This window comes from Actinomadura sp. 6N118, from assembly GCF_044326415.1.
In the GTDB taxonomy this organism is placed as follows: domain Bacteria; phylum Actinomycetota; class Actinomycetes; order Streptosporangiales; family Streptosporangiaceae; genus Spirillospora.
On the sequence record NZ_JBIRAZ010000031.1, the window covers coordinates 56862 to 111293 of the forward strand.

At 68.0% G+C, this 54432-nt stretch carries 55 protein-coding genes (1 of these 55 cut by a window edge); 29 read left to right on the forward strand and 26 right to left on the reverse strand.

Annotated features, from left to right (window positions below; genetic code table 11):
• Positions 1 to 698 carry the 5' portion of an MATE family efflux transporter gene (locus ACH34W_RS48850; protein ID WP_395968111.1) on the reverse strand. 634 nt of this gene lie to the left of the window's left edge, so the window shows 698 of its 1332 coding nt (coding positions 1-698); its start codon is at positions 696 to 698; its stop codon lies off the left edge, out of view.
• A 350-nt stretch (positions 699 to 1048) separates the two neighbouring features.
• Here ACH34W_RS48850 and dnaB point away from each other — a divergent pair, with 350 nt between their 5' ends.
• Positions 1049 to 3940: a replicative DNA helicase gene (dnaB, locus tag ACH34W_RS48855; RefSeq protein WP_395968112.1), complete on the forward strand. Its 2892-nt coding sequence runs from the start codon at positions 1049 to 1051 to the stop codon at positions 3938 to 3940.
• A gap of 144 nt (positions 3941 to 4084) precedes the next feature.
• The gene (locus tag ACH34W_RS48860) at positions 4085 to 4564 is read left to right on the forward strand and encodes a MarR family winged helix-turn-helix transcriptional regulator (protein ID WP_395968113.1); all 480 of its coding nucleotides are present in this window, start codon (positions 4085 to 4087) and stop codon (positions 4562 to 4564) included.
• Between the two features lie 454 nt (positions 4565 to 5018).
• On the opposite strand, the gene ACH34W_RS48865 is transcribed toward ACH34W_RS48860, so the two are convergent.
• Entirely contained in the window at positions 5019 to 5408 is a 390-nt protein-coding gene (locus ACH34W_RS48865) for a nuclear transport factor 2 family protein (RefSeq protein ID WP_395968114.1), read from the reverse strand.
• Between the two features lie 107 nt (positions 5409 to 5515).
• Here ACH34W_RS48865 and ACH34W_RS48870 point away from each other — a divergent pair, with 107 nt between their 5' ends.
• Positions 5516 to 6289, forward strand: coding sequence for a helix-turn-helix domain-containing protein (locus tag ACH34W_RS48870; RefSeq protein ID WP_395968115.1), 774 nt, complete (start codon positions 5516 to 5518; stop codon positions 6287 to 6289).
• A gap of 193 nt (positions 6290 to 6482) precedes the next feature.
• On the opposite strand, the gene ACH34W_RS48875 is transcribed toward ACH34W_RS48870, so the two are convergent.
• The 4 genes from ACH34W_RS48875 to ACH34W_RS48890 form a co-directional block, all read right to left on the reverse strand.
• A complete protein-coding gene (locus ACH34W_RS48875) occupies positions 6483 to 6926 on the reverse strand; it encodes a methyltransferase domain-containing protein (RefSeq protein ID WP_395968116.1) in 444 nt (147 codons plus the stop codon).
• A 471-nt stretch (positions 6927 to 7397) separates the two neighbouring features.
• Positions 7398 to 8645 carry an aspartyl protease family protein gene (locus ACH34W_RS48880; protein WP_395968117.1) on the reverse strand — a complete coding sequence of 416 codons (1248 nt, stop codon included), beginning with the start codon at positions 8643 to 8645 and terminating at the stop codon, positions 7398 to 7400.
• A gap of 849 nt (positions 8646 to 9494) precedes the next feature.
• Positions 9495 to 10295, reverse strand: coding sequence for an ArsR/SmtB family transcription factor (locus ACH34W_RS48885; RefSeq protein ID WP_395968118.1), 801 nt, complete (start codon positions 10293 to 10295; stop codon positions 9495 to 9497).
• Positions 10296 to 10373: 78 nt separating this feature from the next.
• A complete protein-coding gene (locus ACH34W_RS48890) occupies positions 10374 to 10850 on the reverse strand; it encodes an Lrp/AsnC family transcriptional regulator (RefSeq protein ID WP_395968119.1) in 477 nt (158 codons plus the stop codon).
• Positions 10851 to 10939: 89 nt separating this feature from the next.
• Between ACH34W_RS48890 and ACH34W_RS48895 the strand changes: the two genes are divergently transcribed.
• Positions 10940 to 11428: a DUF2000 domain-containing protein gene (locus tag ACH34W_RS48895; protein WP_395968120.1), complete on the forward strand. Its 489-nt coding sequence runs from the start codon at positions 10940 to 10942 to the stop codon at positions 11426 to 11428.
• Between the two features lie 300 nt (positions 11429 to 11728).
• On the opposite strand, the gene ACH34W_RS48900 is transcribed toward ACH34W_RS48895, so the two are convergent.
• Positions 11729 to 12220: a GNAT family N-acetyltransferase gene (locus ACH34W_RS48900; protein ID WP_395968121.1), complete on the reverse strand. Its 492-nt coding sequence runs from the start codon at positions 12218 to 12220 to the stop codon at positions 11729 to 11731.
• 64 nt (positions 12221 to 12284) lie between these two features.
• On the opposite strand from ACH34W_RS48900, the gene ACH34W_RS48905 reads away from it, so the two are divergent.
• Positions 12285 to 12578: a putative quinol monooxygenase gene (locus ACH34W_RS48905; RefSeq protein WP_395968122.1), complete on the forward strand. Its 294-nt coding sequence runs from the start codon at positions 12285 to 12287 to the stop codon at positions 12576 to 12578.
• A gap of 6 nt (positions 12579 to 12584) precedes the next feature.
• Here the strand turns inward: ACH34W_RS48905 and ACH34W_RS48910 are convergent, their stop codons facing one another.
• The 4 genes from ACH34W_RS48910 to ACH34W_RS48925 form a co-directional block, all read right to left on the reverse strand.
• Entirely contained in the window at positions 12585 to 13472 is an 888-nt protein-coding gene (locus ACH34W_RS48910; protein ID WP_395968123.1) for a hypothetical protein, read from the reverse strand.
• A gap of 364 nt (positions 13473 to 13836) precedes the next feature.
• A complete protein-coding gene (locus ACH34W_RS48915) occupies positions 13837 to 15402 on the reverse strand; it encodes a DHA2 family efflux MFS transporter permease subunit (protein ID WP_395968124.1) in 1566 nt (521 codons plus the stop codon).
• A gap of 97 nt (positions 15403 to 15499) precedes the next feature.
• Entirely contained in the window at positions 15500 to 16093 is a 594-nt protein-coding gene (locus ACH34W_RS48920) for an NADPH-dependent FMN reductase (protein ID WP_395968125.1), read from the reverse strand.
• Positions 16094 to 16288: 195 nt separating this feature from the next.
• Positions 16289 to 16654 (reverse strand): YybH family protein, encoded by a 366-nt coding sequence (locus tag ACH34W_RS48925; RefSeq protein WP_395968126.1) that lies wholly within the window; start codon positions 16652 to 16654, stop codon positions 16289 to 16291.
• Between the two features lie 170 nt (positions 16655 to 16824).
• On the opposite strand from ACH34W_RS48925, the gene ACH34W_RS48930 reads away from it, so the two are divergent.
• Positions 16825 to 17316: a winged helix-turn-helix transcriptional regulator gene (locus ACH34W_RS48930; RefSeq protein WP_395968127.1), complete on the forward strand. Its 492-nt coding sequence runs from the start codon at positions 16825 to 16827 to the stop codon at positions 17314 to 17316.
• A gap of 73 nt (positions 17317 to 17389) precedes the next feature.
• On the opposite strand, the gene ACH34W_RS48935 is transcribed toward ACH34W_RS48930, so the two are convergent.
• The gene (locus ACH34W_RS48935) at positions 17390 to 18142 is read right to left on the reverse strand and encodes an SDR family oxidoreductase (RefSeq protein WP_395968128.1); all 753 of its coding nucleotides are present in this window, start codon (positions 18140 to 18142) and stop codon (positions 17390 to 17392) included.
• Positions 18139 to 19011, reverse strand: coding sequence for an NAD(P)-binding domain-containing protein (locus tag ACH34W_RS48940; RefSeq protein ID WP_395968129.1), 873 nt, complete (start codon positions 19009 to 19011; stop codon positions 18139 to 18141). Before ACH34W_RS48940 ends, ACH34W_RS48935 begins: the two co-directional genes overlap by 4 nt.
• A gap of 98 nt (positions 19012 to 19109) precedes the next feature.
• Here ACH34W_RS48940 and ACH34W_RS48945 point away from each other — a divergent pair, with 98 nt between their 5' ends.
• The gene (locus tag ACH34W_RS48945) at positions 19110 to 22421 is read left to right on the forward strand and encodes a BTAD domain-containing putative transcriptional regulator (RefSeq protein WP_395968130.1); all 3312 of its coding nucleotides are present in this window, start codon (positions 19110 to 19112) and stop codon (positions 22419 to 22421) included.
• Here the strand turns inward: ACH34W_RS48945 and ACH34W_RS48950 are convergent.
• From ACH34W_RS48950 to ACH34W_RS48960, 3 genes are all read right to left on the reverse strand, one after another.
• Positions 22418 to 23308 carry an SDR family oxidoreductase gene (locus ACH34W_RS48950; RefSeq protein ID WP_395968131.1) on the reverse strand — a complete coding sequence of 297 codons (891 nt, stop codon included), beginning with the start codon at positions 23306 to 23308 and terminating at the stop codon, positions 22418 to 22420. The genes ACH34W_RS48945 and ACH34W_RS48950 overlap by 4 nt on opposite strands.
• An 83-nt stretch (positions 23309 to 23391) precedes the next feature.
• Positions 23392 to 24552 (reverse strand): methyltransferase, encoded by a 1161-nt coding sequence (locus ACH34W_RS48955; protein ID WP_395968132.1) that lies wholly within the window; start codon positions 24550 to 24552, stop codon positions 23392 to 23394.
• Complete coding sequence (locus ACH34W_RS48960; protein ID WP_395968133.1) at positions 24549 to 25415, reverse strand: helix-turn-helix domain-containing protein; 867 nt, start codon at positions 25413 to 25415, stop codon at positions 24549 to 24551. The genes ACH34W_RS48955 and ACH34W_RS48960 overlap by 4 nt, the downstream gene beginning before the upstream one ends.
• A 340-nt stretch (positions 25416 to 25755) precedes the next feature.
• On the opposite strand from ACH34W_RS48960, the gene ACH34W_RS48965 reads away from it, so the two are divergent.
• Positions 25756 to 27246, forward strand: a complete 1491-nt coding sequence (locus ACH34W_RS48965) for an MFS transporter (RefSeq protein ID WP_395968134.1) — start codon at positions 25756 to 25758, stop codon at positions 27244 to 27246.
• 2 nt (positions 27247 to 27248) lie between these two features.
• Positions 27249 to 28034: an SDR family NAD(P)-dependent oxidoreductase gene (locus tag ACH34W_RS48970; protein ID WP_395968135.1), complete on the forward strand. Its 786-nt coding sequence runs from the start codon at positions 27249 to 27251 to the stop codon at positions 28032 to 28034.
• A gap of 109 nt (positions 28035 to 28143) precedes the next feature.
• On the opposite strand, the gene ACH34W_RS48975 is transcribed toward ACH34W_RS48970, so the two are convergent.
• Positions 28144 to 28509, reverse strand: a complete 366-nt coding sequence (locus tag ACH34W_RS48975; RefSeq protein WP_395968136.1) for a nuclear transport factor 2 family protein — start codon at positions 28507 to 28509, stop codon at positions 28144 to 28146.
• A 127-nt stretch (positions 28510 to 28636) separates the two neighbouring features.
• Between ACH34W_RS48975 and ACH34W_RS48980 the strand changes: the two genes are divergently transcribed.
• The 4 genes from ACH34W_RS48980 (at position 28637) to dnaN (ending at position 33402) form a co-directional block, all read left to right on the forward strand.
• On the forward strand, positions 28637 to 29698 hold the full coding sequence (locus tag ACH34W_RS48980; protein WP_395968137.1) for a multidrug resistance efflux transporter family protein: 1062 nt from the start codon (positions 28637 to 28639) through the stop codon (positions 29696 to 29698).
• A gap of 149 nt (positions 29699 to 29847) precedes the next feature.
• Positions 29848 to 31350, forward strand: a complete 1503-nt coding sequence (locus ACH34W_RS48985; RefSeq protein WP_395968138.1) for an AlkA N-terminal domain-containing protein — start codon at positions 29848 to 29850, stop codon at positions 31348 to 31350.
• 17 nt (positions 31351 to 31367) lie between these two features.
• Complete coding sequence (locus ACH34W_RS48990; protein WP_395968139.1) at positions 31368 to 31907, forward strand: methylated-DNA--[protein]-cysteine S-methyltransferase; 540 nt, start codon at positions 31368 to 31370, stop codon at positions 31905 to 31907.
• Between the two features lie 337 nt (positions 31908 to 32244).
• On the forward strand, positions 32245 to 33402 hold the full coding sequence (gene dnaN, locus ACH34W_RS48995; protein WP_395968169.1) for a DNA polymerase III subunit beta: 1158 nt from the start codon (positions 32245 to 32247) through the stop codon (positions 33400 to 33402).
• A gap of 135 nt (positions 33403 to 33537) precedes the next feature.
• Here dnaN and ACH34W_RS49000 read toward each other — a convergent pair whose 3' ends face one another.
• Positions 33538 to 34575, reverse strand: coding sequence for a hypothetical protein (locus ACH34W_RS49000; RefSeq protein ID WP_395968140.1), 1038 nt, complete (start codon positions 34573 to 34575; stop codon positions 33538 to 33540).
• Between the two features lie 138 nt (positions 34576 to 34713).
• Positions 34714 to 35277, reverse strand: coding sequence for a helix-turn-helix domain-containing protein (locus ACH34W_RS49005; protein ID WP_395968141.1), 564 nt, complete (start codon positions 35275 to 35277; stop codon positions 34714 to 34716).
• An 83-nt stretch (positions 35278 to 35360) separates the two neighbouring features.
• Between ACH34W_RS49005 and ACH34W_RS49010 the strand changes: the two genes are divergently transcribed.
• The 7 genes from ACH34W_RS49010 to ACH34W_RS49040 all read left to right on the forward strand — a co-directional run bounded on the left by ACH34W_RS49010 (position 35361) and on the right by ACH34W_RS49040 (position 41714).
• A complete protein-coding gene (locus ACH34W_RS49010; protein ID WP_395968142.1) occupies positions 35361 to 36056 on the forward strand; it encodes a B3/4 domain-containing protein in 696 nt (231 codons plus the stop codon).
• A complete protein-coding gene (locus tag ACH34W_RS49015; protein ID WP_395968143.1) occupies positions 36056 to 36919 on the forward strand; it encodes an EamA family transporter in 864 nt (287 codons plus the stop codon). The genes ACH34W_RS49010 and ACH34W_RS49015 overlap by 1 nt, the downstream gene beginning before the upstream one ends.
• A gap of 159 nt (positions 36920 to 37078) precedes the next feature.
• Positions 37079 to 37630 carry a snapalysin family zinc-dependent metalloprotease gene (locus ACH34W_RS49020; protein WP_395968144.1) on the forward strand — a complete coding sequence of 184 codons (552 nt, stop codon included), beginning with the start codon at positions 37079 to 37081 and terminating at the stop codon, positions 37628 to 37630.
• Between the two features lie 331 nt (positions 37631 to 37961).
• Entirely contained in the window at positions 37962 to 38483 is a 522-nt protein-coding gene (locus ACH34W_RS49025) for a GntR family transcriptional regulator (protein WP_395968170.1), read from the forward strand.
• A 42-nt stretch (positions 38484 to 38525) separates the two neighbouring features.
• Positions 38526 to 39197 (forward strand): GntR family transcriptional regulator, encoded by a 672-nt coding sequence (locus tag ACH34W_RS49030; protein WP_395968145.1) that lies wholly within the window; start codon positions 38526 to 38528, stop codon positions 39195 to 39197.
• 69 nt (positions 39198 to 39266) lie between these two features.
• Positions 39267 to 39485, forward strand: coding sequence for a hypothetical protein (locus ACH34W_RS49035; RefSeq protein WP_395968146.1), 219 nt, complete (start codon positions 39267 to 39269; stop codon positions 39483 to 39485).
• A gap of 180 nt (positions 39486 to 39665) precedes the next feature.
• Entirely contained in the window at positions 39666 to 41714 is a 2049-nt protein-coding gene (locus ACH34W_RS49040; protein WP_395968147.1) for a pectinesterase family protein, read from the forward strand.
• A 183-nt stretch (positions 41715 to 41897) separates the two neighbouring features.
• Here ACH34W_RS49040 and ACH34W_RS49045 read toward each other — a convergent pair whose 3' ends face one another.
• Positions 41898 to 42047, reverse strand: coding sequence for a DUF4282 domain-containing protein (locus ACH34W_RS49045; protein ID WP_395968148.1), 150 nt, complete (start codon positions 42045 to 42047; stop codon positions 41898 to 41900).
• A 403-nt stretch (positions 42048 to 42450) separates the two neighbouring features.
• Here ACH34W_RS49045 and ACH34W_RS49050 point away from each other — a divergent pair, with 403 nt between their 5' ends.
• Positions 42451 to 42957 carry a hypothetical protein gene (locus tag ACH34W_RS49050; RefSeq protein WP_395968149.1) on the forward strand — a complete coding sequence of 169 codons (507 nt, stop codon included), beginning with the start codon at positions 42451 to 42453 and terminating at the stop codon, positions 42955 to 42957.
• Positions 42958 to 42969: 12 nt separating this feature from the next.
• Here the strand turns inward: ACH34W_RS49050 and ACH34W_RS49055 are convergent, their stop codons facing one another.
• Positions 42970 to 43380, reverse strand: coding sequence for a hypothetical protein (locus ACH34W_RS49055; RefSeq protein WP_395968150.1), 411 nt, complete (start codon positions 43378 to 43380; stop codon positions 42970 to 42972).
• The gene (locus ACH34W_RS49060) at positions 43377 to 43682 is read right to left on the reverse strand and encodes a hypothetical protein (protein WP_395968151.1); all 306 of its coding nucleotides are present in this window, start codon (positions 43680 to 43682) and stop codon (positions 43377 to 43379) included. The genes ACH34W_RS49055 and ACH34W_RS49060 overlap by 4 nt, the downstream gene beginning before the upstream one ends.
• 152 nt (positions 43683 to 43834) lie before the next feature.
• Between ACH34W_RS49060 and ACH34W_RS49065 the strand changes: the two genes are divergently transcribed.
• Positions 43835 to 45073: a helix-turn-helix domain-containing protein gene (locus tag ACH34W_RS49065; RefSeq protein ID WP_395968152.1), complete on the forward strand. Its 1239-nt coding sequence runs from the start codon at positions 43835 to 43837 to the stop codon at positions 45071 to 45073.
• Between the two features lie 141 nt (positions 45074 to 45214).
• Here the strand turns inward: ACH34W_RS49065 and ACH34W_RS49070 are convergent, their stop codons facing one another.
• A complete protein-coding gene (locus tag ACH34W_RS49070; RefSeq protein WP_395968153.1) occupies positions 45215 to 45712 on the reverse strand; it encodes a hypothetical protein in 498 nt (165 codons plus the stop codon).
• A gap of 560 nt (positions 45713 to 46272) precedes the next feature.
• Between ACH34W_RS49070 and ACH34W_RS49075 the strand changes: the two genes are divergently transcribed.
• On the forward strand, positions 46273 to 46866 hold the full coding sequence (locus tag ACH34W_RS49075) for an RNA polymerase sigma factor (RefSeq protein WP_395968155.1): 594 nt from the start codon (positions 46273 to 46275) through the stop codon (positions 46864 to 46866).
• Positions 46859 to 47830, forward strand: coding sequence for a CU044_5270 family protein (locus ACH34W_RS49080; RefSeq protein WP_395968156.1), 972 nt, complete (start codon positions 46859 to 46861; stop codon positions 47828 to 47830). The genes ACH34W_RS49075 and ACH34W_RS49080 overlap by 8 nt, the downstream gene beginning before the upstream one ends.
• A gap of 441 nt (positions 47831 to 48271) precedes the next feature.
• Here the strand turns inward: ACH34W_RS49080 and ACH34W_RS49085 are convergent, their stop codons facing one another.
• A complete protein-coding gene (locus tag ACH34W_RS49085) occupies positions 48272 to 48634 on the reverse strand; it encodes a hypothetical protein (RefSeq protein WP_395968157.1) in 363 nt (120 codons plus the stop codon).
• A complete protein-coding gene (locus tag ACH34W_RS49090) occupies positions 48624 to 48926 on the reverse strand; it encodes a hypothetical protein (RefSeq protein WP_395968158.1) in 303 nt (100 codons plus the stop codon). Before ACH34W_RS49090 ends, ACH34W_RS49085 begins: the two co-directional genes overlap by 11 nt.
• Before the next feature lie 153 nt (positions 48927 to 49079).
• Here ACH34W_RS49090 and ACH34W_RS49095 point away from each other — a divergent pair, with 153 nt between their 5' ends.
• The 3 genes from ACH34W_RS49095 to ACH34W_RS49105 all read left to right on the forward strand — a co-directional run bounded on the left by ACH34W_RS49095 (position 49080) and on the right by ACH34W_RS49105 (position 51547).
• Entirely contained in the window at positions 49080 to 50309 is a 1230-nt protein-coding gene (locus tag ACH34W_RS49095; protein ID WP_395968159.1) for a helix-turn-helix domain-containing protein, read from the forward strand.
• 209 nt (positions 50310 to 50518) lie between these two features.
• Entirely contained in the window at positions 50519 to 51124 is a 606-nt protein-coding gene (locus ACH34W_RS49100; protein WP_395968160.1) for a hypothetical protein, read from the forward strand.
• Positions 51125 to 51256: 132 nt separating this feature from the next.
• Positions 51257 to 51547 carry a hypothetical protein gene (locus tag ACH34W_RS49105; protein ID WP_395968161.1) on the forward strand — a complete coding sequence of 97 codons (291 nt, stop codon included), beginning with the start codon at positions 51257 to 51259 and terminating at the stop codon, positions 51545 to 51547.
• Between the two features lie 553 nt (positions 51548 to 52100).
• On the opposite strand, the gene ACH34W_RS49110 is transcribed toward ACH34W_RS49105, so the two are convergent.
• Complete coding sequence (locus ACH34W_RS49110; RefSeq protein ID WP_395968171.1) at positions 52101 to 52907, reverse strand: GntR family transcriptional regulator; 807 nt, start codon at positions 52905 to 52907, stop codon at positions 52101 to 52103.
• 28 nt (positions 52908 to 52935) lie between these two features.
• Here ACH34W_RS49110 and ACH34W_RS49115 point away from each other — a divergent pair, with 28 nt between their 5' ends.
• Together ACH34W_RS49115 and ACH34W_RS49120 are read left to right on the forward strand one after the other, a co-directional pair.
• Positions 52936 to 53772 (forward strand): tyrosine-type recombinase/integrase, encoded by an 837-nt coding sequence (locus ACH34W_RS49115; RefSeq protein WP_395968162.1) that lies wholly within the window; start codon positions 52936 to 52938, stop codon positions 53770 to 53772.
• Positions 53769 to 54194 carry a tyrosine-type recombinase/integrase gene (locus tag ACH34W_RS49120; RefSeq protein WP_395968163.1) on the forward strand — a complete coding sequence of 142 codons (426 nt, stop codon included), beginning with the start codon at positions 53769 to 53771 and terminating at the stop codon, positions 54192 to 54194. The genes ACH34W_RS49115 and ACH34W_RS49120 overlap by 4 nt, the downstream gene beginning before the upstream one ends.
• The last annotated feature ends 238 nt before the right edge of the window (positions 54195 to 54432 follow it).

Genomic DNA, 54432 nt, shown 5'->3' on the forward strand with positions numbered 1-54432 from the left:
CACAGCCCGGCCGCATCGGGCCGCACGGGCGCGCCATGTTCCCGGGCCGCACGCAGGACCACCGCCACGTACACGGCGGCGCTCCCAGTCTGCGCGATCACCGTGCCCCACGCCGAACCCGCGATCCCCCATCCGAAGCCCAGCACGAAGATCACGTTCAGCAGCAGGTTGAGTGCGAAGCCGCCGATCGACACGACGAGCGGAGTACGAGTGTCCTGGAGGCCCCGCAGCACGCCGGTGCCGGCCAGCACGACGAGCATGCCCGGGATGCCGAGGAGGCTGACCTTCAGATAGGTCTCGGCGTACGGGGTCACCGAGGGAGAGGCGCCGAACATGTCGACGATCCAGGGGGCGAGCGGCCACCCGGCCACGATGAGCACAACCCCGATGATGAGCGCGAGCCACATGCCGTCGATGCCCTGCCGGACGGCGGCGCGCAGATCGCCCGCTCCCACCTGGCGGGCCACCCCGGCGGTGGTGCCGTACGCAAGGAAGATGCACAGGTAGACCAGTGTGCTGAGCGCCTGACCGGCCACGCCGAGTCCACCGAGCTGCGCCGTGCCCAGATGGCCGACGATCGCTGTGTCCGACAACAGGAAGAGGGGCTCGGCAACGAGCGCGCCGAAGGCCGGCACCGCCAACCGCAGGATCTCGCGGTCGTGTGCGTTCTTGCGTGTACGTGGGGGTGAGCCGGCCATGGCCTCGACGTTAGCAGGACGTAAGGCTTATAGGAAATATGTCTATTACATCGGGATATGAGGCCGTCGCTGCGGCGACTTTCTTTCCCACACAGCCGGTGGACGACGTTTTAGCAGGTCACCTGGGTCACGCCGACCGTCGCCCGCAGCGAATCCCCAGAGTTGTCCCCAGGTCGTGCACAACGAACCCGGTACATCTGCACAGCGGCTCCACAGCATCGTCCACAGTTCACGTTGCTCTAGCGGAGCGGCACTCAGGAGAATGTCCGACGCAGACGATAAATCTGTGATGCAGGGTCGGCAGCGAAGCTGGCGGGGCAGCTGAGACCTGGGAAACAAGGGGGTCCAACGTGAGCGTGGCCGAGATAGGCGGCTCGGAGCCCACGCCTGAGTTCGAACGCACGCCCCCGAACGACATCAACGCCGAGCAGGGCGTGCTCGGCGGCATGCTGCTCTCCCCGGACGCCATCGCCGAGGTCGTCGAGGTGCTCCGCACCCAGGACTTCTACCGGCCTGCCCACCAGATCATCTACGACGCCATCCTCGATCTCTATGGCCGCGGCGACCCTGCCGACGCCGTCACGATCGTCGGAGAGCTCACCAAACGCGGCGAGATCGGCCGGGTCGGCGGAGCCCCGTACCTGCACACGCTGATCTCCTCGGTCCCCACCGCCGCCAACGCCGGCTACTACGCCAAGATCGTTCGCGAACGGTCCGTGCTCCGCAAGCTCGTCGAGACCGGCACCCGCATCGTCCAGATGGGCTACGCCGCCGACGGAGCCGATGCCGACGACGTCCTCGACCGTGCCCAGGCCGAGGTCTTCGCCATCGCCGAAAAGCGCGCCGGCGAAGACTACGTACCCCTCAGCGAGATCATGCCCGGCGCCCTCGACGAGATCGAGGCCATCGGCAGCCGCGGCGGCCAGATGACCGGCGTCCCCACCGGCTTCAGCGACCTCGACGCCCTGACCAACGGCCTCCACGCAGGCCAGATGGTGGTGGTCGCAGCGAGACCTGCGATGGGTAAGGCAAACTGGGTCAAAACGCCCCTTCCGACGCCAGCCGGGTGGACCACGATGGGCGAGGTCAAGGTCGGCGACTACCTGCTCGGCGCGGACGGGAAGCCCACGCGAGTCGTCGCCGCGACCGAAGTGATGTACGGGCGTCCTTGCTACGAGGTGGAGTTCTCCGACGGCGAGGTCATCATCGCCGACGCCCAGCACCAGTGGCGGACGACGACCCGTACAAGTCGCCGGCCGAAGCCCGAGCGTTTCCGGTCCAACGAGGGCATCGGTCAGACCCGCAGAGTGGCAGCCGACGCCAGGGAGCAGCATGACCGGACGCAGCAGCTCGTCTGGGTCGACCCGCACACCGGTGTCTTCGATGGGGCGACCTCCCTACTCGGCCCGCGGACGACTGGCCAACTCGTGACGCATCGTGAAGCCGTAGCTGTGGTGGGCGCACAGCTCAGGAACGCGCCCCACACCGTGACCCGGGAACCGGCCCACAGCCGCAAGTTCTCGAATCGCAAGCCCCGCGACACGATGCCCGGCGATGCGGTGCCGGGTCACGCGAAGCTGGGTCACGCGGTGTCCGGCCACGCGACGCCCAGTCACGCGACGCCCGGCCACGCGACACCCGGCCACGTCATGCCCGGCCACGTCATGCCCGGCCACGTCATGCCCGGCCACGTCATGCCCGGCCACGTCATGCCCGGCCACGTCATGCCCGGCCACGTCATGCCCGGCCACGTCATGCCGGGCCACGCGGCTCTCAGCCCCGTCCGTGCGGTGCATCCGACGAATCTCGCTACTACTGCGCGGCACCCTGCGATCAAGACGACCGAAGAGATCGCTGCGACCCTGCGATGCGAGGGCGACAACCGTCCGAACCACGCTGTCGCCGTTGCGGCTCCGTTCCAACTTCCAGCCGCAGACCTTCCCATCGAGCCCTACCTCCTCGGTGTGTGGCTGGGTGGCGGAGACGACCGAGCGGCGGACCTGACCTGTTTCGACGGGGAGATCCTCGACGAGCTCAGGGTGATCGGCCAGTGTGTCGTCTCGCCGCGTTCCACTGCAGGTCGTTATGAGCTTCTCGGCCTCAGGCCACTGCTCCAGGCGGCGGCACTCCTTGGGGGCAAGCACATCCCAGCGACCTACCTGCGCGCTTCGGAAGAGCAGCGGCGGTCACTGCTTGCGGGGATGCTCGACATTGACGGTTACGTATCAGAGAGCGGCCAGGTGCAGCTCGCGTTCGTCAACAAGCGGCTGGCCGAAGGGACCCACGAGCTCATCCTGAGCCTCGGCTACCGGGCCACGATGACGACCGAGTCGGGGTCGCCCGAGACGTCCACGTACTACCGGATCGACTTCACGCCCACCGAGACGGTTTTCCGGCTGCCGCGCAAGGCGGCCCGCCAGCGCAATCATGTCGACCCCCAGGCGCGCGTCCGCTACATCGTCGATGTGCGCCGGGTCGAGAGCGTGCCCGTGCGCTGTGTCCAAGTGGACAATGACGACCACATGTATCTCGCCGGGCGTTCGTGCATCCCGACGCACAACTCGACGCTCGCGCTCGACTTTGCCCGGGCGGCTTCCATCAAGCATGGGCTGACCTCGGCGTTCTTCAGCCTGGAAATGGGCCGCAACGAGATCACGATGCGGCTGCTCTCCGCCGAGGCCCGCGTGGCGCTGCACGCGATGCGTTCAGGCACGATGCAGGACGAGGACTGGACGAGGCTGGCGCGCCGGATGAGCGAGGTCGCCGAGGCGCCGCTGTTCATCGACGACTCACCCAACATGTCGATGATGGAGATCCGCGCCAAGTGCCGGCGGCTCAAACAGCAGCACGACCTGCGCCTGGTCGTCATCGACTACCTGCAGCTGATGAGCTCCGGCAAGCGAGTCGAGAGCCGTCAGGTCGAGGTCTCTGAGTTCTCCCGTTCGCTGAAGCTCCTCGCCAAGGAGTTGCAGGTCCCCGTCATCGCGCTCTCCCAGCTCAACCGAGGCCCGGAGCAGAGAACGGACAAGAAACCCATGGTGTCCGATCTCCGTGAATCTGGATCAATCGAGCAAGATGCGGACATGGTGATCCTGTTGCATCGGGAGGACGCGTACGAGAAGGAGTCGCCTCGAGCGGGCGAGGCGGACCTGATCGTGGCCAAGCACCGAAATGGCCCGACCGCGACCGTGACCGTGGCGTTCCAGGGGCACTACAGCCGCTTCGTCGACATGGCCCAGTAGCCGGCTGCTGCTCATTGGCCGGGTTTATCGGCAGCTCCTCAGGGGTTTTGAGTGGTGACTAGTTTGTCTTGCGAATTAGATGCCGACGGCGTGCGGTGTGATTGGGCGGGCGGACTACCTCGTCGGCTGGCGTATTCTGGGTGAATGGGAAAAGCCACGGGTGAGCCGATGAGCGTCGTCACCGCACTGGTACGTTCCTCATTCCTGGTAAACGCCGTGTACGCCGAGTCGGCCCGGGAGTACGGGCTGACTCCGCAGCAGGGGCAGCTGCTGTGCGTGCTGATGTCGCAGCCGTACGGGATGACTGAGCTCGGCGGCGTGCTGGGCTTGGCCAAATCAAGCCTCACCGGCCTGGTCGACCGGACGGCTCGTACCGGCCTCGTGCGCCGCGAGCCTGACCCGCGCGACGGGCGTGCGGCACGGGTGGCGCTGACCGAGGAAGGCGGCAGGATCGCAGAGGAGTTCTACGCCGAGACCTGCCGTCGCATCGAGCTGCTTCCGTCGGGACTCGGCGATGCCGACAGCGGCAAGCTCGCAGAGCTGCTTGGCCGCGTGGTCATCGACAACGAGGTGCCGGCGGTCTTCATGGAGCTCGACGAACGAGCTCCCGCAGCCCAGGGTTAGTTGGCGGCCGAGGCAGGCCGTGAACAGCAGAGGGAACAGGTCATGGACAACGGCGCTCGCGCGGTGCTGCTGGTGCTCATGGCTAATGGCGGCTCGGCCCCGGCCGACGCGTTGGCGCGGTCCTGGGCGAGGTCCTGGAGTAGACGCCCGATGATCGGCATTGGGAGAGTTCACCGGAACGGACGTCTTCCGCCTCGCCGCCAGGTTCACCGACATCCGGCGGCCCCATTGACCGGCTCTCTAGCCGCCATCGCGACCGAGCCGCGTCGGATGCATCAGGGTCATAGCGCACCTCGGCGTTTCCGCTCACGCGCGCGAACTGATCGCGGTTAGCTCGAACAGCTTTGGGTGCGGCTCTTCTAGAAGGATCCCGTGAGCGGGGCGAATTCCTGTTCTCCTCGAGAAGGAGCCGCACCCTCACCCCTTGTCGTTCGACGGAAGGGTGATCGACCGGTCAGCGCTCAGCGGGCTCCCACCACACCAGATTGGCGGCCGCCTGGGCCACCGGCTCGATGATCTCCCAGCCCTCGGCGATCAGCCCGTTGTCGAGGCGCCAGATATCGACGACCGCGATCTCCGGCCCGGCGTCAGGCAGCTCTCGCCGCGAGTGCATCACGACGTGATCACCGTCGGCCAGCAGGTGGTGGACCTGGACCTGCATCCCGGCCAGCGAGGTGAGCGCCGCGTGTACGGCGGCGAGCCATTCCGCCTTGGTCGAGGACGTCGAGTCCGGCCGGTGATGGACGAAGTCATCGCTCAGCAACGGTTCAAGCGCGTTGGTGCTGCCCGTCTCGATCAGATCCGCCAGTGCTCGTTGAACGATGCTCTTGTTGCCTGTGGTCATGGACGCAGTGTTTCCACGGCCGCAACGGTTGTCGATGAAGTCGCATTTCATGGCGTAGGGCCCCACGATGAGTACTCTCGATGACCGTGCACACGGTCGGGAATCTCTTGCGGCAGTGGCGGCATCGCCGGCGACTCAGCCAACTCGATCTTGCGATCGCGGCCGATGTCTCGGCTCGTCACGTCAGCCTGGTCGAGACGGGCAAGTCCAACCCCAGCGCCGACATGATCCTGCGGCTTGCCGACCAGCTCGATGTGCCGCTGCGGGAGCGCAACCGGCTGCTGCTCGCGGCCGGTTTCGCACCCCGCTACGCCGAACGGCCCCTGGATGACGACGCGTTGTCGGCGGCACGGCACGCCGTCGCAAGAGTGCTCCGCGCGCATGAGCCCTACCCGGCGCTGGCCTTCGACCGCCGGTGGAACATCGTGATGACCAACCACGCGGTCGAGCCGTTCTTCGCCGACGTCGATCCCGACCTCCTGCGGCCCCCGATCAACCTGGTGCGGCTGGGACTGGACCCGCGCGGGTTCGCTCCCCTGGTCGTCAATCTGGCCGACGTGCGCGCGGTGTTCCGCTCCCGCATCAGGCGCCAGCTCGCCGTCGCCCCCGACCCCGAACTCACCGCGCTCTATGAGGAGCTACTGGAGCCCAGCTCCGAGGACACGTCGAGCCAATCGGTCGAATCCGACGTCGTGATCCCGATGATCATCCGCATCGACGGACGAGAACTGCGCCTGTTTTCGACGATCACCACATTCGGCACCCCGATGGACATCACGCTGCACGAAATCGCGATCGAGTCGTACTACCCAGCGGATGCGGAAAGCGCCGCTTTCTTCGAAGAGTCCCACAGCGACGTTCGAGCAGCCGCCTTTCCCTGATCAGCAATGACCGGATAGCCATTGGGTGGGTTGGGGTCATCCCCCATTGAACGCGGCCGACGATGGCGGCGAGGTGGTGGCGCACTGTGTGCGGCTTCTCCTGGGAGTGAGCTTGATGGTCAGGTGGGTTTCTCCCAGATGGAGATGTGTTTGCGGCTTTCGCTAGTGAAGGGGTTGCGCGAGTCTTCGCAGGTCAGGGAGACCGACCTCGATCACGAAGTGGCCGCCGGGCGCAAGGTGGGCCCGCAGCGTTGCGGAAGCACGCCACCTGAGCGGCCTGCGTCGTCAGGTTCATGATGGTGTTGAAGACCAGGTACGCGACCGAGAACGCCCCGTCCACTCGTGTGGTGGCGAAATCACCGATCGTCACGCCGATCCCGTCGCCGCCCGGTTTGGCGCGCAGCCGGGCCACCATCGCCCGTGACAGATCAACGCCGTGCACCGGGACACCCCGGTGCGCCGGCGGCAAAGCGATCCGTCCCGTGCCGATGCCCAGTTCCAGGGCCTGGCCACCACCAGCAAGCTCACCCAGGACCTCGACCGCCGGCTCCACGACATCCGTCTCGAACATCTCCGCCGACGACTCGTCGTAGGTCGCCGCGACCTCTTCCCCGAAGTAGCCGCCCGGATCATCCATGGCCGGACCGTAACCACGAAAACTGCTGCGGCGCCAATCAATTGTTGGGCACGGCTCTGCCCGCGGGTGAGCGTGCTGACCAGGCCGTGAGCGTTTATCCGCCCGTGTAGACGGACGCTGGCATGGCGCAAAGTGAGGTCCTGCGATCTGCGATCACATGGGTCCGCGGACGCCTTCTCCGACCTCGCCGGGCTCAGCCACCACGGCTTGGCGATCGCGGCGCCCACACGGGTCCGGGTCGCGGCCGCCGGCGACCCAGCTTCCTCCACCGCGATCACGTAAAGTCGATCGAACTGGCCCATGCCCTCTGTGCTCGGCGGCATCTAACCAAGACAAACCCCCGATCCGCCGACCACACATCGGCGGATCGGGTAACGCTACGGCAGACCTCCGGGCCGTCTACCGGCAATCGGCAGCGCGAATTCGCCGCGATGACGGCTCAGGTCTGCGCTCCGTGCGGTTTCGCGGCGATCAGGTGGCCTTGCCGCGGGCGATGTAGAGGTTCATGTCAGTGAAGTCGAGGGTGATGTTGTAGGGCTTCCAGAAACTGTGGGAGATGTGGGCCGGCACGTCGAACCCGTAGGGGGTGAGCGACCGCTTTGGGTTCATGTAGCAGTAGAAGTCCTTGGCGACGGCGTTGCCGAGGCGGACCTCCTTGGGGTAGCAGGGGTAGATGACGACTGGGTGGCTGTGGGCGGCAGTCTCGACCGGGCGGTCGTAGTCGATGGGGATCCGCAACTGCTTGGCCGTTTCCCCGTGCACGCCAGCGGCGATCTCGCCGGTTCCGCCGAAGTTCACGGCCATGACCCGTGGACCGGAGCCGGCGAAGCTGCCCCTGCTGTGGCACATGTGCTCACGGGCCAGCCACAGCGGCAGAGGCTTGGCGCCCGCTCGTTCGGCATCGGCACGTGCTTTCCTGGCCGTTTCGGGTGTGCGGCGGCGCAGGATCAGCGACTGGCCCGCGTAGTCGAAGGTGGTCAGCAAGTGGTACAAGACCCACGTGCCGATCATGCCGTCGTGCTCAGTGTCGACATCTCCGCCCGACTCCCACTCCGACCAGCTCACGGGGATGTTGCGCAGTTCGATGCCGCCCAGCTTGAACGACTCCAGCACCCCGAGGTATCGCCAGATGACGCCCTTCAAGAAGTCGAGCTTGTGCTTTGTCACGGCGCGCAGCCCGACTTCCTTGGCCACCGATGCGGACACGCTCAGCGGCCCGGTGCCGGTGTAGAACGTGAAGCGCTTCAACGGTCCGCCATTGACCGACGCCTCTACCAGCGGATACGGGTCCATTTGTTTCCATTTCAGCCGCGCGCTGTCTCCGTGGATCTGATAAGGCTTGCCACTGACTGCCGCGAACCATTTGGCGTCGATTTCGTTGCCGGCCGCTTGCGCGCGTGGTACGGCGAGGGAGAATTTGTCTTGCCGGATGTAGCAGTCGGCCAGGAACTGGTTGGCTTGCTTGTCGGCGGGTGCCAGCTCGACAGCCATCTTGAGGTATTTTTCGGCGTCGGGGAACTGGTTGGCCACCAGCCCGACATAGCCGCGCTGGCGGGTCGCGTGCAGATTCGTGGGGTCCTTCTTCAGGATCTTCTCGTACGCGCGGCCGGCCTGCTCGAACTTCCCGGCCCTGAACAACGCGTCGGCCTCATTACTGCCGGCTTGCGCCATGGCCGCCTCGCCCAGCATCGGCGCCGTCGCGGCGGCACCGGCCACCACGGCGGCACCCCGCAACAGCGAACGCCGGTCCCATTCTCCGTCATCAGCCACGGCCTTCTCCTTTTCGTGATCGCCTTCCACACGCAACTTTCTAGCGACCGAGAAGTCACAGCACGGTGCCGAAAGCTGTGACCCGGCTGTGACCCCAGGTCCGCGGCCAGAGCCAGGGGAAACGGAAGATCGTTGTGGTGACGAGGTGGAAGCCCCAAGCGCTGGCACGCCTTCAACGCAGATTGCGTTCCACCGGGAAAGGCCGTCTCTACGCCCGCGCCGAACAATCGCCCGGGGCCGGGCCGATTGGGTGGGTAACACGGGGGGTCGGCCGCGATCGCAGCCATGGCTGCCCGTTACACGTAGGGGGGTGACTGAGAGCGCGCCGGCGATCGCGCACGCATCGGCCAGGGTGAGCGGATTGGCGTGCTGGGCCCGGTCGGCCAGCCAGGTGCGCAGGCCCTCGTCGGCGCGGCGCCTGGCAGCCGTCCCGGGCTCAGTCTGGGCGGAAGGAGAACGAGCGGCATCGCAGACGACCGCGAGCTCTTCGTCTTGGCACTTGATCGCTGAGGTACTGCCGACGTCGTCGGCGCGTTGTATCCGTGTACCCGCCATCGTCGCCCGGCGAGATCACTTATGTCACCGAGCGCGCACCCGTCCCACCGTGAACGACCCGGTCACCCCTGAGCTGCCCGCCGCCGCCGTTAACGCCGTAACGGCGGCGGGGTTTGCCATCCCATGCCGATTGGTTTTGCCAGAGCACACTATTTCGTGTAGCGAACTAATGTGCTGCTTCTGCGTTTCCGATGACGCGGGGCGAATGGTCCCCGCCCTGGTCGAGGCGGGGACCATGAAGGGCTAGGACGGCAGCGACAGGGTCTCGCCGGACTCCAGCAGGGTCTTGAGGTTGGAGAGGATGGCGGGCCAACCGCCGCTCACACCCTTCAGCATCTCGCTGTCGGGCTCGAAGTCGTCGTGGACCACGGTGAGCTTGACCGTGTCGTCTCCGGCCTGCTCGATCTCGAAGGTCACCTTCGAGCGCTTCTCCTTTTGTAGTTCGGCGAGCTTCTCCTCGCTCCAGCCGAACCACTCGGCCATTTCGGGCTGGTAGTTGTGCCAGGTGTACGAGAGCCGCTTGCCGGGCTCAGCCTCCAGGACCTGCTGGTCCCAGTCGCTGAACTCGCTCTTGGGGTCCATCCGCCACTTGATCGGGGACCCGACCTTCCAGTCCGAGTCGGGGCCGGTGCCGTCCATGTAGCGGCTGATGAAGGCCGCATCGGTCAGGGCCTGCCAGAGCTTCTCCGGCGTCGTCTTGATGTACGTCACGTACACGAACTGTGTGTCGCTCATCGGTGTGTCCTCCAACGCTCGTTTGAGATCGGCGAGCGCGCGGGCCCGGCCGCGGTCGTACCGGTCGATCCAGCGCTCCGCGATGTCGTTGATGGGTGCCGCGTTGAGGTGGTGCAGCTTCTCCCTGCCCTGCCGGATCGTGGTCACCAGGCCGGCGGACTCCAGCACGGCGAGGTGCTTGGTGACCGCCTGCCTGCTCATGTCCAGTTCGGCGCACAGCTCGCGCAGGCTCTGCCCGTTGCGAAGGTTGAGGGCGTCGAGCAGTTGCCGGCGGCTGGGGTCGGCGAGTGCCTTGAAGATCGCGTCCATCACCGTCACATCAATTCAGGCAACCATCTGGTTGCATGTCAGATTAGGCAACTAATAGGTTGCCTGTCAAGGGGAGGCTCAGCCGCGCCGCGGAGATCGCTCGGGGGCGGTGCCGGACGTGGGCTTGCGGATGTGGTCATAGACCAGGGAGGTGCGCACGTCGGCGATGTTGCGATGCCGTGCGACGTGGTCGAGGACGAAGTCGCGCAGATGTCCGGCGTCACGTACGGCCACCTGGATGATGAAGTCGTCGCCACCCGACACCACGAAGATCGCGAGCGTCTCGGGAAGTTCGGTGACGTACTCGCGAAAACCCTCGACCGCCTCGCGGACCTTGGGGTGCAACCGCACGTTGATGAGGGCCTGCAAGGGGCGGCCCAGCTGGGCCATGTCCACCTCTGCATGGAATCCAGTGATCACGCCGCGCTTCCGCAACGCCCGAACCCGCTCCAGGCACGTCGAAGGAGCGATGCCGAGCCGTTCGGCGAGTTCCCGGTTGGTCTGCCGTCCATCGCGCTGCAACTCCTCGACGAGGGCCGCATCAAGTTCGTCCATCACGCCTCCTCATCCTCGATTGCCGAACTATCTTCGGAATGTAGCGCTACTGATTGAGAATCAGTCGGCAGATCGACGATTCTCCTGTCATGACTTCGGAACACTCGACAACGTTCGCCCCCACCTGGCTCGACACCCTCGTTCATGAGTCCCACCTGCCCACCAAGGAGCAGGCCGTCAAGTGGGTCATCGTGATCGACCGCGAACTGCCCGCCGGTCTGCAGTTGAACGCGGCGGCCTGCTTGTCGGCGGCCGTGGGCAAGGCCGCACCGGCCATGGTCGGCGCCGGCGGTGTCGACGCCTCCGGCAGCCCACATGCGGGACTTCCCTGGACGGGCTGCACCGTCCTCGCGGCCACCGGCCCCATCCTCAAGACCATCCGCACGACCGCACTCACCGAACCCGACCTGCTCGTCGCCGACATGGCAGCGATCGCGCGTCGTGCCCGCGTATATGACGACTACCTCGCCGGGCTGGCCCACGCGCAGGACGACGACCTCACCTACAACGCGGTGAGCATCGCCGGCCCCCGCCCGCTCGTCGACCGCCTGACCGGCCGCTTCCCCCTACTCCGATGACCTCGTTCGCATCCCTGCCGCAAACGCCAACTGTCGGCGCGAACGCACGCCTCCGATCTGCCCGGCCCCCTGTCGGCGAACAATGCGCCTTCGACCCCGGTGGAGCCCTTCGTACGAGCGGAGCGCCTCATACGAACGGAGCATCCGTGCAAGGGGAGCCTTCACGCAGGTTGAGCGTCCGTGAGGGTTGAGTCGCTGTGCGGGTTGAGCGCCCGACAAACGGTGCGTCCGACGGACGGCGCCCTTGGTGGTCGGGCGCGGTTTGTGCGGTGGCGTGGGTCGTGCCGGGCGCGGTGAGGGCTATGGGCGGAGGGGGCGGAGGTAGTGGACGATCGGTTCGTTGTCGCCGGACACGGCGACTTCGCCGGTGCGGGAGAAACCGAGCCGTTCGTAGAGCGCGTGGCCTCGGGTGTTGTCGGCCTGGGTGAAGAGTTGGACGCGCTCGTAGCCGCGGTCGCGGGCCTCGTCGACGAGGGCGGCGAGGAGTTGCCTGCCGATGCCCTGACCCCAGAGCTCGGGCAGCACGGCGACCATGCTGACATGACAGAGGCCTGGGATGGCCTCGCCGAGACCTCCGTCGAGGCGTCCGCTCATGCCGGCGGCCGATCCGATGATGCGTCCGTGGTGTTCCGCCACGAAGAAGAACGTGCGCGGATCGCCGAGGCGGTGGGTCGTACGGGCGCGGGCATGCTCCTCGATCGGAGGGTCAACGGCCCGGGCGGCATCGGCGAGGAAGACGACCTCGGAGGCAGCGATCACGTCGGCTGACGTTCCACGCCGGACGACTGCCATTGCATCAGGTTAGCCGTGTCCGTTTGGCGGTCTGCCGTTCGTCGGTGGGACGAGAGGAGTGATCATGGAGATCATCGTTGCGGGCAAGGTCTTTGTGGATCCGGCCGAGCGAGACCGGTTCGTTGAAGGGCACCGCAACATCGTGGAGCAGTCGCGCAAGCAGCCCGGGTGCCTCGATGTGGCGATAACGTCTGATTCCCTTGAGCCGGGGAGGGTCAACATCTTCGAGCATTGGGAGTCGGAAGAGGCACTGGAACGCTGGCGTGCGGCCTCCCCACGACCGTCGGTCTCCATCGAGATGTCAGACGGTCAGGTGCTCAAGCACGAGATCACCAACACGAGGCCGCCGTTCGACTGACGGCCGTCAGATCCTGCCGTTGCGCTGGAGTACGTCGATTGCGTTGACGGTGACGGCACCGCGCCATTCCAGGGAGCCGGCGGGGGAGATCTTGGCGTACTCGACGGTCCAGCCGCCGTCGTCCTGTTGGAGTGCGGCCAGGCGGTCCAGGTCGGCGGAGATCTGTTCGGGGGTGAACAGGGCCCGCGAGGCGCTGTTGGGGTACGGCGAGAAGTCCAGCGGATGCAGGTACTCGTCCTCTGTTCCTCCCTCGACGTAGAGCTTGCCGTCGTCGGGAATGTACTTGCCCAGGCGCGTAAGAAGCTCGGCAGCCTCGGGGTAGGTGTCGTGCACCGCGTCGAGGAACAAGATCGAGAACGAGAGGATGTACGCGTGCGGTGCCTCGTTGAGGGCCGCGATCTGGTCGAGGCAATAGCGGGTCGCGCGGGCGAGCCACGGGTGGGCGGCGACGGCCGGGTCGTGCGCCGCGACGCGATGAGCGGCCGCCGCGCTCACGCTGGTGATCTGCAAGGACGACACTGTGGGGTCGGCACCTTGCCACCAGGGCGCGGTCGCGGCGGTGGTAGTGAGCGGCAGTGCGAACGGTACGCCGCCGTCGGGCAGCGAAACGGACTGCATCCAGTCGCACAGGGCCACGGCCTGCGGGGCGGTGGCCGGTGCGATCGCTTGGAACACCCCGAAGGCGTGCAGCGCGGCGCCGGGCTGGCTTTCGGGTGAACGAAGGTCGGGTTCGAGGCCCCAGCCATAGCCACCATCAGGGTTTCGGTAGCCGTCCACAGCGGCGAGTACGCCGGCGGTGTCGGTCTCACCAAGCAGCAGCTGGAAGCACCGCCGGTCCAGGACGCGGGAGTGGCCTGCCATGAAGTCGGCGGCCGCGGAGATGTTGATAGTCATGTTCCCCATCGTGTCCCTCGATGGAGCGGCCGGTCTTGTAGGTTTCGGACCTCGCCGGGAGATTTACTTGATCATCCTGATGTTGTTTGACGTGAAACACCTCCCGCTCACGGTGCAGGCCGGCGGTGCCTTGGGTCGCCGATCTCCTCGATGACGCGTGCAGTCCAGGGCGGCCCGTAAGGCGCCGCACAGCTCGATGAGCTGTGCGCCTTCGGCGACCAGGCGTGCCGCGACCACCACCGACGAGGACGGTACGGCAGGTGGCCGTGTCCACGATGGTGATGTCGCGGTCGGCGGCGTCGATGGATCCCCAGTGGGCGAGTGCCATGGGCCCGTCGCTCCGTTCAGAAGAAGCGACCAGGAGTTAGCGCGAGTGTGCGGGACGGTGCCGGGGGAGGAAGAGGGCCGGGATCAGGGACAGGACGATCAAGACGAGCGCCCAGCCGTAGGTGTGTTGGAACGCGTCCGCCAGAGCAGGGGCCACCGATGAACGGGTCTCGTCGGACATGTGCGTGCCCAGGTCGCCGGCCAGGGCGGCGGGGCCGGAGAGCCGGTCGGCCATCGCGTTCGTCAGCAGGACCGAGACCACGGCGGTGCCGACGGCGCCCGACATGGTGTTGATGAGGTTGACCGTGGTGCTGGCCGCCGGTGCCTCGTCGTGGGACAGGCCCCGGGTCGCCGCGGTCATCGTCGGCATCATCGTCGTCCCGCCACCGGCGCCGATCACCGCCAGCGCGGTCATGAGCACCCAGTACGGGGTGTCGGCGGCGAGCGCGCCGGTGAAGAGGGCGAACCCGGCGGCGGCCAGAGTGATCCCCGTCAGCACGACCTTTACTGGCGCGAACTTGTCGACCAGCCAGCCGCCGATTTGCATCGCGGTCCCAGAGGCCAGGGCTCCCGTGATGCCCAGCAGGCCTGCCATGGTCGCGGATTCGCCGCGTACGACCTGGTAGTAGAGCGGTAGCAGGATCATCGAGCCGAAGTACCCAGCGGCGAACAACACCAGCGTGCCCGTGGCCGACGCGAACGAACGGTTGCGGAAGAGCGCCAGGTCGATCAGCGGATTCCGGGCGGTCATCGCGCGGGCTGCGAAGCCGGCGATCAAAAGGCTGCCCACCACGATGGGGACGATGACCCCGGCGGAGCCGAAGTCGTGGCGTTCCCCGCCCGTCGTCACGCCGTAGATCAAGGCGGCCAGGCCCGGCGACAACATCAGCAGGCCGGGAAGGTCGAGCGGGCGGCGGGCCTGCGGGGTGTCGCGGGGGAAGAGCCGCGCGGCCAGGACGATCACCACGGCCCCGATCGGCAGGTTGATGAAGAACATCCAGCGCCAGGAGACCTCATCGACCAGCCAGCCGCCCAGCACCGGGCCCGTCAACGGCCCGACGAGGATGGCGAGGCCCAGCGTGCTCATCATCCGGCCCAGCCGTTCGGGGTCGGCCGCCCGCAGCAGGATGGTCATCCCGACCGGCATGATCATGCCGCCGCCGAGACCTTGCAGCACACGGAACGCGATCAGCGACTCGATGTTCCAGGCCGCGCCGGCGAGCACCGATCCGGCCGTGAAGAGCCCGATGGCCGTCAGATAGAGCCGTGTCGCGCCGAACCTGCCGGTCGCCCATGCCGAGACGGGGATCATCGCGCCGAGGGCGAGCGAGTAGCCGCTGGCCACCCATTGGACGGTGGCGAGCGGGGCGTTGAAGTCCTGCGAGAGCCGACTGATCGCCACGTTCACCACGGTCATGTCGAACGTGGTCATGATCGAGCCGAGTACCAGGATCAGCACGATCGCGGTGGTGCGCGGCGCGGGCACGCGGTCGGGCACCGTGCCGGAGCCGGAGCCGGAGCCGGAGCCGATGCCGGAGTCGGTGCCAGTGCCGGGTGCCTCGGCCGCCGAAGGACGGCGTGAGTTGGAGGCGGTGGTCGTCATTTCAAGGTCCTTAAGTGGAGCGCGCAGCTCGTCCTGGAGTCGGGCGCGGCGGCGTCTCTCGCGCCACGGGCGCGGCGAGTGCAAGGGGAAGGCGGGCTCAGGCGGCGTACGGACGGGTGGCCTTCGCGTCACGAAGCGCGTGCGCCCACCAGGTGAGCTGATCGAGCATCGTCTTCGCGGCGGCCTCGCAGCCCGCCCCGTTCCGATGTGTCCCGTCCTCCTCGAACTCGCCCCAGGAGTTGTGGAAGCTGACGGTGTCGCGGATGGTGACCGCGTGCAGTTCGGCCAGGACGACCCGCAGCTGCTCGACCGCGCGCAGGCCGCCGGAGACGCCGCCGTACGAGACGAACCCCACGGGCTTGGCGTGCCACTCCTTGTTGTGCCAGTCGATGGCGTTCTTCAGCGATGCCGGGAAGCTGTGGTTGTACTCCGGAGTGACGATCACGAACGCGTCGGCGGCCGCCAGCCGTGGCGACACGGCCGCGAGTTGCCGCTCGACCGCCTCGGCGGGCGGCTGCCCGAACTCCGGGAACACCGTCGGCAGCGGGGTCTCCGCGAGATCGATGACATCGACGGCGAGGTCCTCGCGCCGCGTCGCCTGACCGGTGAACCAGTTCGCCACAGTCGGGCCGAACCGGCCTTCCCGGATGCTCCCGACGATGACCGCGAGCTTCAGAGGGGTCTGGCTCATCGTTCTCTCTCCTTCATCCGATCGCAGCTCATGCCGCGTTTTCGTTGATGAAGAAGACGCTACGGATCCGGCTGGGCCCCGGAATCTGTCACGTGACTGGCTTCGGTGACTGAAGACCTACCTGGCCCGGCCGACGTCGCTCAGGTAAGCGTGCAGCGTGGCCAGGTAGAGCGTTCAGCGTGCCAGGTACGGCGTTCAGCGTGGCACCTCGGGCCGGTCGATGATCCGCAGCCAGGTCCCGTCGGGCTGCCGCCGAGCGACCTGCACCCGTCCACCCGTGCCGTCGGCGGGACGGGTGGAGGTCAAGGCGAGGTCGCCGTGGAAGATCGTCGGCAGTGGCTCCTCGACCGCGAAGTGCGGCTTGGCTTCGAGCATCGTGTCGAACACGGCCCGGATCGCCGCACGGCCGACCGTCTCACTCCCAGGCGGAAAGGCGAGCACCGCGTCGTTCTCATAGAGCTCGGCGAGCCCCTCGGCGTCACCGTCGTTCACACGCTGCACGAACAGCCGCGCCAGATCCTCAGGCCGATCGGCCTTCTCCCGCATTCCGTTCATAGCCATGGCGATCAAACCCCTTCACTATCCGTTAAACACCACTCTCCAACTGCTCCGCTCAGAAGTCCAAGACATAGTTCGTCTCACTTCCAGAACCAATGCTTATGAACGATCGCTCCTCACTGTGATCGGTTCCCTTTTGTAACTGAGGGCATCAACAGGTACTATTTGGTCACATGGACGACGGAAGTCAGCGAGCGCCCCTTTGCCCCGGCACGGACGGGGACTACGACGTTCTTCAGTGGGACACGCGCGAAGACTGTGAGGTCCGGCAGATCCTCGACCGGGTGGCGGACAAGTGGTCGCTGCTGGTCATCGCCTTGCTCGACCGCCGCAGCCTCCGCTTCACCGAGCTGCGCCGCAAGATCGACGGAATCAGCCAGCGCATGCTCACCGTGACCCTGCGGCAGTTGGAGCGGGACGGCCTAATCAGCCGCACCGTGCATCCAGTCGTCCCTCCCCGGGTGGACTACGAGCTCACCCCGCTCGGCGCGACTCTGCACGACACCATCCGTTCCCTGGTCAGCTGGACCGAGCAGCATCAGAACGAGATCGCCACGGCCCGTGCCGCCTACGACATCCGTGTCGAGGCTGAGAAGGAAGCCGCCGACCAGGAGGCCGCCGAACGAGACGCCCTGGCCCGCGACGTCCTCGCCGGCCGACGCTGATCAACCCGGAGGCCCTCGTTCGCACAGCACGTCCGAACGAGGGCCCTGCACATCTTGAAGACGTGCGGTGGGGTTAGGCGGCTATGTGGCCTAGGCCGCCATCGGCTTCCAGGACGATGCCGGTGCTGAACGTGGCGTCGAAGGCCAGGTAGAGGACGGCGGCGGCGATCTCTTCGGGGTCGGCGTGCCGGGACATCGGGGTCAGATCCGCGCCCGCCTTCTGGTTGGCCTCCTTCTCCTCGTCGGTCAGCCCGGCGATGCCCATGGTCGGGGTCTGGGTGAAACCGGGGCTGACCACGTTCACCCGGATCCCGCGCGGCAGGAACTCGGCGGCGAACGCCTTGGCCATCCCTCGTACGGCGGTCACCGAGCCGGTGGCGACGCTCGACTGCGGGTAGCCCAGTCCGTCGAGGACGGCGGTGGTGAAGACGAACGAGCCGCCCTCGTTCACCAGCGGCAGGAGCCGTTGGGTCGTGAAGAAGCCGCCCTTGACCTTGATGTCGAAGGTCCGGTCGAAGCTCTCCTCGGTGACGGTCTCGATCGGGGCGAACTCCGCGTAGCCCACGTTCACGAACACCAGGTCGACCCGGCCGAGCTTCTCTTCGGCGACGGCGCCGAGGGCGTCGATGTCGGCCATGCTGGCGGCGTCCGAACGAACCACGTGCGCCGGGAGCCCGGCGAGCTCGGTGCGTGCGGCCTCGATGTTCGTCTCGTTGCGGCCGGTGAGGAGCACCTCGGCACCGCCATCGAGCAGTGCGCGGACGACGGCCAGGCCGATGCCGTGCGTGCCACCGGTGACAACGGCCTTCTTTCCCTCGTACTTCATGAACGGATTTCCTTGCCGATGGTGTCGACCAGATCGGTGAGCACGTCGCCCTCGCCGGCCGCGATGATGTCGCGCATGGGGGTGAGCAGGTGGGCGAGCAGATCCAGGCTGACACCTTCGGAACGACTGGCCTGGACGATGTTCGCGAGGGCGATCGCCTGCATGTCGAGCGGCGACTCCTCGGAGGGGATGTCGCCTGCCTCGCGTTCCGTTGACGAGGGGGCCAGGATGTTCGCCATCGCCTGCAGCCATGGGATCAGCAGCGACGTGGTGAACTCCGCGGCCCGTTCGGGGCCGATCAGGGCGGTCGCGTGGCGGGCGCCCGCGATGGTCCCGTACATCCCGGAGAGCAGGGCCAGGTCGTTCAATGCTGCGAGCCCAGCGTCCGCGCCCACGAACTTGGGCACGGCAAGGATCTCCAGCGCGGCTTCATGGCGATCGAACGCCGCCTGCGATCCGCTGTAGAGGATGAACGCCTCGGGTGTCCCGATCATTGACGGGATGGCCATGATGCCGCCGTCCAGGTATTCGGCGCCCTGGGTGGTCGCCCATTCGCCCGTGCGGCGCGCCTGTTCAGGCTGTCCGTTGGTGAGGTTCACCAGGACGCGGCCCTTCAGAATGTCGGCGTTGGGGGTGAGGAGTTCGTCCACGGCGGCGTAGTCCAGCACGCACAGGACCACCAGGTCGGACGCCCAGAGCGCGTCGCTGACCGTGGCCGCCCGGGTGGCGCCGCGCGCCGCCAGGGCGTCGGCCTTGGCGGCGGTACGGTTCCAGACGGTCGTCGGGTGGCCGGCCTCCAGGTAGGCGTTCGCCAGGGCCTGGCCCATGGAACCCAGGCCGATGATCGTCACAGATGGATTGTCGGTCATGATCTCTCCAGTTCAAGGCGTGTGGCTCCACTCTGCGAGGGGCCTCTCTCGATCGCCTCTCGGTCCGCTCACGGGGGCCGCTGGGTAACGTGAACGGCATGCGTTTCGGGGTGCTGGGTCCGCTTGAGGTGTGGGCGGCGGACGGCAGCGCCGTACGCGTTCCCGAGGCGAAGGTCCGCGCACTCCTTGCCGACCTTCTGGTGAACGAGGGACGCGTCGTGTCGGCGGACCGCCTCGCCGACGACCTCTGGGGTGAGGACCTGCCCGGCAACCCTTCTGGTGCGCTGCAGACGAAGGTGTGGCACCTCCGCCGCGCCCTGGAGGACGCCGAGCCGGGCGCACGCAAGCTCGTGGTCTCCCGTGCTCCCGGTTACCTACTGCTCGTGGAGGCCGACGCGATCGACGCGGGCCGTTTCGGTGCGCTGCTCGCGCAGGCCACCGCGGCTGACGATCCGCGAGAACGTGCCGCGCTGCTGACCGATGCGCTCGCGCTCTGGCGCGGCCCGGCGTACGCCGACTTCGCCGACGAGGAGTTCGCCCGTCCCGCGATCACTCGCCTTGAGGAGCAGCGCCTGGTCGCGCTGGAGGAACGCGCCGCCGCGCGCCTCGAACTGGGTGAGCACGGATTGCTGGTCGGCGAGCTCGCGGACCTGGTCGAGCAGCACCCGCTCAGGGAACGGCTGCGGGCCGTACAGCTGCGGGCCCTCTACCGGGCCGGCCGCCAGAGCGAGGCCCTCGCCACCTACAACGATCTCCGCGCTCGCCTCCGGGAGGAGCTCGGCCTCGATCCCGGTCCGGAGCTCGCCGAGCTCCAACGGGCGATCCTCACCCAGGACCCGGCCCTCGACCCGAAACATCCGGCCGAAGCACCTCCGCGTACCAACCTGCCCGCCTCTGTCACCGAGCTGATCGGCCGTACGGACGCGATCGCAGCCGTGCGCGACCTCCTGAAGACGAGCAGGCTCGTCACCCTCACCGGACCGGGCGGCGTCGGGAAGACCCGCCTCGGGATCGAGACAGCCGCCCGGTCGGACTTCCCGGACGGCGTCTGGCTGGTCGAGCTCGCCACCCTCGATCGCACCGCCGGACTCGATCGCCTCGCCGACCTCGTGACCACCACCCTCGGACTCCGCGACGACACCGCCCCCGAGGAGGACCCCCTCGGGCTGATCGCCACGACGCTGCGCACCCGGCGGACACTGCTCGTCCTGGACAACTGCGAGCACGTCATCGAACCGGCCGCCGCACTAGCCCAGCACCTCCTGAAAACCGCTCCCGACCTGCACATCCTCGCGACCGGCCAAGAGCCCCTAGGCCTGTCAGGCGAGTCCATCTGGCCCGTCCCGCCACTAGCCCTACCGGCCACGACGGACCCACCCACGCCCACCGCCCCACCCGCCGCGCCCGCCCTGCCTGCAGCGACCGACCCTCGTACGGCGACTGGCCTGCCTGTCGCAATCGACAGGGTTTCGGCCACGGATCACCCCGACCTCGGCGTGTTGCGGGAGTCGAGTGCTGTGCGGTTGTTTTTGGCTCGCGCAGCTGCCGCTTCGCCTGGCTTCCAGCTCACGCAGGAGAACGCTGCGGCCGTGGTGGAGATCTGCCGGCGGCTGGACGGGATCCCGCTCGCCTTGGAGCTCGCGGCCACGCGCCTGCGCGTTCTCGGTGTGCGGGCACTTCGCGACAGGTTGAACGATCGGTTCCGGGTGCTGGCCTCTGGGCATCGGGGTGCGCCGCCCCGCCAGCAGACGCTCCGAGCGGTGATCGACTGGAGTTGGGAGCTGCTGACGGGGGCAGAACGCACCGTCTTGCGGCGCCTCGCGGTCCACGCGGACGGCTGCACGTTGGAAGCCGCGGAAGAGGTCTGCGCCGGGGGCGGCGTGGACGCGGCCGACGTCCTCGATCTCCTGGCCCGGCTGGTGGACCGTTCGCTCGTGGTCGTGACAGAGCGAGCGGACGGCACGCGTTACCGGCTGCTGGAGTCGGTGGCCGTCTACTGCCACGAGAGACTTGAGGACGCGGGCGAGGCGACCGCCGTACGGGAGCGCCACGGGGTTCACTACGCCGCGTTCGCCGAACGAGCGGCGCGCCACATCCGGGGACATCAGCAAAGGCAGTGGCTGGAACACCTCGACGCCGAAGCCGCCAACCTCCGCGCTGCGCTCGAAGGTGCGGCCCGGCGCGGGGATGCCCACCTCGCGTTGCGGTTGGTCAATGCCCTCGCCTGGTACTGGTTTCTGCGGGGCAGGCTTAGCGAGGCGAGCCGTTCGCTCGGCCTGGCGTTGGCGGTCGAGGGTGACGAAGCGCCCTGTTCCGTACGGGCGGAGGCGATGGTCTGGCGGATCGTCCTGGCCATCCGCGCGGGCAATGTGCCACGCCCGATGGATCGGGTGGACGCCGTGCTTGATTTGTTCGAGCAGCACGACGATCCGGCCGGAGCGCGGGCTCACGCGGAATGGCTGCTCGGCTTCGCCCTCTTCGGCTACGGAGACATCTCGATCAGCGAAGACCTGGTGAGCCGTGCGCTGATGGGCTTCCGTGCCGTCGGCGATCGCTGGGGTACCGCCGCCGCGCTGAGCACGCAGGCCAACCAGGCTGTGTTGCGCGGCGACTTTCCGGCGGCCGAACGGTGCGGAGCGGAGAGCGCGGCGCTCTTCCACGAACTCGGCGACCGGTGGGGGCAGCTCGCGACCACGGATGTGCTGGGCGCTGTGGCGGAGGTCACTGGAGACTACGAACGTGCCGCCCGCCTGCATCGGGAGGGGCTGCGCACGGCCGAGGAGCTCAAGCTGTGGCCGGACGTGTCGCGCAGGCTCTCCGGGCTCGGCCGCATCGCGCTGCTCAGCGGCGATCACGTGCTTGCCGGTGAGTTGCTCGAACGCGGACGGCGGCTGGCGGCCGACCATGCCGACGAGGCGGCCGAGGAACACGCGGAGATCGGCCTGGCGCTCTTGGCGAGGCGCCAGGGCAGGCTCGACGCCGCCGAGGCCCACCTGCGGCGGTGGCTCGACTGGTGCCGGGAGCGGGGTGGCGACCATGGCGTGGCGTTGATCCTCGCCGAGCTCGGCTTCATCGCCGAACAGCGCGGTGACGCCGAAGCCGCGATGTCACTCCAGGCGGAGGGGTACGAGACCGCTCGTACGACCGGGGATCCCAGGGCGGTCGCGCTCGCTTTGGAGGGCCTGGCCGGTGCTCATGCCCTCTCCGGTGACCATCTCCGGGCGGCGGGGCTGCTCGGCGCCGCCCACGCTCTCCGCGGGTCCGTCGGCACCCCGCTCCCTCCGGCTGAACGCGGTGACGTCGAGCGCATCACGGCCGCCGTACGCGACGCGCTCGGCGAATCCGCGTTCACCGCCGCGTTCACAGAGGCCGAACTCCCGCACGTCACCGCCAGCCGCTGGCCGGTCTAGGCCTTGGCGAGGAAGTCGCGGTAGTACGAGGCGAAGTCGGGCTGCGACCCGTCGACGTCGGTGAACCCGTACTCCTTGGCGAGTTCCCCGCTGCTGTACGAGCCGCCGGTCTTGGCCATGATGTCGGGGTCGGAGGCCAGGGCCACGACCGCGCGTGCCACGTAGGCCGGTGTCTCCGAGGCGACGAAATGCTGATCCTTGGCGATGCCGTCCCGCCAGTTCTCCTCGGTGACGCCGAAGATCTCAAGCATGGCCTCCGACCGCAGGAACCCCGGCGTGAGCGAGAGCGCCGCGACGTTGTACGGCTTGAGCTCGGCGGCCTGGTTCTTGGCGAGCCGGATGACGGTCTGCTTGGCCAGGTCGTAGAAGAACGTTCCGCGATAGCCGCCGAGCAGCTCGTCGACGAACTGCTCCGTGCCGTCAGTGACCTCGACGACCAGGCCGCTCTTCTGGCCGACCATCAGCGGCAACGCGAAATGGCTGGTGATGATGTGCGTGTCGACCGCGCGGTGGAAGAGCGCCAGCCCTTTGCCGAGGTCGTGCTCCCACAGCTTCTTGTCCCACTCGGTGAGCGCCTCCCCGCCCCACACGTCGTTGACGAGCACGTCCAGGCGGCCGTGGTCGGCTCGGATGCGTTCGACGAGGGCCCGTACCTGCTCGGGTTCGGAGTGGTCGACGCGGATCGCGATGCCGGTGCCGCCGCGCGCGGTGACGAGGTCCGCGGAGTCCTCGATCGTCTCGGGGCGGTCGAGGTCGGAACGGCCCGCGCGGGTGCTGCGGCCGGTGACGTACACCGTCGCGCCCGCCGCGCCGAGTTCGACGGCGATGGCCCGGCCGGCTCCGCGCGTGCCGCCGGCGACCAGGGCGACCTTGCCACTGAGGTGCATGACCCATCCTCCGTGATTAATAAATGACCGTTCATTTACTATAGCTTCCATGGGAAGGCATGGGCAATCGGGCGTTCGATGACTCAGCGGGGCGCGAGGCGCCAGAGGGACGTGACCTCGGCAGCGCGGGCCTCGTGCAACGGGTCGCCAGAGTCCGCGGCGCGCGGGTGCCGAGGTTTGATGTCCATCCGGTCGAGCACGTGGAGCCCGGCCGTCTCGAACGCGTCGAGCAGCTCGGCCCGCGTGCGCAGCCCGAGGTGCTCGGCCAGGTCGGAGAGGATCAACCAGCCCTCGCCGCCTGGTTCGAGATGGTGGGTCAGGCCGTCCAGAAAGCCTCGCAACATCTGGCTGCCCGGGTCGTACACCGCGTACTCCAGCGGAGAGCTCGGGCGCCCGGGCAGCCAGGGCGGGTTGCACACCACCAGCGGCGCACGGCCCGGCGGGAAGAGGTCCGCCTCGATCACCTCGACCTGGCCTGCCAGGCCGAGCCGTGTGATGTTCTCGCGTGCGCAGGTCAGGGCGCGCTGGTCCTGGTCGGTGGCCACGACCCGTTCGACACCGCGTCGCGCCAGCACCGCCGCGAGCACGCCGGTGCCCGTACCGATGTCGAACGCGACGGAGCCCGGCGGAAGCGGCGCCGTCGCGACCAGATCCACGTACTCGCCTCTGACCGGCGAGAACACGCCGTAGTGCGGGTGGATCCGATCGCCGCCGAGCGCCGGGATCGGCACGCCCTTCTTCCGCCACTCGTGCGCGCCGATGAGCCCCTGCAACTCGCGCAACGACGTCACGTACGGCTCGTTCGCCTCCCCGTACGCCTCCAGGCAGGCCTGCTCGACGTCCGGGGCCCGGCGCAGGGAGATCTTGTGGCCGGCCTCGACCGGGATCAGCACCATGCCCAGCGTCCGGGCTCGCTGTGCCTGCGCCTGGCGATGCAGGTGGAACGCCTGGACCTGCGAAGACGCCTCATCCTCGCCCTTGCCTTTGCGCTTGCGGCGGTCTGCACGGCGAGGCGTACGGTCGGCGCGGCGCGTCATGGCCTGGAGGAGCTGCCGCGCGTTCTGGAAGTCGCCCCGCCACAACAGTGCGGTGCCCTCGCAGGCCAGGCGGTACGCGTCGTCGGCCTTGGTCGTGTCGTCGGCGATCACCACGCGACGCGGCGGTGCCGCCCCGTTCTCCGAACGCCAGCGAGCCGAACGGGCCACCCCGTCCTCGACCCACTCGATGAGCTGTGGTTCGTTCATGCCGACCTCGCCAGGTCCGAGCTCGAACTCCGGGTCGAGGTCGTGGCGAGCCGATCGAGCTTGTGCTCGTACTCCGAGCCGGGCTCCGCCGCGTACATCATGAGGCGGCTCAGATCCGGATCGCCAGGCAGATGCAAGGTCTCGAACGGCAGGACGAGCAGCCCGACCTCGGGGTGGACGATCCGTGCCTCGCCGTGGGTCAGTTCGATGACGCGGTGCTCGTCCCACAGCCGCCGGAAGTCGTCGCTGCGCGCAAGAAGAGAGTCGATCAGGGCACGCAGGCGCGCGTCGTCCGGGTCCTGTCCGGCTCGCAGGCGGAGGTAGGCCACGTTCCGGCAGGCCACCGGCAGCCAATTGTCGGCCAACCGGCTCCGGTAGCCGCCGTTGAGATGGATTTGATGCGTCCACGTGCGTTCGTCCGGAGGCACCTCGGCCAAGTCGACGAAGATCTCGGCGGTGAGGCGGTTCCAGGCGACCACGTTGGTGTGGTGCCCGACGACGTACGCGGGGGCGTGCGTGATCGAGTCGAGGAGATGCTGGAGCGGCGGGCGCAGCCGCGGCGGATCCTGCCGGTGGTCGGTGCGCGGCGGGTGGGCGAGGCGGTGCAGGTGGGCGTGCTCGTCACCGTTGAGCCGCAGTGCCCGGGAGATCGCATCGATGATCTCGGCGGAGACGTTGTCGGCGTTCCCCTGCTCCAGCCGGACGTAATAGGCGACGCTCACCCCGGCGAGCTGGGCCAGCTCCTCACGACGCAGCCCAGGGACCCGCCGGCGACCGCCGTACGAGCGCAGCCCCACCTCGTCGGGCTGCAACCGAGCCCGCCGGGACTTGAGGAATTCCCCCAGATCGTTCCCCTGCGCCATGACAGCCGAGCGTATCCGGAGCCCGAGCCGCCACGGACCGCCGAGGGTGCCGTGGCCGGTGCCGGGCAGGGATTGCCGAGGGTGCCGTGGCCGGTGCCGGGCAGGGATTGCCGAGGGTGCCGTAGCCGGTGCCGGGCACGGATCACCGAGGGTGCCGTAGCCGGTGCCAGGTACGGATTGCCGAGGGTGCCGTAGCCGGTGGCGGGCACGGATCGCCGAGGGTGCCATTGGCAGTGGTAGGCACCGCGGGCGTACGAACGAGCGAGGCCTGGGTGGACGAGGCGCGCTGGCGGATCGTGGACGCGTTCGATCAAGACGATCCCCTTGGAAGAGGCGCTCCATGGCTACTCTGACCGGCGTCGCGGCACCTGCCCCGACGCGGATGACCTCGCGGCACAGGCTGATCCTGGTCTTGCTGCTCGGCGTGCAGTTCATGCTCGCCATCGACTTCTCGATCTTGAACGTGGCGTTGCCGATCGTGGGTGAGGGGCTGGGCTTCGGGCTCGGCTCGCTCCAGTGGATCGCGACCGCCTTCGCGCTGCCCGCCGCTGGGTTCACGCTCCTCTTCGGCCGCGTGGCGGACCTTTTCGGGCGGCGGCGCATGTTGCTCACCGGAATGGGACTGCTGGCGCTCGGCTCGCTCATCGGCGGGCTGGCCACCTCCCCAGCGCTGTTGCTGACTGGACGGGTGATGCAGGGATTGGCCACGGCCATCGCGACCCCGGCGGCCCTGTCGTTGATCACCACGTCCTTTCCGGAGGGGCCGCTGCGCAACCGGGCGCTCGGGCTCAGCGGGGCGCTGATGTCGGCCGGGTTCACGGCGGGCGCGGTGCTGGGCGGCGTGCTCACCGACCTGCTGAGCTGGCGCTGGGCGTTCCTGATCAACGTGCCGATCGCCGTGTTCGTGCTGGTGGCGGCGCCTCTCGTGATTACTGAAGCCAGCCGCGTGATTACTGAAGCCAGCCGTGCAGTTACTGAAGCCAGCCCTGTGATGGCTGAAGCCAGTCCTGCGATCGGGGAGAGTCGTGTCGCGCGGGGCACGCGGCTGGATGTGCCAGGCGCGATCACCGTCACCGGCGGGCTGCTGGCGCTCGTGTACGGCATCACGGCCGCTGGGTCGCAGGGTTGGTCCGACCCGTTCGCGCTGGGCTCCCTCGTGCTCTCGACAGTGCTGCTGGCGGCCTTCTGGATCACCGAACGGCGCGCACCTGCCCCGCTGGTACCGCTGCGCGTCCTCGCTAAGCGCACGGTGACCTGGGGCAACATCGGCGGCTTCATCGCGTTCGCCACCGAGACCTCGCTGGTCTTCCTGATGACGCTCTACCTGCAGCAGGTGCTGGGCTACTCGGCGATGGCCACCGGGCTCGCACTCGGCGTCCTCGGCGCAGGCACGTTCGCGGGCGGCGTCGCCGCTCCCCGGATCATGGCCCGGCTGGGCGGCCGGTGGACCCTTGCCGCCGGGCTGGTCCTCCAGGCGCTGGCGACGGCGGCGCTCCTCGGCCTTGGCGAGACCCGGAGCGGGCTGCCGCTGATGCTGGCCGCGACCGCGATCGGCGGCTTCGGCAACCTCGTCGCCATCGTGGCCTTCATGGGCACCGCCACCTCCGGCCTGCCAGACGGCGAACAGGGGCTGGCCACCGGGCTCGCGACCATGACCCAGCAGGTCGCCATCACCCTCGGCATCCCGGTGATGAGCGCCATCGCCACCGCGGGCGACCGCTCGGTCCTTGGTGGTGTCCACACCGCGACACTCGTCAACGCCGCCGTCGCCCTCGCGGGTGCCGCACTGATGGCGGTCTTCCTTCCCCGCCGCGCGATCGCAGAGGACTGATCATGGACCTCGAACTCACCGGCAAGGTCTACCTTGTCACCGGCGCCTCGGCGGGCATAGGCGAGGCCACCGCCCGGCTGCTGGCAGGCGAGGGCGCGCACGTCGTCGGCGTCGCCCGTGACGTCGCTGCCCTCGGTGAACTGGGCGAACGCGTGACCGGAGTCGCCGCCGACCTCACCGACCCCGCGGCGGCTCAGCGGATCGTCGACGCGGCGCTCGACCGGCACGGACGTCTCGACGGGCTCGTCAACAACGCGGGCGCGCTGAACTCGCGCATCGGCTTCCTCGATGTCACCGACGAGCAGTGGCACGCCACGTTCGAGCTGAACTTCCACGCCGCCGTACGGATGGCGCGGGCCGCACTCCCGGCCCTCATCGACCAGGGCGCCGGAAGCCTCGTCCACCTGTCGAGCGAGGCGGGCCGGTTCCCTGACACGCCGCTGGTCGACTACGCGGCGACCAAGACGGCGTTGTTGTCGGTGTCCAAGACGCTGGCGGGGGAGTTCGGCCGCTGCGGCATCCGTTCCAACGTCGTCTCGCCGGGCCCGACCCGCACGCGGCTGTGGGACGCACCGGGTGGCTTCGCCGAGCAACTCGCTGAGCAGTATGACCTGCCTGTCGAGCAGGCCATCGAACGCTTCGTCCGGGACGAGCGGAAGCTGCCCACCGGGCGGCTCGGCAGGCCGGAGGACGTGGCCCGCGTCATCGCCTACCTGCTGTCGCCGCTCGCCACTCAGGTGACTGGCGCCGAGTGGGCGGTCGACGGCGGCGCCTTGCGCCAGATCTGATCCGGCGCCTTGCGCCAGATCTGGTCTGTGCCACGCGGCTGCCGCCGACCTGCACAACCGCGTGCTGCAGCGGGACTACCGGATCGTCTCCGCCGTCACGCGCGGGTGGTCACGAGGGGATCTTGTCGAGGAAGCCGTGCACCGTGTCGATCCGGCCGTCCTCGGCGAAGACCGCCACGTCGAAGCCGACCACCACGGCCTCCGCGTTCGCCGGGCCGAGTTCCCAGGTGAAGCGGGCAAGGTCGTGGTGGGCGTCGACGTCCCCGGCGAGCCGGAAGACGAAGTCCGGGAACTGCTGCTGCACGGCGGCGATGGTCGCGTCGAGGGCGTCGCGTCCCTCGACCGTCACGAGCGGGTCGGTGTACGCGGCGTTCTCGGTCCACACCTCGTCGATGGCGGCCCTGCGGACGGCGGCGTCCTTCTCGTTCCAGATGTCGATGTAGCGCTGGGCTTGCTTCTGTGCGTCGTGGTTCATGGCCTCTACGGTGCCGAGTGCGGGCGATAAAGGCGATTACCTGCGAGGTCATGGGATTTGCCCCAGTAGTCTCTGCCGAGACCAAGCGGGACGTGGACCTGGACGGGGATAGGGGCGGGGGCGGGCAGTGGCGAACGTGGCGATGGTGAGCGCGGGTTCGTGGGTCCGGTCGGGCAGGCACGCGGCGGCACGGCGGCGTGCGCCAGGCGGAGCGGCCCCGGCCGCTGTCGGCATCGGGCTCCTGGGAGCGCTGTTCTTCTCGTCCTCGTTCATCGCCAACCGGCTCATGGCCGTGGACGGCGGCGCGTGGGAGTGGAGCGCATCGTTGCGCTTTCTGCTGTCCCTGCCGGTGTTCTTCGTCATCGTGGTGGCCCGGCCTCGCAGTGGCGGGCTCCTGCCGGTGCTGCGGGCCCTGCGCGCGCAGCCAGGCCGGTGGACGCTGTGGAGCACGGTGGGCTTCGGGCTCTTCTACGCGCCGCTGTGCATGGCCGCGACGACGGCTCCGGGCTGGATGGTGGCGGCGACCTGGCAGGTGACGATCATCTGCGGGATGTTCCTGGCGCCGTTCCTCTACATGCGAGGCGATCATCGGCGCCGCATCCCGGCCAAGGGAGTCGCACTCTCCGGGCTCATCCTGGGCGGCGTCTTCCTCACCCAGCTCGGCGGCGAAGGGCGGCTGTCGTGGGCCGTCGCCGGCGGCGTCCTCGCGGTGCTGATCGCCGCCGTCGCCTACCCGGTGGGCAACCGCAGAACGATGGAGCTCGCCGGTGACAGCCTCGACACGTTCCAGCGGCTGCTCGCGATGTCGATCGCAAGCCTCCCGTTCTGGCTCGTGCTCGGACTGGCAGGCGGCCTACGCGCAGGCCTGCCCTCATCCAGCCAACTCACCGGCACGACGGTCGTGGCGATCTGCTCCGGAGTGATCGCGACGTCGCTGTTCTTCGCGGCGACCCAGCAGGTACGCGACAACCCCCTGCGCCTCGCAGCAGTGGAGGCGACCCAAGCAGCCGAAGTGGTCTTCGTGGCGCTGCTGGAGCCAGTGATCCTGTCCGCCGAGCCCCCAGGCGCAGCCGCCTGGGCCGGCATCCTGGCAATCACCGTGGGCGTGGCCCTCTACGCCTTCGCAAGCCACCCAACCCCGAAGCCGCCGAAGCCCCGAAAGCCTCCGAAGCTCACCAAAGCTCACTAAGCCTCCGAAGCTCACGAAGCCCCCTAAGCCCCCCGAGGCTTCCCTCCACAACCTCCGCTCCCTAGACGCCACTCAAGGCCCGCCTGGGGCCCGAGGATGATGTCGGATTTTCGCTAGTGGGAGGGGGCGGCCTCGGTAATGCTTGAGGCATGCATGAGGATGTTGAGCGGTGCGTACGGGCGGTCCAGTCCAAGGACGCGCGCTTCGACGGGTGGTTCTTCACTGCGGTCGTGACCACGGGGATCTACTGCCGGCCGAGTTGCCCGGTCGTCCCGCCGAAGCCCGAGAACATGCGCTTCCACCCGAGCGCGGCGGCCGCTCAGCAGGCCGGATTCCGGGCTTGTAAGCGGTGCCGGCCCGATGCCAGCCCCGGTTCACCGCAGTGGAACGAGCGTGCCGACGTCGTGGCTCGTGCCATGCGGCTGATCGCGGACGGTGTGGTGGACCGGGAGGGTGTGCCTGGCTTGGCCTCTCACCTTGGATACAGCACCCGCCAGATCGAACGGCAACTCCAGGCCGAGCTGGGCGCAGGGCCACTGGCTCTGGCCAGGGCCCAGCGTGCCCAGACCGCGCGGCTCCTCATCGAGACGAGCGCCCTGCCGATGGGGGATGTCGCGTTCGCCGCCGGATTCGCCAGCATCCGCGCGTTCAACGACACCGTCCGCGAGGTCTTCGCGCTCACCCCGACCCAGCTGCGCGACCGCGTGGCTCGGGGCCACCGGGCCGTCACGGCTCCGGAGGAGGCGAAGGCGGGGGCGTCGGTGGCGACTCTGTCGCTGCGGCTTCCGTTCCGGGCTCCGTTGTGTCCGGACAATCTTTTCGGCCACCTCGCGGCGACCAGTGTTCCGGGCGTGGAGGAGTGGCGGGACGGCGCGTACCGCCGCACGCTTCGGCTGCCGAACGGGCACGGGATCGTCACCCTGCGCCCTCAGCCGGATCATGTGGCCTGCACGTTGTCGTTGACCGACGTACGCGACCTGACGATCGCGATCAGCCGGTGCCGGCGCATGCTCGACCTGGACGCCGATCCCGTCGCGGTCGACGACCTGCTGCGTACTGATCCGGTGCTCGCGCCGCTCGTCGACAAGGCTCCGGGCCGACGGGTGCCGCGTACGGTCGACGCGGAGGAATTCGCCGTACGGGCGGTGCTCGGGCAGCAGGTGTCGACGGCGGCCGCGCGCACGCATGCTGGACGGCTGGTGATCGCACACGGCCAGCCGGTCGTAGATCCGGACGGCGGTCTCACCCATTTGTTCCCCGACTCTGCTGCCTTGGCGGAGCTTGATCCGGCACAGCTGGCCTTTCCACAGACGCGCCGTACGACGCTCACCACGCTGGTGGAAGCGTTGGCGGCCGGTGAGATCGATTTGGGCGTCGGCAGTGACTGGACCGAAGCCCGGAACCGGCTCGCCGCCCTGCCCGGGGTCGGACCCTGGACCATCGAGACGATCGCCATGCGCGCGCTCGGCGACCCCGACGCCTTCATCCCCGGCGACCTCGGCGTCCGTGTGGCGGCCCGCGAACTCGGGCTCCCCGCCACACCGGCGGCGCTCACCAAACACTCCGCGTCCTGGCGTCCCTGGCGGGCGTACGCGGTGCAGTACCTGTGGGCGACCGGCGATCACGCCATCAACCGGCTGCCCGCCGCCTGACCGACGAGAGGACCGAGATGATGATTTCGAACGCCGGGCACCGTACGCACGCGGTGATGGAGAGTCCCTACGGCCCGCTGACCATGGTGGCGACCGACGGCGTGCTCTCCGGGCTCTACATGAACCTCCAGCGGCACCGTCCCGCGGAGGAGGTCTTCGGCGACCGGGAGCCTGATTGCCGCACGCCACCGTTCGGCCAGGTCGTGGAGCAGTTGGAGGCCTACTTCGCGGGTGAACTCACGGACTTCGAGCTGCCGCTGGCTCTGCACGGCACGCCGTTCCAGCGCACGGTCTGGGAGGCTCTCCAAGAGATCCCGTACGGCGAGACGATCTCGTACGGGCAACTCGCCCTGCAGATCGGCAAGCCGTCCGCCTCCCGCGCCGTCGGGCTGGCGAACGGCAAGAACCCGATCAGCATCATCGTTCCGTGCCACCGCGTCGTGGGCTCCAGCGGCAGCCTCACCGGTTACGGCGGCGGTCTGGAGCGCAAGCGCCGCCTGCTCGACTTCGAGCACGGCGTCCGCACCGTCGAAGATCCCACGACGACGCTGTTTTGATCTTTAGTCGCGAGTCCGGCGTACGGCCTTGCCTGGCGGCTCGGCCTGACCGGACTTGTGGGCGAACGCTGCATCGCTTCGCGATCTTCCGCGCGATCTTCCGCCGGAGCTTCGCCTTCGGCGCTTGCTCCGTCGTCAGACCTTCGGTCGCGCTCGCGGTGCTCGCACTTGCGGTGGTCGCACCTGCGGTGGTCGGGGTCGTCGCATGGTCCTGCTCCCCGGCTGAGCTGCTCCCGCCTCTGGCGCTGTTCTCAGGCGGATTCCGGGGCGGGGCCGTTTTGTCCCTGGCTGCGACTAACGTTCGTGTTGCAGGCGTGAGTTGAGGGGACGCGACATGGTGGAGTTCCGGGTCGAACGGCAGACGCTCGCCGAGGCGGTGGCCTGGGCGGCGCGCACGTTGCCCGCCCGGCCCGCGCTGCCCGTCCTGGCCGGGATGCTCATCGAGGCCACGGCCGACGGCGGGCTCATCATGGCCGGATTCGACTACGAGGTCTCGGCCCGCGCCCAGGTGGAGGCCAATGTCGCCGAGCCGGGCCGCGTTCTCGTGCCGGGCCGGTTGCTCGCCGAGATCGTACGGAACCTTCCTCCACAGCCTGTGGATTTCTCGACCAAGGGCGCGGAGGTCGTGGTCCGCTGCGGCAGCGTCGAGTTCGGGCTGCAGATGATGCCGGTCGAGGACTACCCGACGCTGCCGACCCCGCCAGGGCAGGCGGGCACCATGCCGGGTGACCTGTTCGCCGAGGCCGTCATGCAGGTCACGCCCGCCTCGGGCCGGGACGACACGCTCCCCATGCTGACCGGCGTCCGCATCGACTTCGAGGGCGACACGATGTGGCTCGCCTGCACCGACCGCTACCGGATCGCCGCCCGCGAGCTGACCTGGTCACCGTCGAGCCCCGATTTCGCCGCCGGGATCGTCGTCCCCGCCCGCACGCTCGCCGACACGGCCAGGTCCATCCGGGCTGGGGACGAGGTCATGATCGGGCTGTCGGGCAGCGGCGACACCCTGATCGGTGTCGAGAGCGGCGGCCGGAGCATGACCACCCGGCTGCTGGACGAGCAGTACATCAACTACCGCAGCCGCCTCACGGGCGACTGGACCACCGAGGCTCGCGTACGTACGGCGCCGTTCGCCGAGGCCCTCAAGCGGGTGGCGCTGGTCACCGAGCGCAACACCCCCGTCCGCCTTGCCTTCTCCGCGGACGAGGTGCAGATCCGGGCCGCCTCCGGCGACGCCGCCCGCGCCAACGAGTCCCTGCCGGGCAGCCTGACCGGCGATGAGATCGACATCGCCTTCAGCCCCCAATACCTGCTCGACGGCCTCGCCGGCGTCCACACCGAGTTCGCTCGCCTCCAGTGCACGGGCCCCACCAAGGCCGCGCTCCTCAGCGCCATCCCCGACCCCGAAGGGGACGAAGCCGACACCGCCCCTCTGGACACTGACGAAGACACGGGCTTCCGCTACCTGGTCATGCCCGTCCGTCTCACCAGCTGACACGAGGTAGCCGCTCACCAGTGACCGCCTGATCAGCTGACCGCCTGGTGGTTGGAGTTTGCGCTGGTACGGACTCGTACTGCGACGGACTCGTAGCCGTACGGACTCGTACTGGACGGACTCGCACTGGTGGGGTCAGTCGCTGGACTGGGCGCTGATCGTGGAGTCGGTGTCCACGGCGGTGGCACGTACCACCTGGTGGGAGCCGACCATGCAGACGCCGTCCGGCACCGAGGCGGACGCCAGCCAGACGGTGCTGTCGCCCATGGGCTGCGGCGAGGTGGTCACGGTCCAGCGGTGGCCGTCGTAGTGGGCGAGTTCGCCGTGGCCGCCCGCGACCCAGACGTCGTCGGGGGCGGTCGCCGTGATCGTGTTGGCCGCCGTGATCGGGGCCTTGACGCGCTTCCACTTCCGGCCGTTCCACTGCAGAACGCGATCACGACCGACGGCCCACGCCTCGTCCGGCGTGATCGCGATCACGTCGGTGAGCGGGAAGCGCGTCGATGGCGCGGGCACGCGCGTCCAGGCTCGCCCGTCGTAGTGCGTGATCAGCCCGGACCGGTCGTCGGCACCGACCGCCCATACGTCGTCGGGGCCGGTTGCGGACACCGCGAGCAGCTTGCCCTTTGGGATCTGCGGCATCGTCACGGCCTGCCAGTCCGTGCCGGACCAGTGCAGGGCGACCGGCCCCGCCGCGCCCCAGGGGAAGCCGTGGCCGACCGCCCAGGCTCCGACGCCCGCGGCCGTCACGTCCGTGAGCACATAGTCGCTGGCGGGCTCGGGGGCGGCCGATGCGGACCAGGACGAACCGTTCCAATGCCGGATGAGCGGGACCTCGGTGCCGCCCAGCCGGTCGTAGCCGCCGCCCACCGCGATGGCCCGCACGGGGCCAGAGGTCAGCGCGATGCCCTGAATGCCGGCGCCGACGAGCGCGGCCTCCGGCTCGGGACCGGGCGGGACGACCCATGAAGATCCGTCCCAGCGGGCGAGCAACGGCTGCTGGTCCGCGTGGCCGGCGACCCAGATGTCGGTCGGCGACGCGGCGGCCACGGCGGCCAGGAGATGCGGCGCCTCGGCGACGGCCGGGTCGATGGTCTGCCAGGTGGTCCCACCGGGGAGGACCATTACCGCGCTCTGCACCCGGGCGCGGTCATGGGTCTCTGGTCGGTTCACCGTTCATTGCCCCTTTGGGGTGAGACGACACCTTTCGAGCGGGATCATCGACCGTCGAAGGGGTTGTTGACAAGCGTCCGCACAATTCCGCAACGAATGGATGGGGATGGTGTGTTCCATCGTCACCGGCACTTCAGGTCACGGGTCCAGTACGGCGAGTGTGAAGCGCACGTCAGCGGCCGTCTCGTTGCCGTACGCATGCGGTCTGTCACCGACGAACACGGCGGCCGTCCCAGCGGCCAGCGTGTCCGCGTGACCGTCTACGTTCAGAGTGAGTATTCCCTCCTGAACGTGGATGAGTTCCTTGGTGCCAGGGATATGGGCCTCGCTTTCCCTGAGCTCGCCGGGTCTCAGGAGCCAGTCCCATAGTTCCAGGGATGGACGCGGGTCGCTGCCCGCAAGCAGGGTTCCGGTGCCGCCGTCCGGGCCTCGCCACAGCACGACGTGCCTGTCCGGTGGGAACAGCCGTACGAGCGGCTCGTCCCGCACTTGGACGAGATGTGTCAGGGACACCCCGAGCGCGTCCGAGACCCGGATCAGCGTGCTGAGATTGGGGTTGCCGCGGCCCTGCTCCAGGCCGACCAGCACTCCCTTGCTCACGCCGGCGCGCGCCGCGAGTTCGTCGAGGCTCCAGCCGTGGCGGCCACGCAGGGTCCGCACGGTCCTGGCCACGGCCTCGCCGATCTGTTCCTGCTCGCTCACGCTGCCTCCTGTCCGGGCCCAGATTAGAGGCAGCGGACGCGTGGTCGTTATAGTGTCCTCGGTAGTCCACTAAAATGACCGCGTTGCCGATCGATGGAGGGACGCACGTGCTGGATCAGATCGTCGTTGACCGGGCCGTACGGGAGTTGCGCCCGGACTTCGCGGTGCTCGCCATCACGGCCGAGGGACTCGCGAACGGGCCGAGCGACGACACCGCGTTCGACTGGCTGGCCGTCGCCGGCGAACGGTCGCGCGACGCGCAAGAGCACCCCCACGTGCTCGCCTGGCGCGAGGCCTACCAGGCTTTCGGTGCCAAGCCGAAGCGGACCCGGCCCTCCGTCGACGCCCTGATCCGCCGGGCCGACTCCCTGCCCGCGATCAACAAGGTCGTCGACGCCTACAACGCGGTCAGCGTCGAGTACGTCCTGCCGATCGGCGGCGAGGACCTCGACGGCTACTCCGGCGCGGCCCGCCTGGTCCGTGCGACCGGCGACGAGGCGTTCGACGTCATCGCCAGCGGCGAGCCGGCCGTGGAGCACCCGGCGCCGGGCGAGGTGGTCTGGCGCGACGACGAAGGCGTCACCTGCAGGCGGTGGAACTGGCGGCAGTGCGTCCGTACGCGCGTCACCGAGGACACCAAGAACGTCCTCTTCCTCCTGGAACGCCTCGAGCCGTACCCGCTCGACCGGCTCCGCGAGGCGGGCGACGACCTGGTGGCCCGGCTGCGCGTGATCTCACCGGACGTCCGGATCCGGAGCCGGCTGATCGGCGCCGAGTGATGGTGACCGTTCTCGCCCTGGGAGCGGCCCTCTCCTACGGCGTCGCCGACTTCCTCGGCGGCGCCGTCGCCCGGCGTTCAACCGCGCTCAAGGCACTGCTCTGGTGCGTGCCCACCGGCCTGGCATTCGTCGTGATCGCGACCCTGCTCACCGGCGGCACGCCGTCCTTTCCCTCCATGGCGTGGGGATTCGGAGCCGGAGTGGCCGGCGGAACGGGCCTGATCACGTTCTACCGCGCGCTGGCGCAGGGCCCGATGAGCGTCGTCGCCCCGGTCTCCGCGCTGACCGCGTCCCTCCTGCCAGTCGGAGTCGGCCTGCTGCGCGGCGAACGGCTCGACGCCACCGTCCTCCTCGGCGTGCTGCTCTGCCTGGTCGCGATCGGCCTGGTGAGCATGGAGGAGAACGGCGAGGACCGCCAAGCAGCCACCAACTGGCTGGACAACGGTCCCGTCATGGCGGGGCTGTCCGGGGCCTGCTTCGGCGTCTTCTTCATCCTCCTCAAAGAAGCAGGTGACGGCTCGGGCCTCTGGCCGCTCGTCGCCGCCAGAACAGGCAACCTCGTCGTGATCCTCGCGGCGTTCCTGCTCCTCACCCGGCTGCGCCCCGACACCGGCCCCAAGGTCTCGGGCCGCCTCATGATCGGCCTGGCCCTGCTCTCGGGCGCCCTCGACGCCGGGGCCAACGCGCTCTACTTCCTCGCGGTCCAGGACGGGATGCTCAGCCTCGCCGCCGTTCTCACCTCGCTCTACCCGGCGATCACGGTCCTGATGGCGAGGATCGCCTACAGCGAGCGCCTCCGCGCCGTACAGCAGATCGGCCTCGCCATCGCCGCGGCAGGAGTCGCCCTCGTCACCGTCGGCTGATCGCTGACCATGCCTGACTCGGGAACCTGACAGAGATCCCGCGTCTTTTGTGACACATCACACCACTTGTTGGGCCAAATCGTCACAAATACGCTCAGGCCAGCTTGACCCGGGTCCTACCGCAGTGCAGCTCCTTACGGCCCAGAGGAGGCCCCCCGCATGCTGCGACGCAAAGGCGCGCGAGCCCTGATCGGCACCGCCGCCATCACCCTCACCCTGTCCATCACCCCGGCGGCCAGCTCCGCCGCGCTGCTGGCCACCACCCTCTACTACGACGACAGTCAGGCGGCGGAGTTCAAGAGCGCCGTCGCCGCCGGCGCCCAGGCGTGGAACTCCACCGTCACCAACGTCCGCATCCAGAAGGCCCCCGCCGGCCGCCGCGCCGAGATCGTGGTCATCGCCGACAACGGCTGGCCGCGAGCCCAGCTGGGCCCGGTCCGCTCCGGCGGCCGCGTCACGATCTGGTTCGGCCGCCAGGCCGTCACCGACGGCTACAACACCACCCGCATCGCCTCGCACGAGATGGGCCACAGCCTCGGCCTCCCCGATCGCAAGCCCGGCCCGTGCTCGTCCCTGATGTCGGGCTCCACCGGCGGCGTCTCCTGCACCAACGCCCTCCCGAACGCCTCCGAACGAGCCGCCGTAAACCGCACCTACGCCGGCACCAGCGCCCCCGCCACGAGCGGAGGCGTCCTGGTCGACGCCCCCTGACCCGCCAAGTCTCCGTGGGCGAGGCCAGCCCCTCGCCCACGGAGCCCCACCCCACCGCGATCTCGGCCGGACCGGGTTACCCCACGCCGATCGCCCGACCTACCTCACCGCAACGCGCGCTCGCCGACCAGACGCATCAGCGCTGGTTTCTCCAGGTCGGCGTTACCGCGCAGCCACCCCGATGATCTTGCTTGCGTGGGAGTCGCTCGTCGGTCGGTGGCGCAACAGTCTCGGGCCGAGGAAACCTCGGCATGATGAGAAGTCCCAAGCGCGTCCATAATGGTTTTCGCGAGAAGTATGCCAAACCAGTGAGGAGTGCGCTGTGTGGATCGTGAGTTCGCTGCCGTACCTGTCTCCTCGGAGTGAGGGCCAAGTCGATCCCTGGTCTCAGGAAGCAGCACAGCAAGGACGGACTGGCACTCAGCAAATCCGAGAGGTCGTGACCGAGACGCCACCCTCCGAGGTCGCGTCAGCCTTGGAGTTGTCAGAAGGTGCGCCGGCGGTGGTTCGGCGCCGGGCGATGCTGCTGGACGGCCAACCGGTCGAACTGACTGATTCGTGGTATCCCGCCGATATTGCGACAGGCACGGCGCTCGCCGAGTCCGGAAAGATCAAGGGCGGCGCCGTGACGCTGCTGGCCAACCTCGGGTACGCCGTACATGAGGCTCGGGAAGAGATCGAGGTTCGCGGTGCGATGCCGCATGAGGCCGCCGAGCTGATGATGCCTACAGACGCGCCTGTGATCGTTCTACGACGAACGTGCCTGACCACTGCGGGGAAGCCGTTCGAGGCGTCGGTCATGGTGATGGTCCCCGAGGGACGTCGCTTGCGCTACCGATTGATCGCAGGTTGATCGGTGGCACGACGAGCTGACGAGCGTCCGCCATACGAGCAGATGGCGGCAGACATGAGAGCCCGCATCATGGCGGGTGACCTTGAACCGGGGACGAAACTTCCATCGACGGCCCGCCTGGTCGAAGAGTTCGGCGTTGCCAACACCACGGTTCAGAAGGCGTTGGCGGTCCTCAAGGCTGAGGGGTACCTGACCAGCAGGCAGGGCAAGGGCGTGTTCGTCCGCGACCGACAGCCGTTCCGGGTCGAGGTCGGAACCTACTTCGCGCCGGAGCCGGGCGGCTATTCCTATGAACTGCTCGAGGTCGCGGAGGTCGTGCCTCCAGCCGAGGTGGCCAAGGCTTTCGGGCTTGAGAGCTCCGATCGGGTGCAGATGCGCAAGCGGCTGCTCAGACACGGCGGACGGGCGGTAGAAGTCGATTGGTCGTACTACCCGCTGGAACTTGCCCGAGGTACCGCACTGGCCGATCCGCGAAGGATTCGAGGCGGCGCGCCACGCGTGCTGGCCGAGGCGGGATATCCGCAGCGCTACCACATCGACGCGGTTTCGGCTCGAATGCCGACGACGGAGGAAGCTGATCTGTTGTCCCTCCCGAACGTTCCGGTGCTCCGACAGTTCCGAGTCATCTACTCCGATGACGACCGCCTCGTCGAGGTGTCGGTGCTGGTCAAGGGCTCCCACCTATACGAACTGCACTACCGCCTGACTGTCTGACCGCGTCGCCAGCGTTCCCCGTCGTCCTGGCATCACTCTTGACTGCTTATCGCACCAGGCGTTGAACCTATGCCCTCGATCGCCGCTATCTCCTCCACGCCCGACGGCTGGACTGTCCGGCAGGCGGGACCCGTTCGCCTGTGGGACGACATCGAAACGGCCGTCGGTCTGTGGCGTGACGCCGGGAGTCCGTCGCAAGAACGGTTCCGCATCCGCACCGACGGCCGCGTCCACACGGTCTGGCTCGACGCCAGCAACGGGCCGGTCTCGTGGGACTTGACCATCTAGAACAGCGCATCGGATCACCTTTCCCCGGAGCGCATACCGGTCCCCAGTCCTGGGTCTTCTTGGCCGCCAGGCTGGCCTTGACCTGTACGCCGCATTTTCATCTGCGGTAGCGGCAACCTCGCGACCGGTTCGGAACGACTGCAGGGCAGGACCTGCAGATCAACTGAACCGGGATGGCCAATGGGAACCATGTATAACCGCGCGCGGCGCCGACGGCGCGCGTTGGGCCTGACCGTCGGCGTTCTCGTAGCCGCGGCGAGCAGTCTCGCCGTGGCCGGAGCCGTCGGGGAGGCCGGAAGGCGCGGCGACGCGCGGATGGCTGCCGCGGCGGCACCAGCATGGGCCGCCGAGGCCGCCGACGGGTTCGCGTCGGTCAACGCGCGGGGCCAGAACGGCACCTTTGGTGGCCGGAACGGCGCGACCGTGACGGTCCGGACCCTCGCCGACCTGGAGAAGTACGCGACTGCCGCCGCGCCCTATGTCATCGTCGTCGCGGGCACGATCAACATGGCGCCGAAAGGCAAGGAGATCAAGGTCGCCTCGGACAAGACGATCGTGGGCGCCGGCACCGCCGGGCACATTGTGGGAGGCGGCTTCTTCCTAGGCCAGGGCGTCCACAACGTGATCATCCGCAATCTGACGATCCGCGACTCGTACGCGGGAACGTGGAACGACAAGGAGAACGACTGGGACGCCGTCCAGATGGACGGCGCGCATCACGTCTGGATCGACCACAACGATCTCCGGCACATGGCGGACGGCCTGATCGACAGCCGGAAGGACACGACCTACGTCACGGTGTCGTGGAACCGCTTGTCCACCAACAACAAGACGTTCGGCATCGGCTGGACGGAGAACGTCGTCACCGACATCACCATCCACCACAACTGGATCCGCGAGACCGAGCAGCGCAATCCGTCGACCGACAACGCCGCGCACGCGCACCTGTACAACAACTACCTCCAGGACGAGCCCGGCACCGCGATCACCAGTTCGTACGGCGTCTACTCCCGTGGGCGGACCCGGATGCTGCTGGAGAACAGCCACTTCGAAGGTTTGAGAAACCCGGTGATCCGGGACGCGACCGCGTCGCTCGTGCAGCGCGGCAACGTGTTCACCGGTACCACGGGACGCAACGAGAGCGGCGGGACCGCCTTCGACCCGAAGACCTACTACGCCTACAAGCTTGATCCGACCGCTGGCGTCCGGGCGATCGTCAAGGCGGGTGCAGGGCCGCGGGCCTCCATCGGAACGACGCCCAAGGCCTCCGCGGCCACCATGCTCACCGTGGCCAAGGACGGCAGCGGGCAGTACAGCACTGTGCAGGCCGCCGTGGACGCGGTCCCGGCCGGGAACACCTCGCGGGTCGTCATCGCCGTAAAGCCCGGGATCTACCGCGGGACGGTGCGAATCCCGGCGAACAAGCCGCACGTCACGATCCAGGGCACCGGCAAACGCGTCGGGGACGTCGTGATCGTAGAACGGCTGTCGGCCGGGACAGCCAAGCCCGGCGGCGGCACCTACGGCACTGCAGGCAGCGCCACGGTGTCCGCAGAGGCCGACGACTTCCAGGTACGCAGCCTGACCATCTCCAACGACTTCGACGAGGCCGCTCACAAAAACCAGCCGGGCCATCAGGCGGTCGCCCTACGCACAGCAGGCGACAAGGTCATGCTGCAACGCGTCGTCATCACCGGGGACCAGGACACCCTGGAGTTGGAGAGCCCAGCCAAGAACAAGGCCGCGCGCGTCTACATCGACCAGTCCTACATCATCGGCAATGTCGACTTCGTCTTCGGCCGGGCGACCGCGGTCTTCAACCGCTCGGTGTTCACCCTGAAGAAGCGCTGGGACGGCACGTCGGGCGACTACATCACGGCCCCGTCCACCGCCGCCGGAGTCCGGGGCTTCCTGATCACCAACTCGGTCGTGAACGGCGATGTGGCGGCCCGCAGCTTCGCTCTGGGCCGCCCTTGGCACGCAGGCGGCGACGCCTCCCTCGACCCGCAGACCGTCGTCCGCAACACGGCGCTCAGCGACGCGATCAAACCCACGCCGTGGTCGGACATGGGTGGCTTCTCCTGGAAGGACGATCGGTTCGCCGAGTACCGCAACACCGGCCCCGGCGCCGGGGCGGCGAGCGGCAACCGGCCTCAGTTGACCGACGCCCAGGCCTCCGACCATGAGATCGCCGACTGGCTGGACGGATGGACCCCCTCCCCCTCGTAGCCGTCCAGCACGATCATCAATCGCAAAGGCCTCTGAGCTAACGACGCAGCTCAGAGGCCTTTCGGAGGCGGTGGTGGTGTGTTCGCTCGGGACATAGGAAACGCATGTCTCGAGACATAGGAAACTTGTTCCGTCCGTCGTCGAACGCTCGTGAACGCGGGTGAACGTACGCCGGATCATGACCTATTGAGACTGGCCCACAGCCGAGGCTGGACAGGCCGGGCTGGCCGCCGTTCGGAAGCGGAGTAGAACGAACTCGCAGGTGACCCGCACGACGAGCACCCACACGACGCCGATCACGGGCGCGGCGATCATGCCCATGACTCCCCACAACCAGCCGTTGCGGGGCGAGAACCCAGAGGGCCAGCAGGAAGCACCACACGGTCACGGCGATGACGAGCAGACACCCCCGGTAGATCCAGGTGACAACCATGGGCATGGCCAGCGTGTGGAAATGAGTGTCCAACACTGCGGCCACGAGACCTGGTTGATGTGACGTTGGATAGGCGGCGGGGGACAGAGGCATCAACACACTCCGGTACGTCGGTGGAGATGACCATACGACGCTGGTTCTGTCCGCCTCTGACAGGGGTTGTCAGTCTTGGACTGAATGGTGAGAGTGGTGCTGCACACAAGTGAAGAGGGGGTTGAAGTCTCTGTGACGCCAAGAGCAACTGCGCACAATTGGCGGGCTCTCGTTGACTCGTTGGGCCGAGGGTTCGTGACCGTGGCCGCCGTGGCGATCACGTTGGCTCTGACCGGCTGTGCTGATGATGGCAAGGCGGCGCCACCAAGTGCGGTCCCAACAACCTCACCTTCACTTACTCCCGAGAAGGCAGTCAGGGCGGCCTACACTGCGTTCTGGCCCAACACCCTGCGTGCGCTGACAGGACCCACTGAGGAGATCCAGCCAACGCTTGCCCGATACGCGACTGGCGGATACCTGGTCTTCCAGGTCAAGAGCACTAAGGAATCCAAGGAGCTGGGCCGAATCCCCTGGGGATCAGGCCCAGTGGTACGCATCGTCAAAGTTCAGATCACGGCTGGCAAGGCCACCGTGCGGGACTGCCAGGACGCCAGTCAGGCCGGGCTGGCCAACTCCTCCACCAAGCAGTTGATCCCCGGAACACGCGGCACCTCTAGGACCGGCTTCAAGGCCGATCTGGAGCGAGGGAGTGACGGCCAATGGCGGCTCAGCGGATTGAAGCGTGACACTGGCGCATGCTCGCTGCTCCGCGACTGAGTACGACGCGGATCACTGCTTAGCCTCCCGTGGCTGCGGTGGTGGGAAGTCGCGAGCGTCTGGCGGGAGATCCGCCTCCGGGCCGGACGTGGTGAGGTAGTGCACGCGCTTCTCAGTGCCCCGGATCAATTCGGCCGACGTGGCGGGCAAGATGCCGTGCTGCTTGAGGTAGCGGTCGAGAAGCGGCCGGACCGTTCCTAGCGCGTGCCGGAGAGCAAGCGTGGCGGCCATTGGGTGATCACCGCGTAGCCGGAGGGCCGCCTCTTGGTACACGAAGAGTCGTACCACCTCCGCGATCCGCTCGTGGATGCGTTCCCTCGCGCTTTCCTCAAACGCGTCCAGCACGAGCGGCAGAGCATCGATCGGTTTCCGCTTCGGCTCCAACGCATCGGTCACGTCGTGGACGGTCTCCCGCTCCGTCATAGCCGCATCCCCTCCTTGACCTTCTGCGCAGCCGTGGCGGGGTGATCGGCACGCGCGAACGACTCGCGGCCCTGGACGCCGAACCACCAATCGCCCTGGTCGTACCTGCATTCGATGATCAGAGACCAGGAATCCACCACGCGCACGACGCTCAGTACGGGGAAGCCGTCCCGCTCCACGATCACGACCGCTAGACGCTTCTCGGGCGTGAGCGCTTCCAGGAGCCCACGGAGGTAGTTCAAGCGTTCGGTGTGCACGCCTTCCAGGACCTGGAGTAGAGACGGGGGTGGCGGGAAACCCATGCGGCTATCACCTCGCGGGGTTGGCATGTCTGCGGGTCTGACTCTGGGTCGAGCGACACATTTCTGGAGACAGCGTCTCCGCACGGTGCGACGATGAAAGGGGCCAGGCGGGGGGCCAGGGAGGGGCCAGCGGACGCGAGGGAGGGGCCAGGGTGACCAGCGAGCGGCGCAGGCGGTTCGGGGAGTACCTTGCCCGGTTGCGTCTTGCCACCCGCAAGAGTCAGCGGCAGCTCTCGGAGGCCCTATGCCTGATCTCCGGTACGTCGTCCGTGACGCGCAATGAGGTCAGTCGGTGGGAGCGCGGGGGACGTGTGCCGGACGACTGGCTTCCGGTGTTGGCCGTGGCGCTGGGTGTCTCGCTGGAGGAGTTGGAGCGGGCCGCCGCGTATGCACGCGGGGAGACTCTCCCGGACGGCGTCCTGAGCCCCGTGGAGACGCTCGGCTATCTCCTGCCGGATCACGGGGAGAGCTTGGGTCCGCTCGTCAGCGAGCAGGGCCGAAGGGTAGGCCGGTCCGCTGCTGAGGGGCTCGCGTCACGGGCGCATGGGTTGCGTCTGGCAGATGACGTGGTCGCCAGCGGGGACCTTCTCGGCCCTGCGTTCCGCGAGTTGCGGGGAGCGGTCCGCCTGTACCGCGAGACGTCGCACTCTGAGGACACGGGCCGGACCCTGCTGACGGGCATCGGTGAACTCGCGCAGATCGCGGGATGGATCGCCAGCGACGCCGGACAGCACGCGGAAGCCGAACGGGCGTACCGACTGGGAGTGTCCGCCGCGCGGGAAGCGGGAGACCTCTCGCTTGTGGGGAACCTCGCGGGCAGCCTCGCCTATCAGCACTCCAACACCGGCCGCGAAGACGAGGGTGTGAGTCTCGCGCGGGCCGCGCGGGAGGAGGCAGGGGACGAGGCTCCGGGGACGGCGCGTGCGCTCTACTCCGATCGTGTCGCGTGGGCTCACACCATGGCGGGCGACGCTCAGAACGCCATGCGCGCACTCGGGGAGGCCCACGAGGCGCTGACGGACGCGGAGGACAGCACGGGTCCGATCTGGGCCTACTGGGTGTCGCTGGAGGAACTTCAGATCATGGACGCCCGCGTGTACACGGAGCTACACAGGCCGCTCCGCGCCGTCCCGCTGTTGCAAGAGGTGCTCGACCGGTACGACTCCGCGCGGACCCGTGAGCTTGCGCTGTACCTGTCGTGGCTCGTGATCGCACTGGCGGATGCGAACGAGCCGGAGGAGGCTGCAAGCGCTGCGCGCCGCATGCTCGACCTCACGTCGGACTTCCCCAGCGCCCGGACGGCCGAACGGTCCCGCGTCGTGCTCACGAAGCTGGAGGACTTCCGGGACGTGCCGGAGGTACGGGCAGTCCTGGACGAGCACGCCGCATGACTCAACGGACTTAGCCCCGATCATCGCGCGATGGTCGGGGCTTTGTGCTGGTTCGGCGACGCCTAGGTTGCGCGCGGCGGGGCAGGTAGGGCCACCAACTCACGTGCGGGAGGCCCCACGCCGGCACCAATGGCCCACCGGTCAGAGGCTGGTGTCCTTCTCGGCTGGCCCAACGCGCACGTCCGATCGAGGGTCGATGGCGGCGCGTACACGCGGAGCCGCCGTTGAACCCGAGGCAACAGAGGCACCCTGGCTGAACGGCCCTCCCTCCTTGACATCGACCCCCCATGTCCTTCCGTCCACCTCGACCGTCTTCGGGAGTACTCTGTCGGTCGGAATCAGCGCCTCAGGCTGCTTGTTCGTCACCAGAACAACGACCACCGGCTCATCTGTCCGCGTCCCGGCCCGGCGCCTGAACCCAAGCCCGACGCCGTTGATGTTGGGGTCCCGCGTCATGTATCGATCGATTACCTGCTGGCTGGCACGCTTCAACGCCGCCACGGTCTCCGGAGTCATTTCACTCATGGCGGTGACCTCCAGACTCAGGCCGGGAGCGGCATCAGATGGTCGCTCACACGTGGACCTATCGTTGGTGTATCTCTCGAAGCCTGCCGTCTCAAGCCACTCAACCTTCACCACCTACCACGAGTGGAAAGATCTACTCGTGACGGCCGGATTCCGCGAGGCCCGCCTCCATGACACGGCCGCGACAGTTCGCTTGGTTCACGGATGGGGTGGGGGTCTGCTGCGGATCTCCGTCCGTACATGATCGCGTTCGTCCAAACCCCCAGCTACCCGCCCCGCTACTGCGAGGCGACGGTGGCCGATGAACACTCCTGAACGGGCCCGAACCCGGCCCTATCGAGACTAGAAGTGAGACTGGGGCGGGAACTTTCCAACCTGGCCGAGGCCGTCACGGCGGGACAGATCGGCCCCGCCGGCCCATTCCTCACCCGTCTCCTGGGGCAGCCCGGGCCAAGACCGCTACGGCATCACCGTGACGCCGCAGGGCCAAACGATCTGGCTTGATTCACCCGACCAACCTCTGAAGGCGAAACGGGGTACGGGGGATCGTTGCGTATGTCGAGATTCGGCCCGGTGGCTCTGACCTGGGGGGAAGTGGATGTGGGGGTGCGGTTAAAAGCCGGTGACCGACACCGACCCTGCGAAAGGTCCGCGATGACGAGGACGAAACCACGGTGACCGCCGAGGTGCATCAGTACAGCGACAGGGCGATCATCGAGAGAGCCCGCCAGGATCCAGAGGCGTTCGCCGCCCTGTACGACCGGCACGCCCCGGCGATCCACCGCTACCTCGCCCGGCGGCTCGGCCGTGATCTGGCCGACGATCTTACGGCCGAAACGTTCCTGCAGGCGTTCAGGCAGCGTGACCGCTACGACCCCGAACGTCTGAACGCCCTGCCCTGGCTGTACGGGATCGCCACCAACCTGATCGGCCTGCATCGACGCCGCGAGGTGCGGTTCTGGCGGGCCGTGGCCCGCACGGGAGCCGACCCTGCCGCGACCTCGGCCGACGAGGGAGTGGCGGACCGGGTGGCCGCCCAGGGAATCCGGCCGGACCTGGCGGACGCGCTGCGCCGCCTGGACCGCGGGCAGCGGGACGTCCTGCTGCTGACCGCGTCCCGCGACCTGTCCCCGGCCGAGATCGGCGAGGCCCTCGGCATCGCCACCGGCACCGTCCATTCCCGGCTCAGCCGCGCCCGCGCCAAGATGCGCAAGGCGCTCGGCGGAATCGACCCCCTTGCCATGGGAGAGGAACAGCTCAATGGGTGAACTCCACCGCGTGTACGACCAAGTGCCCCCGCCCAGCCCCGAGGTCCTGGCCGAGGGCCGGGCGCGGCTGATCACCCTCGCCCGCGACGGCGGGCGCCGCAGCCGGCGTCCCCAGCGGTACCGCGGCCTGCTGGCGGTCGGCCTGGCCGGTACGGTGGCGGCCGCCGGTGCGGTGGTGGTCGCGGCGCAGGGATCCGACGACGGTCCCCGCGAGATCCGGACGGTCAGTGCCCACGAGGTGCTCACCCGGGCCGCCGCCGTCGCCCGCCTGGAGCCCGAGCTTCGCCCACGCCCGGACCAGTACCTCTACATCCGCTCCGTCGTCGCGTGGGGCCCGGGCAAGGTCGCCCCGGACAAGCCCAAGGGACAGCAGACGCGGGAGCGTTGGGTGTCGGTCGACGGCTCCAAGCCGGGCCTTCGGCGCGCCCCCTGCCCCCGTCAGCGCGCCAAGGTCTGCGATACCCCGATCCCCATCGAGGACAAGAGCGCGCCGGTTCCTCGTCCGGGCAGTCATCTGTGGCTGGTGCGTGAGATGCCCGGGCTGCTCAAGCACTGGAAGCCGCAGCTCACCGCCCCCGCCCCCACCGGCACCCCCGCACCCGGCAGGCCGCTCGGAAGCTGGAACTGGTACGCGGCGGGCGACCTCATCGGGGACTACCTGCCCCCCCGACTGCGCGCCCAGATCTTCGAGTTCCTCGCCGACGTCCCACGCGTCAAGGTGGACCAGCACGCCACCGACGCCCTCGGCCGTCCCGGTATCGGCCTGTCCCAGGACTCCGACGGCGGCCGCCTGGAGCTGGTCTTCGACCGCTCCACCTACCGGTTCCTGGGCAGCCGCTACCTCGACCTGACGCCCCGTCCCGTCGGCGGCGACCCGACCGACGAGCCCGAGAGCGGCGCCGGCGAGGTGAAGACCACCGTTCTCCAGGTCAAGGCCGTCGACCGCCTCCCCACCCGACGCTGATCGGACACGACAGGCCCGGTATCACCCCCGATGCCGGGCCTGCCGACGTTCTGCAAGACCACCTGCCACTGCCTACCGACCAACGGCGCGGACACACCGAAGGCGGTGCAGTACACCTCCGCTCCAAGCATGCCGGGCAGGACTTCTCAAGTCTCGCGGGCCGGTCCCTTCATGCGATCCGCGCCGCGCCGAGCAAGCTGGGCGGGCGAGGCGGAGATGGGGCGGGCGGCGCGGGAGGTAGGGGCATGGACTCTCTTCCCCGAGGGTGCGTGTGTGAATGCTGCGAGGCGCCCGTACCGCCCTCAGCCGGGCGGTGGGCGCCGAGCAGTTGATCAAGCCTAGAAGTGGATCGGACATGGAAGTGCCCCCAGTGCGGGGAATTACTGGGGGCACCCGTCCGCGCGGAGGCGTCCACCCCACACCTGCAACGCGCGGACTGACCTACGGAAGCGTGGAGTACGGAGGGCCGCCCGTGGCTTCCTCTGGGCCCGCAAGCGCGAGCTCGTACACGCGTTCCTCCGCCGCTTGCTGTACCGCGTCGGCCGACGATTGCAGGTACCCGAGTTGCCACATGTGCTGACGGAACACGGGACGGGTGGCGGCAAGTGCGGTCGTCATCGCGACGTGGGTATCCACCTGAGGACCCCCCGCAAGCTTGTGCTCGACTTCGGCCCGCGTGGCGTCGGCTACCAGCTCCAGCGACGCTTTCCGCCAACCCTTGTCGGTGCCCGCTTCGACGAACGCGGAGAGGACCGTGGGGACACACGCGTAGGCGGTCGTGGTCTGCTCGTCGTCAGTGGGCACTGAAGAACTCCTCACAGACGTCATCCGCCGCCGTGTGAGGGCAAACGGCCTCGACAACCAACTCCCCGCCTGTCGCGTACCACCAGCAACCGTTGCAGTAGGCAACCTCAACGATCATCGACCAGTTGTCTTCGATGCGAACGACGCTGAGGACCGGGAAACCGTTCCGTTCCACGATCACGGCGGCTAGCCGCTTCTCAAGCGAAAGCTCGTATTGCAGATACCGGAGGTACCGCATCCGGTCGGCGTGGTCGGCTTCCATCCTGGCGAACCATTCGCGGTACGCGCTCATGACCGGTATCACCTCTCGGGGGCGGCATGTCTACGGGGCTTACTCTGTGTCGAGAGACACCTTTCTAAGGACAGCGTTCCTGCACGGTGCGACGATGGAAGGGGCCAAGCGGGGGGCCAGAGAGGGGCCAGCGGACGCAAGGGAGAGGCCAGGGTGACCAGCGAACGGCGCAAGCGATTCGGCGAGTACCTCGCCCGGTTGCGCCTCGCCACCCACAAGAGCCAACGGCAACTAGCGGAGACGCTGTGCCAGATGACGGGTACGGCATCTGTGACGCGCAATGAGATCAGCCGGTACGAGCGCGGGGGGCGCGTGCCGGACGATTGGCTTCCGGCGTTGTCCGTCGCGCTGGGGGTCTCGCTGGAGGAGTTGGAGCGGGCCGCCGCGTATGCGCGTGGGGAGACCCTCCCGGACGGCGCGCTGAGCTCCGTGGAGACGCTCGGCTATCTCCTGCCCGATCACGAGGAAAGCTTGGGGCCGCTCGTCAGCGAGCGGGGCCGTAGGGTCGGTCTGTCCGCTGCTGAGGGGCTCGCGTCACGGGCGCATGGGTTGCGTCTAGCGGACGACGTGGTAGCCAGCGGGGATCTTCTAGGCCCTGCGTTCCGCGAGTTGCGGGGAGCGGTTCGCCTGTACCGGGAGACGTCCCATTCGGAAGAGACCGGGCGTTCCCTGCTGACGGGCATCGGTGAACTCGCGCAGATCGCGGGATGGATCGCCAGCGACGCCGGACAGCACGCGGAAGCCGAACGGGCTTACCTGCTGGGAGTGTCCGCTGCGCGGGAAGCGGGAGACCTCTCGCTTGTGGGGAACCTCGCGGGCAGCCTCGCCTATCAGCACTCCAACACCGGCCGCGAAGACGAGGGTGTGAGCCTCGCGCGGGCCGCGCGAGACGAGGCCGGCACCGACGCACCCGGGAAGGCGCGAGCGCTCTACGCCGATCGTCTGGCGTGGGCTCACACCATGGCGGGAGACGCTCAGAGCGCCATGCGTGAGCTTGGGGAGGCTCACGAAGCACTCACGGACGGCGAGGGCCCGGTCTGGGCTTACTGGGTGTCGCCGGAGGAACTTCAGATCATGGACGCTCGGGTGTACACCGAGTTGCATAAGCCCATTCGCGCGGTCCCGCTGCTGCAAGAGGTGCTCGACCGGTACGACTCCGCGCGGACGCGTGAGCTTGCGTTGTACCTGTCGTGGCTCGTGGTTGCGCTGGCGGACGCGAACGAGCCGGAGGAGGCCGCGAGGGCCGCGCGTAGGATGCTCGACCTCACGGCGGACTTCCCCAGCGCCCGGACGGCCGAACGGTCCCGCGTCGTGCTCGCGAAGCTGGAGGACTTCCGGGACGTGCCGGAGGTGCGGGCAGTCCTGGACCAGCACGCGGCTTGACCCAAACGGACCTAGCCCCGATCACCGCGTGTGGTCGGGGCTTGTGCTGTGGGGAGTGTGCCCGAACGTGGCACACCCAGCTAGTGCGGTGACCACATATGTTCACCGGGTCTGGTGACATGCCGACCGGTGATCCGCCCCGCTCGGTCAACCCACTTGATCGTCTCGAAACGTCGGCGTGTGGCATGGCCGATGCCATACTCGCGCGCATGCAAGAGCACACAGACCTTGAGCGGTTGCGTGCTGCGTTCGCCGAACTGAGCGAACGGGGTTTCGGGGCCGATTTCGACCTCACCTGGCGCGCCTTCACCAAGCAGGACGCCGCCGCTGAGACGCCGCGCGGCCCGAAGGGCTTCCTCTACAGCTATGCACAGGCTTACGCCGATGCGTTCTTCGCCGAGGAAGGGTGGGGGGTGGCCGAGCAGCCAATGCCCGACTGGGTCAAGGACGAGATCGAGGCGATGAAGCCGCAACTGCTGGCAGCCGCCGGAATCGACCCCGACCACCATGCGGAGACCGTCGCCGGGGTGGAACGCGGTGACTATGACGCCGAGGACCTGCACGACGAGTACCGCGCCCTGTTGGACCAGTGGGAGAAGATCGACGACAACCACGCCCGCGCCTCTGCGGCCTTGCGGCAGGAACGCACCCATCGCTGGCACAGCCTCCTGCGTCCGCTGGCGATCGGGTGGCACAGCCCCGACCACTTCGACGAGATCATCGAAGTGCTGAGATCTCATGGACTGGACGTGACGCCACCTCCGAGCGAGAGGACGGTGATCTTCATCAATCCGCCCCGGAAAGCCAGTGGGTGACATACGTTCACCGGCTCCGGGAGTGTCGACGGAGGCAGACGACCCGGTGAAGGTTTGTGGACACCGCACTAGTGCCGTGGCAGCGAACGTTTGCCCGGTTCGGGGTTTGCGTCGCCCGCTTAGCATCATGTGGTGATCAATATGATGGTGAGGCGGGAATTGACCGGTGAGGTCGTGGCGAGGGCGGGGTGCGGGCTGCCGTGGGGAATCACCCTCGGCGACCTGGACCGAGCAGCGTTCCCCTTGCTCGGCGCGCTCGATCCGTATGGTGATGCGGTCTTCAATCACCGGCAGATCCCGGCGCTGCTTGGGGAGCTGGATCGGCTCCCCGCCGAGCGCGGCGGTGCGTGGGTCGTTGAAGTCCGGGCTCTGTGCGAAGTGGCCCGCAGGACGCACCACTATCTGCTGTTCATCGGTGACTGATCCCGCGTTCGCAGCTACGGCACTAGTCACTACGGCGATAGGTGATCGATCTCGCGTGCTGCCTCGTGTGGCTGGACTAGTGAGGTGTCCAGAACAATGTCTGCGTCTTGTAGGGGGTCGGTCTCGTCCCATGCCTTCAGGCGGGCTTCCGTGTCGCCGGTGCCACGGGCCGAGATGCGTTTCTCGGCGACGCTGCGCGGACACCACAGATAGACCGTCAGCCATCGGACCTCTGGCAGTGCGCTCGTTACCCGGTGAACAGCCTCTACCTGGCCGAGGTGCAGGACGGGTACGCCGTGGGCTAGATGCTCAGCCAAGCCCGGACGGTCAACTACGTAGGTGTAGCCGTAGCGCTGGTTCTCCCACACGATCTGATCGGCTTGCCGAAGCTTCTCTACCTAGGCTGCACTCGCGATCCGGTACCCGCCCGTTCGGCCAGTGCCTACCTTGATCCTTCGGAAGAGGGTGTACCTCGGGCTCAGGGCGTGCAGGGCCTCTGTGACAGTGTCCTTTCCCGAGGCCGGCGGACCGTAGAGGATGACTCCGGCTTGCGTCATGTCTCCGCCTGGCCGCTGAAGACCGCCTTGAGTAGATCCCGCGCCTGATCCTGCAAGGGGCTGCTGGATGCGCTGTTGTCGATCAGGACGTACGGCGCTGTAGGTCGAAAGTTGAGATCCACGGCTGCCAGGTAGCCGTCCCAGTCAGCGACTTTGGCCGCATCGCGGGCTGCGCCACGATGGCGGACGTAGGTGCGCATCGTCTCGGCGTCGCAGTACACCCACACCAGCGTGGTAATCGCGTTGATCGAGGTGAAGTAGGCCTGTGTCCGGTTCACCCACGCACCATCGTTGAACTCCCGGATGAACGGTGCGGTGACGATCGTGCTGGTCCCACACTCCACGTTCTCGTTCGCCGCTGCGACGAGCGCCTCATACTCACGCGGCCGAATCTGGTTGACGTAGGTCTCCGACTCTCTGTCGTGGGGTGACTTCCCGAGCAGTTCTAGGGCGGCCTCGACCACGGGACGCGTGAGCGTGTCCTTGTCGAGCATTGGCCATCCTGTTTCGCGGGCGAGGATGCGCCCCAGCTCGGTCTTGCCGCTGCCCGCATACCCCCCGATCAAGATCACGTGCGGTCTCTCCAGCCGGACCCGGTTGGTCTGAGCCTGGTCGGGCGCGTGAACCACGCGCTTGGACCGCGACTTGCTGACCACAAGACCCTCTTGGGCGAGCAGCTTCATCGCCTCGCTGATCGTGAAGACGCTGACACCCCACTGATCAGCGAGTTCACGTGTCGAGGGAAGTGTGTCGCCGTCGCGCAGAACCCCGGCCTCGATTCTGGCCTCCTGGCCGCTGCCCAGTCCAACTAATTAAGAGGGAACAGCCACCATGGGGCGCAACGCCAACGGGCGATCCAGCATCTACCAGGGCAAGGATGGTTACTGGCACGGCCGCGTGACGGTCGGCACCAAGGACGACGGCAAGCCCGACCGCCGTCACGTCATGGCCAAGACCAAGGCCGAGGTCACCGCGAAGGTCAAGAAGCTGGAGGAACTCCGGGACAAGGGGAGGATGCCCAAGGCCGGGCAGCGCTGGACCGTCGAGAAGTGGCTCCGGCACTGGATCGACAACATCGCGATCCCGCCGAGGATCTCGGAGAACGCCCACTCTGGGTACCGCGTGGACGTCGAGAAGCACCTCATCCCCGGCATCGGCGCTCACCGCCTGGACAAGCTCACGCCCGAACACTGCGAGGCGCTGTACGCCAAGATGCAGGAGGTGAGGGGGCTCTCGGCGGGTACGGCACACCACGTACACCGCACCCTTCGCAACGCCCTCAACGTCGCCGTCAGGCGTGGCCACCTTGGCGCCAACCCCGTTCTCCTTGCCACCGCACCGAGGTTGGATGAGGAGGAGTTCGAGCCGTACGAGATCGGCGAGATCAAGAAGCTACTCAAGGTCGCTGGGGAGCAGCCACGCAACGGTGTTCGCTGGGTCTTCGCGCTTGCCCTCGGGCTCCGCCAGGGCGAAGCCCTCGGCCTCAAGTGGGAAGACGTTGACCTCACCACCAGCATGATCCGTATCCGGCGTGGCCGCCTACGCCCCAATACCTCCATGGCTGTGAGGCCGAGTCCTGCGGTCGCCGTAAGGCGGGTTACTGCCCACAGCGCCGACAGGTTCGGGCGGAGACCGGACGGACCAAGTCAAAGGCTGGACGCCGCATGATCGGACTCCCCGCGCCGCTCCTGGAACTCCTCAAACGACACAAGGCCCAGCAGGAAGCCGAGCGTGATCAAGCACGCCAACTCTGGACGGACAAGGGGTACGTCTTCACCAAGCCGGACGGGGAGCCACTCAACCCCTTCACCGACTACCACGAGTGGAAAGATCTACTCGTGACGGCCGGACTCCGTGAGGCCCGTCTACACGATGCTCGCCACACGGCCGCGACGGTCCTTTTGATCCTCGGCGTCCCAACGCCTACGGCGATGGCCATCATGGGATGGTCGAGTGCCTCCATGGCCAAGCGGTACCAGCACATGAGCGACGTCATCCGGAGCGATGTCGCCGAGCGTGTTGCGGGTCTCCTCTGGGAGCCCGCCGAGGACCAGGACGACGACCCCGAGGGCAGCCAGGGCGCGGCCTAAGAACGGCAACTGAGACTAGAACTGAGACTAAAAGCGCTGAGGGCGAGACCAATTGGTCTCGCCCTCACAGCGTTTGGCCAGGTAAATGGCCGTTTGGGTGGCGGTGGTGGTGGTGTGTTCGCTCAGGACATAGGAATGGGGTGTCTCAAGACATCGGAATGAGCGGGCCGTCAGTCTCTGGCGATGTCGATGAGGCGTTTGGTGATCACTGCTGTGGTGGTGGAGGGCCGTTCCCAGG

Coding starts and splice junctions, on each gene's coding strand:
- ACH34W_RS48965 (WP_395968134.1), top strand. CDS start 25,756: ATGGCTACTCTGACCGGCGTCGCGGCACCTGCCCCGACGCGGATGACC.
- ACH34W_RS48910 (WP_395968123.1), bottom strand. CDS start 13,472: ATGACTATCAACATCTCCGCGGCCGCCGACTTCATGGCAGGCCACTCC.
- ACH34W_RS48925 (WP_395968126.1), bottom strand. CDS start 16,654: ATGGCTATGAACGGAATGCGGGAGAAGGCCGATCGGCCTGAGGATCTG.
- ACH34W_RS49055 (WP_395968150.1), bottom strand. CDS start 43,380: ATGACGGAGCGGGAGACCGTCCACGACGTGACCGATGCGTTGGAGCCG.
- ACH34W_RS48875 (WP_395968116.1), bottom strand. CDS start 6,926: ATGGATGATCCGGGCGGCTACTTCGGGGAAGAGGTCGCGGCGACCTAC.
- ACH34W_RS48970 (WP_395968135.1), top strand. CDS start 27,249: ATGGACCTCGAACTCACCGGCAAGGTCTACCTTGTCACCGGCGCCTCG.
- ACH34W_RS48895 (WP_395968120.1), top strand. CDS start 10,940: ATGACTTCGGAACACTCGACAACGTTCGCCCCCACCTGGCTCGACACC.
- ACH34W_RS48865 (WP_395968114.1), bottom strand. CDS start 5,408: ATGACCACAGGCAACAAGAGCATCGTTCAACGAGCACTGGCGGATCTG.
- ACH34W_RS48940 (WP_395968129.1), bottom strand. CDS start 19,011: ATGACCGACAATCCATCTGTGACGATCATCGGCCTGGGTTCCATGGGC.
- ACH34W_RS48945 (WP_395968130.1), top strand. CDS start 19,110: ATGCGTTTCGGGGTGCTGGGTCCGCTTGAGGTGTGGGCGGCGGACGGC.
- ACH34W_RS48915 (WP_395968124.1), bottom strand. CDS start 15,402: ATGACGACCACCGCCTCCAACTCACGCCGTCCTTCGGCGGCCGAGGCA.
- ACH34W_RS48900 (WP_395968121.1), bottom strand. CDS start 12,220: ATGGCAGTCGTCCGGCGTGGAACGTCAGCCGACGTGATCGCTGCCTCC.
- ACH34W_RS49100 (WP_395968160.1), top strand. CDS start 50,519: ATGCAAGAGCACACAGACCTTGAGCGGTTGCGTGCTGCGTTCGCCGAA.
- ACH34W_RS48950 (WP_395968131.1), bottom strand. CDS start 23,308: ATGCACCTCAGTGGCAAGGTCGCCCTGGTCGCCGGCGGCACGCGCGGA.
- ACH34W_RS49015 (WP_395968143.1), top strand. CDS start 36,056: ATGGTGACCGTTCTCGCCCTGGGAGCGGCCCTCTCCTACGGCGTCGCC.
- ACH34W_RS49120 (WP_395968163.1), top strand. CDS start 53,769: ATGATCGGACTCCCCGCGCCGCTCCTGGAACTCCTCAAACGACACAAG.
- ACH34W_RS49030 (WP_395968145.1), top strand. CDS start 38,526: ATGGCGGCAGACATGAGAGCCCGCATCATGGCGGGTGACCTTGAACCG.
- ACH34W_RS48955 (WP_395968132.1), bottom strand. CDS start 24,552: ATGAACGAACCACAGCTCATCGAGTGGGTCGAGGACGGGGTGGCCCGT.
- ACH34W_RS49090 (WP_395968158.1), bottom strand. CDS start 48,926: ATGAGCGCGTACCGCGAATGGTTCGCCAGGATGGAAGCCGACCACGCC.
- ACH34W_RS49080 (WP_395968156.1), top strand. CDS start 46,859: ATGGGTGAACTCCACCGCGTGTACGACCAAGTGCCCCCGCCCAGCCCC.
- ACH34W_RS48935 (WP_395968128.1), bottom strand. CDS start 18,142: ATGAAGTACGAGGGAAAGAAGGCCGTTGTCACCGGTGGCACGCACGGC.
- ACH34W_RS48920 (WP_395968125.1), bottom strand. CDS start 16,093: ATGAGCCAGACCCCTCTGAAGCTCGCGGTCATCGTCGGGAGCATCCGG.
- ACH34W_RS48975 (WP_395968136.1), bottom strand. CDS start 28,509: ATGAACCACGACGCACAGAAGCAAGCCCAGCGCTACATCGACATCTGG.
- ACH34W_RS49035 (WP_395968146.1), top strand. CDS start 39,267: ATGCCCTCGATCGCCGCTATCTCCTCCACGCCCGACGGCTGGACTGTC.
- ACH34W_RS49040 (WP_395968147.1), top strand. CDS start 39,666: ATGGGAACCATGTATAACCGCGCGCGGCGCCGACGGCGCGCGTTGGGC.
- ACH34W_RS49020 (WP_395968144.1), top strand. CDS start 37,079: ATGCTGCGACGCAAAGGCGCGCGAGCCCTGATCGGCACCGCCGCCATC.
- ACH34W_RS48860 (WP_395968113.1), top strand. CDS start 4,085: ATGGGAAAAGCCACGGGTGAGCCGATGAGCGTCGTCACCGCACTGGTA.
- ACH34W_RS48960 (WP_395968133.1), bottom strand. CDS start 25,415: ATGGCGCAGGGGAACGATCTGGGGGAATTCCTCAAGTCCCGGCGGGCT.
- ACH34W_RS49115 (WP_395968162.1), top strand. CDS start 52,936: ATGGGGCGCAACGCCAACGGGCGATCCAGCATCTACCAGGGCAAGGAT.
- ACH34W_RS48990 (WP_395968139.1), top strand. CDS start 31,368: ATGATGATTTCGAACGCCGGGCACCGTACGCACGCGGTGATGGAGAGT.
- ACH34W_RS48930 (WP_395968127.1), top strand. CDS start 16,825: ATGGACGACGGAAGTCAGCGAGCGCCCCTTTGCCCCGGCACGGACGGG.
- ACH34W_RS48905 (WP_395968122.1), top strand. CDS start 12,285: ATGGAGATCATCGTTGCGGGCAAGGTCTTTGTGGATCCGGCCGAGCGA.
- ACH34W_RS48890 (WP_395968119.1), bottom strand. CDS start 10,850: ATGGACGAACTTGATGCGGCCCTCGTCGAGGAGTTGCAGCGCGATGGA.
- ACH34W_RS48985 (WP_395968138.1), top strand. CDS start 29,848: ATGCATGAGGATGTTGAGCGGTGCGTACGGGCGGTCCAGTCCAAGGAC.
- ACH34W_RS48885 (WP_395968118.1), bottom strand. CDS start 10,295: ATGGACGCGATCTTCAAGGCACTCGCCGACCCCAGCCGCCGGCAACTG.
- ACH34W_RS49060 (WP_395968151.1), bottom strand. CDS start 43,682: ATGGGTTTCCCGCCACCCCCGTCTCTACTCCAGGTCCTGGAAGGCGTG.